The sequence below is a fragment of the Microbacterium sp. NPDC076895 genome, assembly GCF_040687115.1.
GTDB lineage: Bacteria > Actinomycetota > Actinomycetes > Actinomycetales > Microbacteriaceae > Microbacterium.
The window spans coordinates 112,623-170,293 of sequence record NZ_JBFBMQ010000002.1 but is presented as its reverse complement, the minus strand read 5'-3'; the positions used below and the strand labels follow the sequence as shown (position 1 = coordinate 170,293).

Genomic DNA, 57,671 nt, shown 5'->3' with positions numbered 1-57,671 from the left:
CGATCGTTCTCGGCGTCCTGGGCGCGCTCGCCGTCTGGCCGATCCGGTCCGTCAAGTAGCCGTTCGCCCCGGGGCAGGATCATCGCGCCCCGGGGCTCCGTCCCTCCCCTCGAAAGGAATCTCATGACCGACACCAACCGCATCGCCGCCGACGCAACCGTCGCCGATCTGACACTGGAAGAGAAGGCGTCGCTGACCAGCGGTCTGAACTTCTGGCACACCAAGCCGGTCGAGCGGGTCGGGATTGCCTCGATCATGGTCACCGACGGACCCCACGGCCTGCGCAAGCAAGGGGGAACCGGTGATCACCTCGGCCTCGGCTCGTCGGTTCCGGCGACATGCTTCCCGCCAGCCGTGGGCCTCGGCTCCTCGTGGGATGTCGAGCTTCTGGATCGGGTCGGTCAAGCCCTCGGCGCCGAGACATCCATCGAGGATGTCGCCGTCCTGCTCGGCCCCGGCATCAACATCAAGCGCTCGCCGCTGTGCGGTCGCAACTTCGAGTACTTCTCGGAGGATCCGCTGATTTCGGGCGTGCTGGGCGCCGCCTTCGTGAAGGGCGTCCAGTCGCAGGGAGTGGGCACCTCGCTCAAACACTTCGCCGCGAACAATCAAGAGACCGACCGGATGCGGGCAAGCTCCGACATCGACCCGCGGCCGTTGCGCGAGATCTACCTGCGCGGGTTCGAGCGGGTCGTGCGCGATGCCCAGCCGTGGACTGTCATGTGCTCGTACAACAAGATCAACGGCGTCTACGCCTCGGAGGACCCGTGGCTGCTCACGCGCGTGCTGCGCGACGAGTGGGGCTTCGAGGGCCTCGTCGTGTCGGACTGGGGTGCGGTCAACGAGCGGGTGAAGGGTCTTCCCGCTGGGCTCGACCTCGAAATGCCCTCCTCGAACGGGCGCACGGATGCCGAACTCGTCGCCGCGGTCCGCTCCGGCGAGCTCGATGAATCAGCGCTCGATGTCGCAGCGGGCCGCGTCATCGACCTCGTCCGTAAGGCCCGGGCCGGGGCGGGCACAGTGGCAGGACCGCTCGATGTCGACGCACACCACGCCCTCGCCCGCGAGGCTGCCGGTCGCTCGATCGTGCTCCTGAAGAACGAGGGCGGCATCCTGCCTCTGGCCAAGGACGCGAACCTTGCCGTCATCGGGGCGTTCGCCGAGAAGCCGCGCTACCAGGGGGCTGGCTCATCGCTGATCAACCCGACCCGCCTGGACACGGCGATCGAGCAGATCCGCGCGCTCGCGACAGGTGACGTCGCCTACGCTCCCGGGTTCTCGCTTGCTGCCGAGGTCGAGGAGGCCGAGGAGGTGCGCCTGCGCGACGAGGCGGTGGCCGTGGCATCCGCCGCCGAGGTCGTCGTGCTGTTCCTCGGGTTGCCGGCGCGCCTCGAGTCCGAAGGGTATGACCGGGACGACATCGATCTGCCTGCCGAGCAGCTTGCGGTGTTGGATGCCGTGCTTGCCGCGAACCCGAACGTCGTCGTCGTGCTCTCCAACGGTGGGGTCGTCGCCCTTCCCTTCGCGAACGAGGTTCCCGCGATCCTCGAGGGGTGGCTCCTCGGTCAGGCCGGCGGTGGGGCGACAGCCGACGTGCTGTTCGGTGACGTGAACCCGTCGGCCAAGCTCACCGAGACGATCCCGCTGCGGCTGTCGGACACCCCGGCGTACTTGGATTTCCCGGGGGAGTTCGGCCACGTCCGCTACGGCGAGGGTCTGTTCGTCGGCTACCGCTGGTACGACGCGCGGAACCTCGAGGTTGCCTATCCCTTCGGTCACGGCCTGTCGTACACGACGTTCTCGTACACGGATGCCGCGGCCCGCGTCACCGAGACGGGAGATCTCGAGGTGACGGTCACCGTGACCAACACGGGTCAGCGCGACGGGCGCGAGATCGTCCAGGTCTACACCTCGCTGCCGGGGTCGGCGGTGCAGCGCCCGGTGCGCGAGCTGAAGGGCTTCGTATCGGTTGCGCTCGCTGCCGGTGAGTCCCGGGAGGTCGCGGTCGCGGTGCGCCGCGCGGACCTCGCCTACTGGGACATCCGACTCGATGGCTGGGTTGTCGAGGGTGGGGAATACGCCGTGGAGGTCGGGGCGTCGAGCCGCGACATCCGCAGCTCGGCGACGGTGACCGTCGAGGGAGACCCGGTGGCGGTCCCGCTGTCGCGTGAGTCGTCGCTCGGCGAAGTGATTGCACATCCGGTCGTCGGCCAGATGGTGCAAGCGGCGATACAGCAGATGATGGCGGGGATGGATGATCTCGAGTCCGTCATGCCCGAGGGCGTGTCGATGGACAAGATGATGATGTCGTTCCCCATCGGCCGGATGTCGATGATGGCCGGCGATCAGGTCAGCCCCGAGATGATCGACGGCCTGATCGCGATGGCGAACGCCCCGCAGCAGTAGGCGCCTGCGGCCGCCCTCACGAAGGTAGGCAAAATCCCCGGGGTAGGACGTTTGGTGAACCAATCGTCCTGCCCCGGGGATTTGTCCTACCTCGGCGAGATGGGGGGCGGGAGCGGATGCTGGCGCGGTAGCGCGAATGCCGGTGCGGGCATGCGCCGGGCCCTCGCGAAGGTAGGCGAAATCCTGAGGGTAGGACGTTTGGTGAACCATTCCTCCTGCCCCGGGGATATGTCCTACCTCGGCGAGATGGGTGGGGCCCGCGTCAGCGGTCACGGTGGGCGCCGACCGAGGGCTGCACTGTGAAGATGCGCGGTGCGCGGAACCCGGATGCCGAGAACGCGGCGGTCACGGCATCCGTCACCGCGTCAAGCCGGTCGCGGGGGACGAGCGCGATCGCTGCGCCGCCGAAGCCTCCGCCGGTCATCCGTGCGCCGATCGCGCCACCCGACATGGCCGCTTCGACAGCCGTGTCCAGCTCGGGAACCGAGATCTCGAAGTCGTCGCGCATCGACGCGTGCGAGGCCAGCAGGAGTTCGCCGATGGCGCGCGGGCCGCTCTCGCGCAGGACGCGCACGGTCTCGAGCACGCGCGCGTCCTCGGTGACGACGTGACGCACCCGGCGGAAGGTCACCTCGTCCATGACGGAGGCCGCCCGCTCGAGGTCGCCCGGGGCCAGATCGCGCAGCATCGCGACATCCATCGCCGCAGCACCCTGCTCGCAGGATGCCCGGCGCTCGCGGTACCCGCCCGTGGAGTGGGCATGGGTCACGAGGGTGTCGATCACGAGGACCTCCAGGTCCGCGGGTTCCAGCCCCAGGGGCACGATCTCGGTGGCGAGCGTGCGGCAATCGAGAAAGACCGCGGCATCGGCTTCGCCGAGCATTGACGCGGTCTGGTCCATGATTCCCGTGGGCGCTCCCACCGCCTCGTTCTCGGCGGTACGGCCTACGCGCGTGAGGTCCTTCGCACTGAGTTCAGCGCCCCACAGCTCACTCAGGGCCACGGCGACGGCGCACTCGATGGCGGCGGATGACGAGAGCCCTGCGCCGACGGGAATCGAAGACGCGATCGCGAGGTCGAGCCCCTGCGGGTTCGCGGCCTCGCCGGCGGCGTGCAGCAGGGCCCACGCGACCCCGAGTGGGTAGGTCGTCCATTCGGGGACGGATGCCGGTGCGGGAGTCTCGAACAGCGCGTCGAGCTCGGCGATGGCCACGGAAGCACCGGACTCGTCGAAGCTCGAGCGAACCCGCAGGACACCGTCCGTGCGCGCGGCGACGGCGACCGCCGTGCGGGCATCGATCGCAAACGGCAGCACGAAGCCGTCGTTGTAGTCGGTGTGTTCGCCGATGAGGTTCACGCGCCCGGGAGCAGACCAGACGCCGAGCGGGGCGGCATCCGTCATCTGGCCGAGCAGAGCCAGGGCACCCTCCTGCGGATCGATGGTGCTCACAGCTGGACCCCCTCGATGGCCTCGCGCAGGCGGTCGGCGGCGGCCTCGGGCGGGATGTCGCCGATCCAGGCGCCCATCGCAGCCTCCGAGCCGGCGAGGAACTTGAGCTTGTCGGCGGCACGCCGGGGAGAGGTAATTTCCAGATGCATCCGCACGCTGTCACGCGCGACGTTCACGGGAGCCTGATGCCAGGCGGCGATGTACGGAGTCGGGGTCTCGTAGAGTGCGTCGATGCCGCGCAGGAGACGCAGATAGATGCTGGCGAGTTCGTCGCGTTCGGCATCCGTGGACTCCGCGAAGTCGGGGACGTGGCGGTGCGGCATGAGGTGCACCTCGATCGGCCAGCGGGCGGCGAACGGGACATAGGCGGTCCAGTGCTCGCCGGCGAGGATGACGCGGCCGCCCTCCCGCTCGAAGTCGAGCACGCGCTGTATCAGATCGGGTGAGGTGCGAGAGATGTTCTCGAGCAGACGACGAGTACGCGGGGTGACATACGGGTAGGCGTAGATCTGTCCGTGCGGGTGGGGGAGCGTGACGCCGATCGCCTCACCGCGGTTCTCGAACGGGAACACCTGCTCGACGCCCGGGAGGGCAGATAGCGCTGCGGTGCGGTCGGCCCACGCTTCGATGACCGTGCGGGCACGGGTGACCGACTGGGTTCCGAACGATCCGGTGTGCTCGGGGCTGAAGCAGACGACCTCGCAGCGTCCCACCGAGGTTCGCACGCTGCCAAGGCCGAGGGCATCGAGATCATCGAGACCGCGGGGCGGGTTCGATGCTTCCGGTGCGTCGCCGTGAGCCTCGGTGAGGGCCGGGCCGAACGAGGGCGAGCGGTTCTCGAAGACCGCAACGTCGTAGCGCGACGGGATCTCGGACGGATTCGTCGGCGTCTGCGGGGCGAGGGGATCCAGCTCTGCCGGCGGCAGGAAGGCGCGGTTCTGCCGCGCGGCGGCGATCGAGATCCAGTCGCCGGTCAGGATGTCCTGGCGCATCGTGGCTGTTGCCGGGCGCGGATCGAGCGTTCGCTGATCGATTCCGCGATCAGCACCGAGCGTCGTATCGGGATCGTCGTAGTAGAAGAGGTCTCGCCCATCGGCCAGCGTGGTGTCCCGTCTGACGACACCGGCGCCGAGGGTTATCGGTTCCCGAAGCATGTTCACGATAACACGCTAATGCTCGGGCGTGATATCGTCAACATTGGAGGGCCCAATGACCCAGCAACGACGCGCATCCATGGCCGATGTCGCGGAACTGGCCGGGGTGTCGACGCAGACTGTATCGAGGGTTGCCAACGGCAGCCCGCGCGTCGACCCCGTGACGCGCGCGCGTGTCGAGGCGGCGATGGCCCAGGCCGGCTATCGAGTCCACCGAGCCGCCCGGGCGCTGCGCACCGGCCGCACCGGAGTCGTCGGGGCCGTCGTGTCGACCCTCGCCACGGTCGGTAACTCCATGCTGCTCGAGGCCGTCGTCGATGAGGCATCTGCGCGCGGCTATGCCGTCGCCGTCGCACGTATCGGCGAGGGTGGCCCAGCCGAGGCCTTCGAGCGGCTCCGCGATCAGGGCGTGGATGGGGCGATCGTCGTCAATGAGGCCTCAGCGCTTCTTCGTCAGAGCGAGCTGCCCACCGACCTGCGTCTGGCTGTGGTCGATTCACCGCCCGACGACCGGTACGCGGGGGTGGAGACCGCCCACGCTGCTGGTTCAGCGGCCGCGACGACGCACCTTCGTGAACTCGGGCACCGTGTCATCGCCCACATTGGCGGGCCAGAGTCGTCGTATGCCGCCGCCGAACGTGAGCGCGGGTGGCGTGAGACTCTCGCGGCTGCGGGTCTGAAGCCAGGCGCGCTGTTGCGCGGCGCGTGGGACTCGGCATCCGGCTACCGGGCAGGTCTGGAGCTTCTCGCGAACCTCGACGCCAGTGATCCCGTGACGGCGGTTGTCGTCGCGAATGATCAGATGGCGCTCGGCGTCCTGCGGGCGGCATCCGAACTCGGCATCCTTGTGCCCGAACAACTGAGTGTCGTCGGATTCGACGATGTCGCGGATGCCGCGAATTTCACCCCCGCACTCACTACGGTGCGTCAGCGATTCGATCTGCTCGGTCAGCGTGCGGTAGCTGCGGTGCTCGACGGCGCAGAAGCTGGGTCCCGCGCGGTGATCGAGGCGCCGCTGGTCGTGCGCGGTAGCACTGGCGCGCCCTTCGTGCAGCCTGCCTAACGGGTGCCCGCGCGCTCAGAGCGCGTTCTGACGGGCTTCCCAGCCCGTACGCACCATCTCGTCGATCGAGTAGCGCATCTGCCAGTCGAGGTCGCGGGCAGCCAGCTCGCCGGTCGCGACGATCCGGTCGGGATCGCCGGGGCGGCGCGGGCCGATCTCGGGGGTGAAGGAGATCCCGGTGACCCGAGCCATGGCGTCCATGATCTCGCGCACCGAGAGGCCGTTCTGCGATCCGAGGTTATAAGCGGCCTCGATCGGCTCGCCCGCGATCAGGCGCTGTGCAGCGGCGACGTGGGCTGCGGCGATGTCGCCGACGTGCACGTAGTCGCGCACGTTCGTGCCATCGGCGGTGTCGTAGTCATCGCCGTTGATGCGCGGTGTCTCGCCAGCGATGAGCTTCTCGAACACGATCGGGAACAAATTGTGCGGGCTCGTGTCGTACACCGTCGGGTCTGCCGAGCCCACGACGTTGAAGTATCGCAGCGAGGTGTGTTGCAGCGGGGCGTCGGTGTCGGCCGTTGCGCGTGCCTGGTCGGCGATGAGCCATTCCCCGATGAGCTTGGACTCGCCGTAGGGGGAGGCTGGGCGCTTGGGCAGATCCTCAACCACGAGCGGCACGTCCGGGGTGCCGTACACCGCGGCGCTGGACGAGAACACGATCTTGGTCACCCCTGCCGCAGCCATCGCCTCGAGCACCACGCGGGTGCCCTCGACGTTCTGGTGGTAGGTGTGCAGCGGGCGGGTGACCGAGACTCCCGCGTACTTGTAGCCGGCGACGTGGATGACGCCCTCGACGTCGTGCTCGCGGAGGGTCTGCTCGACCAGCTCACGGTCCAGGATGGAGCCGCGCACGAAGGGCACTCCCTCCGGCACGAAACCGGCATGTCCACTGGAGAGGTCGTCGATCACGACGGGCGACAGGCCCGCGGCCGATAGGGCGCGGACGACGTGGGCACCGATGTATCCGGCACCGCCGGTGACAAGCCAGCTCATGCTTCCCATCCTGTCAGGTTCGCTCTCACTCCTCGGCGGGGCCGAGGAGAGCGGTGGTCGGTGAACCGCGCTGTCGCGGTGTCGGCAGCATCCAGCGTGAGGATCACCAGTTCGTTGCTGCCCGCGCGGGTCGCAGGCCCCGGCACGTAGAGCGGGTGCTCCTCATCTTTGTGCTGCTGCAACGACTGGTCACGACGAAGCGAGAGTGAGGCGGCTGGGTGGGCTCGTTCTGCGGCGGGTCCACCCAGCCCCTACGATGTGGGCATGCGGGACCTCTGGGCGAGCCTCTTTCGCCTCGACCCGCTGACCGTGCCGGCGCTTCCTCGAGCGCTGCGAGCTGCCCTGGCCCTCGGCCTCCCCATCGCCATTGCGGCGATGCTGGGCGTGCCGCACCTCGGATACAGTGCCGCGGTGGGCTCGTTCGCCGCCTTGTACGGCGGTGCGCTCCCGGCGCGAGAGCGCGCCAAGGCGGTGCCCTTCATCGCCGCCGGTCTCGTGGTGGCGGCAGCCCTCGGGGTCGGCGTGGGGTGGTCGCGTCCGCTCACGGTGATCGCCCTTGCGGGCGTCGCGATCGTCGCGGCCGCCCTCGTCTACGGCTTTTCGGTGGGACCACCCGGAGTCATGTTCTTCGTCCTGGTCTACGGCATGTTCGCCCACATCCGGGCGATCTCGACCGAGATCGTGGCTCTGCAGTCGCTCGGCGCGCTCGCCATCGGAAGCGTGCTGACGTATGTCATCGCGATCCTGCCGGTCTTCGAACGGCGACCTGATGCACCGACCCGTCAGCTGCGGGAGGTCCTTCCCCGCTCAGGATGGGATGACACGGCGCGGCTGCTGTTCGAGCGAACGGTCATCGTGGCGCTGGTGGGTTCTGCCGCTGGCCTGCTCGTCGATCCGGTCCGGGCCTACTGGATCGTCGCCGCCGGGGTCACTGTCGTCGGGATCTCGGCGGCTCGCACGGCGATCGTCGGTCGCGGCATCCATCGCATGATCGGAACCGTCCTCGGGGCCGGACTCTATCTGCTGCTCGTCCTCTTCCCGTGGCAGCCGCTGGGGATCGCGGTGCTGCTGGCGGTGCTGCAGTTCGGAATCGAGCTCGTCGTGGCTCGCAACTACGCGCTCGCGCTCGTGCTGATCACGCCGCTAGTGCTCGTGCTGACGGGGGCGGCAGCGGGAGAGTTCGGCTCGGTGGCGATCGCCGGCGAACGGGTCGTCGACACGATCGTCGGGTCAGCGCTGGCGGTGGCCGTCAGCTTCGTGCCGCTTCGGGCGTTCCGCAGGGCGGCCTAGGAACCGAGGGCCGCAGACACGACGGCGCGCGCCTGCTCCTGCACCTCGCGCAGGTGCTCTTCGCCCTTGAGTGACTCGGCGTAGAGCTTGTAGACGTCTTCTGTGCCTGAGGGGCGCGCAGCAAACCACGCGCTCTCGGTCTGCACCTTGAGGCCGCCGATCGCAGCTCCGTTGCCGGGCGCGTGCGAGAGTTTCGCGGTGATCGGTTCGCCGGCGAGCTCGGTAGCGGTCACCGACTCGGGGGAGAGCTTCGCGAGCGTCGCCTTCTGGGCGGGAGTGGCCGGCGCATCAACCCGCTGGTAGGCGGAGGAACCGAACTGTGCCTCGAGCTCGGCGTACCGCTGCGACGGGGTCTTGCCGGTGACGGCGAGGATCTCGGCTGCGAGCAGGCACAGCAGGATGCCGTCCTTATCGGTGGTCCACACCGACCCGTCCTTCCGCAGGAACGACGCACCAGCCGACTCTTCACCGCCGAACGCGACCGATCCGTCGAGCAGGCCCGGCACGAACCACTTGAACCCGACCGGCACTTCGTAGAGGTCGCGGCCCAGGGCGGCGACGACACGGTCGATGATCATTGACGAAACGAGGGTCTTGCCGACTGCGGCATCCCCGGGCCAGCCGTCACGGTGCGAGAAAAGATAGTCGATCGCGACGGCAAGGTAGTGGTTGGGGTTCATGAGTCCGGCATCCGGGGTCACGACGCCGTGCCTGTCGGCGTCGGCGTCGTTGCCGGTGAGGATGTCGAACTCGTGGCGCTTCGCCACCAGCGAGGCCATGGCGGACGGGGAGGACGGATCCATGCGGATCTTCTCGTCCCAGTCCAGCGTCATGAAACGCCACGTCGGGTCGACATCGGGGTTCACGACGGTGAGGTCCAGGCCGTAGACCTCGGCGATCAGCGCCCAGTACTCGACTGACGCTCCGCCCAGCGGATCCGCCCCGATCCGCACGCCAGCGCGGGCGATCGCGCTGACATCGATGATGTTCTCGAGGTCTCGCACGTAGACGTCGCGGAAGTCGTAGGAGCCGATGCGCTCGCCGTCCATGTCGGCAAAGCGCACCCGCTTCACGCCCTCGAGCCCCGCGGCGATGAGCTCGTTGGCGCGGTTCGCGATCCACCCCGTCGCGTCTGTGTCGGCGGGACCGCCGTGCGGCGGGTTGTACTTGAACCCGCCGTCGCGGGGCGGGTTGTGGGACGGGGTCACGACGATGCCGTCGGCGCGCGTCGGGTCGTCGGTGGCCTTGCCGCGGTTGTAGGTGAGGATCGCGTGGCTGAGTGCCGGGGTCGGCACCCAGGAGTCGCGCGAGTCCACGCGCACGCCGACGCCGTTGGCCACCAGTACCTCGATGGCACTGCGCTCGGCGGGGCGGGACAGGCCGTGCGTGTCGCGGCCCAGGAACAGGGGCCCGGCGATGCCGTTCGCCGTCCGGTAGTCCACGATCGCCTGCGTCGTGGCCAGGATGTGGACCTCGTTGAAGCTCGTCGACAGCGATGAACCGCGGTGGCCGCTGGTGCCGAACGCGACCCGCTGCTCGGGTACGGCAGGGTCGGGGACGCGTTCGTAGTAGGCGGCGATCAGTTCGTCGATGTCGATGAGGTCGGATTCTTCGGCTGGCAGACCTGCGCGGCTCATGAACACAGTCTGTCATCCGTGCGGGCGCACGCAATGCCCCCAGGTGTGGGGGCGGCCAGCGCGCAGCAGAGCCGCAGGTCTAGGCTGGGTTGCCGTGAGCGACGAGCCCGAAGCTACCCGCCGGACCTACAGTTACCTCGGACCCGCGGGGACCTTCACCGAAGCAGCCCTGGCGCAGGTGCCAGAAGCTCGGGGCCAGATCTGGCGCCCGGTCCGAAACGTCGGCGAGGCGCTCGCCGATGTCGTCGAGGGCCGGTCGGATGCCGCGATGATCGCCATCGAGAACTCGGTTGACGGCGGCGTATCGACGGCGCAAGACGCCCTCGCGACGATGCCCGGGCTGCGGATCGTCGGCGAGTACCTCGTTCCGGTTGAGTTCGTGCTGGTCGGGCGGCCCGGCACGCGGCTTGAGGATGTGTCGCTTGTGGCTGCGCATCCCGTTGCCTACGCCCAGTGCCTGCGGTGGCTCACGGCTACCCTGCCCGCCCATGCGCACATCCCGGCAGCGTCGAACGTCGCCAGCGCTGTCGGGCTGATCGACGGTACGTCGGATGCGGATGCCGCAATCGCCGCTCCCGGCATCCTGGAACACCTCGAGGTCGAGCTGCTTGCCGAGGGTATCGGCGACAATGCCGAGGCCGTCACGCGGTTCGTGCTGGTCAGCCGGACCGTCGCGCCGCCCGAACCGACCGGCGCCGACAAGACCTCGCTGATCGCCGAGCTGCCCGATGACCACCCCGGTGCGCTGCTGGAGATGCTCGAGCAGTTTGCGACGCGCGGGATCAACCTGAGCCTGCTTGCCTCCCGGCCCATCGGAGACGCGCTGGGTCGCTATCGATTCGTCATCGACGCCGACGGGCACATCATGGATGAGCGCATGGCCGATGCCCTCCTGGGACTGCGACGTTTCAGTCCCAAGGTGATCTTCCTCGGCTCCTACCCCCGCGCTGACCACGCGATCATCCGTTACCCCGACCGGTACTCCGATGACGTGTTCGTCGAGGCCCGCGACTGGTTGCGCGGGCTGCTCTCGGGCGAACCCGACCGCTGAGGCCCGCGATGGACATCCTGGTGAGTGTCGCGGCGTGGGTCGCGGTCATCCTGCTGCTGGTGCTCGTCGGGTTTCAGGTAGCGCTCGCAGTGGGGGTGCCGTGGGGCAAGGCGGCCTACGGTGGCGCATCGGCGACGCTCGAGCCACGGCTTCGTATCGCCAGCGGCATAGCGGCGGTGGTCTGGGCACTCGTCGCGTGGTTCTTCCTGTCCCTTGCAATCCCCGCTCTCGCGGGGCCGGTGCCTGACTCGTGGAACATCGTTGTGCTGTGGGTGCTCGTGGGGCTGTTTGCGATCGCGACCGCGATGAACGGAATCTCACGGAGTCGCATCGAACGTGCGATCTGGACGCCCGTTTCTGCCGTGCTCCTGGTGTGCGCGTTGGTGATCGTCTTTCGCATCATCGGCGCCTCGACCATGGCCGGTTAGTCAGCGCGCGTTCTTGACCGTCTCGTAGGCGGCCAGCGCCGCGTCACGTGTGGCCTTGAGGTCGACGATCGGCTCGGGCGCATCCTCACCGGCGTGCTCGGGAGCCCACCGGCCCACGTAGGCTCCGTCGGGATCGAACTTGGCGGCCTGCAGCTCCGGGTTGAAGATGCGGAAGTAGGGTGCGGCGTCGGCGCCGGAGCCGGCCACCCACTGCCAGCCGAACGGGTTGGATGCGGCATCCGCATCCACGAGGGTGTCCCAGAACCACTGCTCGCCCTTACGCCAGTCGATCATGAGGTTCTTGGTGAGGAAGGATGCCGTCACCATCCGGACGCGGTTGTGCATCGTTCCGGTGTGCCAGAGCTCGCGCATCCCGGCATCCACGAGCGCGACACCGGTGCGCCCGCGCTGCCAGGCCTCCAGTCGGGCCGGGTTCAGCCGCGGCCAGGGGAACGCGTCGAACTCGGAGCGCCAGTTCTTGGTCGCAAGGTCGGGGAAGTGGAAGAGGACGTGCCAGGCGAACTCGCGCCAGCCGACTTCGGCGAGGAACTTCTGTGCCGCGTTCGCGTGAGGCCCCCCTGCGTGGCGCGCCCGTGTCTGATGCCAGATCTCGTGCGGGCTGATCTCGCCCCACCGCAGGTGCGGGGAGAGGCGGGAGGTCACGGCGCGGTCGGGCCGGTCACGTTCTGCCGCGTAGTCGGGCAGATCGTCGGCGAGGAACGCTTCGAGCCGGGCGTGAGCTGACGCCTCGCCCGGCTCCCACGTCTCGCGGAAACCCTCGGCCCAGTCGGGGTCGGTGGGTAGGAGCTGCCAGTCGCCCACGTCGTCGCTGTCGATGGCGGGTCGGGCGCCGCGTGCCCCTGTGGGGGCAGGAAGCGGCTCGCGCGGTTCGGGGAGTGCCAGGCACGCCTTCCAGAACGGCGTGAAGACACCGTACTGTGTGCCCGACCCGGTACGGACAGTCCACGGTTCGAAGAGCAGGTTCGCGCCGAACGAGCGCACATCGAGCCCGGCATCCCGCAGCTGGGACTTCAGCTGGGCATCGATGTCGCGCTCGGGAAGGCCATAGCGTCGGTTCCAGTAGATCGCGTCAGCGCCGATCTCGGCGACGAGCTCGCGGATCATCTCGCCCGCGGCTCCTCGCCGCAGGATGAGAGTGATGCCGAGCCCGTGCAGCTCGCCCTCGAGGGCGCTCAGGCTGTGGTGCAGCCACCAGCGGCTGGCGCCGCCGAGGGGTCGGATGCCGGGGGACTGCTCGTCGAGGACATACACCGCAACGATCGGTTCGCCCCGCTGCACAGCCTCGTGAAGAGCGGGGTTGTCACCGATCCGCAGGTCGTCTCGGAACCAGACGATCGTGCGAGAGGTCACCCTGGGATGCTAGCCGCGTCCGAGTACCGTAGGGCCCGATCGTGCGGTATTCAGCGGCGGAGATTACGCTGCCGCGAGCAGGTCGAGGGTTCGAAGGCGGGCGGGTGCGGCATCCATCGGGTCGCTGTCGTGTGCTGCGGCGACCGGCGAGATCATGACCTCATCTACCTGCCACCGTGTCGCGAACTCCCGCAGTCGCTCGGTCACGGCGTCCGGTGTGCCGATGAACCAGCGCTCAGCCGCCCACAATTCCAGAGGTGCCGCCAGGTGGTCGGCTGCCTCGGCGGCGTGCGCCTGTTCCACGGTCTCTAGTGCTGTCAGCGGCCGTCCGCCGCGAAGCCGCGCCATCATCCGCACCTGAGGGAGGGCGAGAGCGTGGGCTTCGGCATCCGTGTCGGCGACGACGACGTTTGCCGTGAGGAACGTCCTCGGGGCGTCGCCGTCTGTTGCTGGTCGGAACTGCGAGCGGTACAGGTCGAGTGCTCGTTCGAGGCCGTCACCGGAGAAGTGGTTGGCGAAGACGTAGGGAAGACCCATGGATGCCGCGAGCTGCGCCGAGTAGTCGCTGGAGCCGAGCAACCAGACTTCGGGAGCAGCGGTTGCCGCAGGGGTTGCGCGGACGGCGTACTCCTGGCCGGAGGTGAAGCGTAGGCTCGCGCCTTCGGGGGAGGCAAGGGCGAGGATGTCGCGGATGTTGTCGGGAAAGCGGTCGACGTCGCTCGTGGTTCCGGACTGTCGCAGGAGTTGCGTGATGACGGGGTCGCTTCCGGGTGCGCGACCGATGCCGAGGTCGATGCGTCCCGGGGCGATCGCTTCGAGAGCGGCGAATTGTTCTGCGACGACGAGCGGCGAATGGTTGGGGAGCATGACACCTCCCGAGCCAAGGCGGATGCGGGAGGTGCGTGCCGCGGCTGCTGCAACGAGGACCGGCGGGGTCGTCGACGCGACGGCCGGCATGTTGTGGTGCTCGGCGAACCAGTAGCGCCGGTACCCGAGTCGGTCGGCCGCATCGGCGGTGGCGAGCGAAGCTGTTACCGCCTGTGCGCTGGTCTGCCCGGTGCGGACCGGCACGAGGTCGAGGACGGAGAGGGCAAGCGGTGTGGCAGACATCGTTCCATGCAACGCCGGGTGGCTTGATCCCATTCCGGTGCGTCAGAAAGGTGCGGGTTCGCGCGGGTCGTCTGGTGTGAAGTGCACGGAGACGGGCGGCGGATGGTCCGTGTAGATCCGGCCGGTCGGCGAGGTGAACCGGAGGATGCCGCCCTCGAGTTGCTGCACCTGCCAGGCCGTGAACTGCTTCATCGAATGATGTCGCTGACAGAAATGGCAGAGATTCCCGTGCTCGGTCTTGCCACCCTTGGCGTAGTCGTCGTTGTGGTCGACCTCGCAGCGGACGGCAGGAACGCGGCATCCGAGTGTCCGACAGTGTTGATCCCGGGCCCGAAGCCAGCGATCGAGCGCCGCGGGCCTGGCATACCCGTCTGCTGCCAGCACGGTGCCGCTGACCGGGTGGGTGACCAACCGCTCCCACCAGGTCGAGCCGGCGGCGAGCTCACGCGCCGTCTCGGGGTCGATGGGAGAGTGCCCGACGAGGTCGGCGGGTCCGGCGGTGTCGATGTCGGTCAGGGCGAGCGCGGGGATGACGATCTGCACCTTCGCCCGGATCGCGCCGAGCGGGCCTTCTCCGTCACCGGCGGCAGGGTCGACAACGGGCGAACCAGCGAGCAGCAGCTGCGCGAACAGATCGGCCCGGATCTGATCCATCGTGCGGGCATCGCCGGTGAAGACGTTCCCGTGAACGTTGGGCCCCTCCTCAGGGGCAGCCGGGCTTGGCCGCGAATCGATGACTGCGCGCGCCATCTGGGTCAGCCGGTCGTCGATGCCGACAGCGATCACGGTCGGCACCGGCGCGCAGACCTCGCTCATTCCGTCTGACAACGGCCTGATCCGCACGGCGCGCCCTTCGCGTGCATCCTGGTGGCGCTCCTGCGGCGTGCGGGGGTGCATGCGCTCGGCGAGGATCATGACAGCGGCGCGAACCCGGTTCGCCGAGTCGGTCAGGCATCGTTCGGTGGCCAGCCGGTCGAATTCGGCGCGCACCTCGGCGGGAAGCGGGGCGCCAGCCTCGACGACGAGGGTGACGTGCTGACGGGTGATCGCCGCGGTCTCGCGTGCCGCGAGCAGGGTGGGGTAGTCCTCGACGAGCTGAACGGCGTCATTGATCTGGCGCTGCATCGACCGGTCACTGACCCGCGAGGCGGCGCCCAGTTCCAGCGCGATCGACCGCAGCGCCATGTCGTGGGCGCGCACCTTGGCCGTCTGGCCCATCGCCTGCTTCCGCGCCAACTGGCCGGCGCGAGCGAGGACTCGCACGCGAGCTACCTCTTCGCGAGCTGCCCGAACCTCGACGTCTTCGAAGTCGGAGACGATCTGGCACAGGGCGCCGAGGTCGGCATCCGTGTACCCGATCACCGGCCCGATCGACCGGTCACCGTTCCCGACATTCGAAGACATGTTCTAATGATGACAGCACCCTCCGACATTGAGTCGGTTGCGCGGGCCATCCTCGAACCGCGATACGAACCCGCGTCTCACGCTCCGCTGATGTCGTGACCGGCGGGGATCGCAATGACGAGACCCTTCTGCTCGACGCGGCACTCGATCCGCACGGCCTCGCCGAACTCGTCCCCATCGAGCTGCACCGGCTGGGCAGCCTCGGGCATGATCTCGACGGTCGTCCCGCGGGAGTAGACGATGGCGTTGTCAGCGGTCCGCAACTTCAAGAATGCCCGGCTGCGATGGAAGTGACGGCGAAGGAACCCGTTGATCCATGCGACCCTGCGCCACACGAAGAACCAGCCGAAGAAGCCCTTGGGTTGGATGACCGCGACATCCAACTGTCCATCGGCGACCGACGCCTCGGGGATGAGCGACAGGCCAGCGGGCAGTGACCCGCAGTTGGCGAACAGCACACTCTGCACGCGGGCGGTCCGCATCCGCTGTCCCGACACTTCGTACAGGATGCGGAAGGGCTTTGCACTCCACAGGGATCGAGCTGCTCCGTCGACGTAAGCGATCCACCCGAGGCGCTTCTTGAGATCACCGTTCGTGTTGGCGATCATCGCGGCATCCATACCCATGCCGCCCATCACGACGAACGCGTGCTCGTGGCGCGACCCGTCGGCGCGCCGCAACTCCGCGATACCGACATCGATGGTCTCGTGATCGCCCGAGAAGGTAGCTGTCACCATCGCGTCGGGAGGTGAGAGCGGTAGTTGCAGGTTACGCGCGAGAAGGTTCCCCGTTCCCGACGGCACGATCGTCAGGGGAACGCCAGTCCCGGTGAGCGCCTCGGCCACGGCCCGAACGGTGCCATCGCCGCCGGCAACGAGCACGGCATCCGCTCCGGCTTCCAGCGCCTCGCGGGTCGCGAGCTGACCGAGATCGTCGACTGTCGTTTCAAAGAAGAGCGGGAGTCCCCATCCGGCGGCGGCGGATTCGCGCTCGACGGATGCGCGGATGGCATCCTGATCGACCTTGATCGGGTTATAGACGAGAGCTGCCCGTTTGGAATCCCCCGGCTGTGCCTCGTGCCCGGCGGAATCGACGGGCGAATCGGTGCCGGGATCGTTGGTCGACGCGGCTTCCTCGTCGGATGCGGAAGCGTGCGTCATGCACACACGATAACCCTCTATGCGGGCGGAGCCAGTTCCAGGCGCTGTGACAGACTTATCGGGTGATCGATCCCGTGCTGCTTCGTGAAAATCCCGAGCTGGTCAAGCGCTCGCAGGAGGCTCGCGGGCACTCGTCCGAGACAGTGGATGCCGCCCTCGACGCCGACCGTGAGCGCCGCGCCGCCATTACGGCGTTCGAAGAGCTCCGCGCGGCCCAGAACGCCCACGGCAAGCGGGTCGCTCAGGCACCCAAGGATGAGAAGGCAGCGCTCGTCGCCGAAGCCAAGGAGCTGAGCGAGCAAGTCAAGCAGGCCCAGCAGCGCGTGACGGTCGCCGAAGAGGCCGCCGATGCAGCACTGTCACGCATCGAGAACATCGTGATCGACGGTGTTCCGGCTGGTGGCGAGGCTGACTTCGTGACCCTCCGCACGCACGGTGACCCGCGCACCTTCGACTTCACCCCGCGCGACCACCTCGAGATCGGCGAGATTCTCGGCGCCATCGACATGGAGCGCGGCACGAAGGTCTCGGGCAGTCGCTTCTACTTCCTCACGGGCGTCGGTGCGCGCCTCGAGCTGGCGATCATGAACCTCGCGCTCGACCGGGCCCTGCAGGCCGGGTTCACTCCCGTCATCCCGCCGACCCTCGTTCGCCCCGAGGTCATGCGCGGCACGGGCTTCCTCGGTGAGCACGCCGATGAGATCTATCACCTCGACGAGGACGACCTCTTCCTCGTCGGGACCAGCGAAGTTCCCCTCGCCGGGTACCACATGGACGAGATCATCGACTTCGCGAAGGGCCCCAAGCGCTACGCCGGCTGGTCGACGTGCTACCGGCGCGAGGCTGGGTCTTACGGCAAGGACACCCGCGGCATCATCCGTGTTCACCAGTTCAACAAGCTGGAGATGTTCGTCTACACGAGCCTCGAGGATGCCGAAGCCGAGCACCTCCGCCTCGTCGAGATGCAGGAACGGATGCTGCAAGACCTCGGCCTCGCGTACCGCGTCATCGATGTCGCCGCCGGTGACCTCGGATCGAGCGCCGCGCGCAAGTACGACGTCGAGGCGTGGGTCCCGACCCAGGATGCCTACCGCGAACTCACCAGCACGAGTAACTGCACGACCTTCCAGGCCCGTCGGCTCGACATCCGTCACCGCCCAGACGGTGGTAAGACACAGCACGTCGCGACCCTCAACGGAACGCTCGCGACCACACGCTGGATCGTCGCGCTGCTCGAGACGCACCAGCGCGAGGATGGATCCGTGACGGTGCCCGAGGTGCTGCGCCCATTCCTCGGCGGGATGGACGTCCTGGAGCCGGTCGCGTGACGGATGCCGGGGTGCCGCACACCGGAGAGGTGGAGGCGGTTCCCGAAGCGGATGCCGCCGAGATCGTTGAGGAACTCGCCGAAGAGACCGAACACCACCCCGGGAGCACGCCGCGGCTGCTGATCGCCCTCGATATCGATGGCACGGTGCTGCTCGAGGACGAGACCCTGAGCCCCGGCGTCGTCGAGGCGGTTGAGCACGCGCGCCTCGCCGGGCACGAGGTGATGCTCGCGACCGGTCGCTCGTGGGCGAGCACGCGCGGAGTCGTGCGCGTCCTCGAGATCGAACCCGACTACGTCGTGTGTTCGAACGGCACCGTCATCCTGAAGAAGATCGAGGGTGACGAGGTGCGCTACGAGCAGGTCCACACCGAGACCTTCGACGCGACCGAGGTCGTCACGTTGCTGCGTGAGCACCTGCCCGACGCGAAGTACATGGTCGAACTCGAAGACGGCAGCCGCCTCTATACCGAGGAACTCGACGACTGGAACCTGCTCGGCGCGCGCCGCGTCGCTTTCGACGAACTCACGCGCGAACCGGTCTGCCGCGTCGTCGTCGTCTCGCCCGATCACGCCGAGGGTGACTTCGTCGATCTCGTGGCGCAGGTCGGTCTGAACGAGGTCTCGTACGCGATCGGTTGGACCGCCTGGCTCGACATCGCCCCGCCGGGCATCGACAAGTCGACGGCGCTGGAGATGGTGCGCGAGTGGCTCGGCTTCGACCCGCACGAGGTGCTCGTGATCGGCGACGGTCGCAACGACGTGGGTATGTTCGCCTGGGCGCTTGAGAACGGCGGTCGTGCCATCGCCATGGCGCAGGGCCCGCAGGAAGTGCTCGACGCTGCCGGCGAGATCACGTCATCCGTTCACGAGGGTGGCGTGGCAGCGATCCTTCGCGCCCTCTGAGCCGCCGCGGCGCGAACGTCGCCTGGGTGGTCGGATAGAGTGGACGCCGTTCGATGGATGCCGCGCGCGGCGTCATCGGGAGGGTTGTCCGAGCGGCCGATGGACCTGGTCTTGAAAACCAGTGGGCAGCAATGTCCCGTGGGTTCGAATCCCACACCCTCCGCCATCGGAAGAGGCGTCGCCCGAAGGGCGGCGCCTCTTCCGATTCTCGGGCGCGGTGGGGAGGCCCACGCCGCCGGCAGAGAAGTGGGCTCGTCTTGTCGCATCCGGCGCCTATGGCGACAATGTGCGCCAGTCTTTGCCTCGGATGCCGACGATTCGCGCCCACCTCCGCCAGGCGCGCGACGCGTCGGGGTTCAGCCGATCTTCGTGAGGGAGATGTTCGTCGACCCCTCGGGGCTGGCGAACAGGCTCGCGCAGTTCGCGTCCACTGTGACCTGGGTGTCGTTCGCACCCGGTGTGTGGCGCAGCTGCAGCGGACCGAGCGGGCCCTCGGGCAACTGAACCGTGTACGACACGGTGCGGGACTCGCCCATGGGTAGCAGCAAGGTACGGCTCAGCCCTTCGTTCCCGTGGTCGACTCCCGAGCGGTCACGGAAGTACGAGTCCTGGTAGTCGCCGCGTTTGGGATCGGTCGACAGAATCTCGCCACCGGGCGGCGCGAAGAAGAGAACATCGAGCATCATCGTGCGGGGATCGATACCGCGATTCACGTTACGAAGCCCCAGCGTGTACTCGCTCTTGATGTCTTTGGTGATGCTGTTGTGGAGGTTCATCGACACGGTGATGGTGCGTTCGTCGACGTTGCAGGTGGCGTGCTGGTCGTAGGTCAGGTGATAGTTCAGCTTGCCGATGGAGTAGTCGTTGAAGTAGATGCCGAGCTGGGTGGCATCCGCGTTGTCTTCCCGCAGCGACGCGTCGAGGCCGTACTCGGTCGCGAAAGCTTCGAGGCCGGGGTCGTCGAACCACATCTGGATGCGGCCTTCGCTGGCGCTGCGCACTAACTGATCCCACATGGCGCCGAACTCCCAGTTGCCGCTGGTGAGCGCGCTGAACATCTTGGATGTCACCTCATTGAAGTAGGCGTCCATCGCGGCGTTGTCGGCACCGAACCTTTCGTACGGTTCGCTCATGAGCAGCGACGCCGTGTTCTCGGCCGTCACTTGCTCGCCCGAATCGAGAGTGAGAGGCCCGGTCGCCTCGATGAGGTGCGCAAGCACGATCGGGTCGATGGAGATCGCGCCATCGAACTCGGGCAGGTCTTCCCACTCGCGGGTCGCTTGGAAGAGCTCAACGGCGCGCGGGAACTCGGGCGTCATCGTGAAGTTCGATGACCAGCTCACGAGCTCGCGGGGGTAGAGAGACTTGACGTCGCGGGGGAGCGTGATCAGCGAGCCGTTGACGGTGTCGAACCCGAGCGAGGGAAGCCGCGAGTACATGAGGTCGACGCCGTTGTCTTGACCCACGAGCTCTGCCTGCCCGTTATCGACTTTGAGGATCAGCCAGTGAGCGACGCCACCGCCGGTCGCACGGATCTCGGCCGGGGTCTGGATCATGACCTGGTAGAGCATCGGCCCGTTGGCGCCCGCGGCCTGCAAGAGCGCGGGGAGGTTCTCTTGCGCAACCTTGAGGATCGGGATCGCCTGGTCGAGCAGTCCGACCATCTCGTCCATCGGCTCGTAGACGGCGGGCAAGACGTCGGTGCGGTCCATGGTCGCTGCGATGGCTGAGGCATCCTCGAACGACGAAATGATCGTCGGAAGCACCGTCTCGGCCTCGAGGAACGGTTGCAGGTTGATCCCGAGGCTGCCCTCGGCGCGCTGCTCGTCGACGTTCGCAGCTGACACCATGTTGACGACGGGTGGGATCGATTCGCTCGCGATCGTGTTCACGGCTTCGGCGACCGTGCGCACCGCGAGAACGTTGTTACCGATGCGAGGCAGCGTGGATGCCAGATCCCAGAGCGGACCGTTCGCGGTTTCGGATGCACGCTGGGTGCGAGCGACGATCTCATCGCCAGCCTGCTGGAGAGTGTCGGTGTTGCCCGACACAGCAGCCTCTGCCAGTCCACCCAGCTGCGACTTGACCGTCTCGAGGTCATCGCGCACCTCGAGCACCTGGAGCGCGAAGACGCCTCCCAGAATGACGGTTCCGACCAGGATCAGCCCGAGCGGACTGACTGCGATCCAGAACGTCCGCCATCCGCGCCGCCTGCGCGACGCTCCAGACTCGGGTGCGGCATGCCGAGCCAGCGGTCGGGCCGGGGTGCGCCGCGCCCGCGTCTCGCGGCGGGTCGTCGGCGGCTTCGGGGCGACGGATGACGCACTTGACCGGGCGCGTCGGGTGATGGCCTGCGAATCCGACGAATGGCCCTCGCTCAGGGCGGGTTGATCGCTTAGGGAGGGCTCGCCTGCCGGGACGGAATCGGCCTGCCGGTCGCCGTCAACGGTGGTCACGACCCTGATGTTACCGGTCCTATGTTGTGAGAAACCGAGCGCGGGCCGTGAAAGCCCGAACGGATGCTGAACATTGCATATGCGTCTCAGGAGCCGCGGTCAGCGACCGCACAGTGCATGTCCAGCGGCCATGGCATAACCTACCTTTCTTAAGGCGTCAGTTCTTCGGCTGTGCCAACACCCGACGTCCTAGAGGTCAACGACGTGTGACCGAAAAGGATCGCGCGTAGCCGGAGTCGAGCCACGCGTCGCACAGCCAGCGACCGAGGTGGGTTGCGACGGGCACCGGAAGGAACTTTGTGAGCAAGACAGCACCGCAGCGCGGCCGCCAGACGGTGGCCCGTCATGGGGCGCTGAGGTCGCCACATCCGTTCGCCGTCTTCGTGAAGGCGCTCAGCATTGTCGTTGCCGTGGTCCTCGTCTCCGGCACCGGAGTTGCCGCCTATACGCTCTACGATCTGGCGGCCAGCTACGCCACCGAGAACACGGTCGAGCTTGAAGATCAGGTCATCGTCCCGCCGGACATCGGCGCAATCGAAGGTGGCGTCAACCTGTTCGTGGCGGGCACGGATGCCTGTGAGCCCGAGTTCTCTGCGATCTTTGGAGACCGCTGCTCGGGCTCCGACGCCGCGGGTGAACTCAACGACGTCAACATGCTCGTGCACATTTCGGATGCGCCGCGTCGTGTGACAGTCATCTCGTTCCCGCGCGACCTGATGCTCCCTATCCCCGCGTGCGATCGTGGTGATGGCTCGACGTCATCCGCAATGAGCAAGCAGCCCCTCAACTCGGCCTTCTATGCCGGCGGCGGCGCGAACGGCGGGGGCCTGTCCTGCGTCGTGAAGACCATCTCGCAGTTGAGCGGCCAGAGCATTCCGTTCGCCGCGAAGGTCACGTGGGGTGGTGTCATCAACATCACCGACGCGATCGGCGGCGTTGACGTGTGTGTCCAGGGTGGCATCAGCGACCCGCTAGCTGGCCTCTATCTACCCGACGGCATCTCGACCGTCTCGGGAGCTCAGGCGCTCGCCTTCCTGCGTACCCGCAAGGGTGTCGGTGACGGCTCAGACCTCGGCCGGATCAGCAACCAGCAGCAGTACATGTCGAGTCTTGCGAAGAAGCTCGTGAGCGAGAACGTGCTGTCTGATCCGACGACCCTCTACCGGCTCGCGACCGTGGCGATCGACAACATCACGAAGAGCTCGAGCCTGACCAACCCGCTGACGCTCGTGCAGATCGCGCTCGCGATCAAGGACGTTCCCTTCTCAGACATCGTCTTCGTTCAGTACCCCGTCAACGGCGACCCCGACGACCCGAACAAAGTCGTGCCGAACTACGCCGCCGCCGACCAGCTCTGGGCGGCACTCGCGGCAAACGCGCCGATCGAACTCACCGGCAAGGCGGGTATGAACGGAAGCGTCGTCGATGTGACTCCCACCGAGGAGCCGGCTCCCGAGACCACAACCGACCCCAGTGCGACAGCCGCACCTACCGAAGCCCCTGCTCAGGAAGCCGTGGTTCTTCCGAACTCGATCACCGGCTCAACCGCAGCGCAGAGCACCTGCTCGGTCGGAAACCTCGGCTGACGGCATCCATTCGTCGCGGCGCACCGCAGCGGTTAGTATTGACGAGGTCATCCGCCCGATTCGGTCACGGATGCCTGGAGACGTCGCATAGTCAGGCCTAGTGCACCACCCTGCTAAGGTGGAGTCCCCTCACGGGGACCGAGGGTTCAAATCCCTCCGTCTCCGCTGGAAATCCCTGGTCAGAGCCTGTTTCTTCCGGCTCGCCAGGAGGCGTTGAGTTCAGCGTCCGAGGTTCGGACCGCGCCGAGTGTCCCGTGAGTGTCCCGACTTTCTGCCGAACTCCTCGGCAGCGGCGAGACGCCGCACATGGTCGCGGCGCTGACCTTCGCCGAGGACGTGCGCGTAGACCGCGAGGACGGTGCGTGCCTCGTCGCCTAGGTACTCCGCGACCTCGTGGACGGGCGTGCCGAGCCGCAGCCAGGTGGACGCGGCGTAGTGGCGCAGCGCGTGGCGGCGGAAGCCGAGCGGGAACTTGCGGACCACGCCGACCGAGAGCTGCCCCCCCTGCTGGTTGGTGAACAGGTAGTCGTCGGGCTGCTTGCCCGCGGCGTACTGACGGAAGATCGCCAGCGCCCGCGGCGACAGCGGCACCGGCCGAGTGCCGCGCGAGGACTTCGGGTTCTTCTCCTCGTAGCGGTCGGAGTGGGAACGCTCGACGTTGAGTTGCGCGAGTGGGACTTCTGAGAGCCAGCCCACCCGGGTCGCGCGCAACTCGCCCCAGCGCACGCCGGTCAGCGACATGAACTCGAACACGTCCGCGATGTCGCTGCGCCGCTGCCGCAAGGCGGCGAGCACTCCGGCGACTCGGCGCGGGGAGGGAATCTCGTTCGGGCTCACCGCGCGCTGGGCGACGCTGCTCAACTCGGGAATCTTCTTCATCGTCCGCACCGGGTGCGGCTGGTGCAGGTAGCCCTGCTCGTCCGCGTAAGTGAACAGCGCGCTCAGCGTCGTCTTGGCGCGGGCGACCGTCGCCGGTGCCTTCCCACCGCGCAGCTCGGCAAGCAGATGCTCCCGGATGTCCCCGGCCTGCACGGTGGCGAGCGACCGCCTCAGCAGCGAGGCGGGAAGCGCGGCGAGGTTGTTCCTATCGGTGTCCACCGTGTGCGGGTTCCCGCCCTCACGTGCCACGAGAAACCTGTCGACCAGTTCCTGCATCGTGAACTTGCGCTTCGGCGGCAGCGGCCGGCCGGTGTCCAGCAGGTGCTTCTGCTCCCGCTCCCACGCCTCAGCGTCGCTCTTGCGGTCGAAAGTGCGGGACGCGACGAGTTGCGTGCCGGAGCGGACGCGCGCGAGGTAACGGGTCTTGCCCGCCTTGGTCTTGCGCGCCTCGATGCTCAATCGACCACCCCCGCCAGGCGCTCCACGTCGATGCGCCGGTAGACGCGCTTGTGCGGGGTGAGCCGAATCGGCTCCACCGGAGCGCGGCCGTCCAGAGCGAGGGTGCGTAGCGTCGTGCGGTGGATACCGAGCAGTGAGGCGGTCTCCTCCTCGGAGTAGAACAGGGGCGCCCGACCGAGCGCGCTGCCCGTCTCGCCGTCGCTCATACCTTCCTCCTCGCGTATATCGCGTTTCCGCGAATACACGACATTAGACCACGAAACGCGCCGACTCGCAACTACATGAGTTTACGCCTCCGACTCGTTAGACTCGGGACGTGACCACTTCCGCGCAGGACTCCGATCAGCAGCCCGACTTCGCGCTGCTGATCGACGCGGACCTGCCGGATGGGTGGTGGTTCCCCGAACGGTCCCCGCTCGACACGGAGGGCGAGAGCGCCGGCATCGACCGCTCCCTGCATTACGAGGACTGGATCGACAACGCCCCAGGCCTCGATCGCAAGCTCCGTTCCGAGCACAGCAACCTCGATGCGGGGCGCTGGTTCCTGATCCAGCACACCGAGAGCGGCACCCGCGTGCTCCTGCGCCTTCAGCAGCAGGTGCGGGTCTATGAGAACCGGATGGGGGAGGTGCGGATCACCGGCATCGTCCACATGCCGTTCTTCGCCGGCGACCCGATCACCAGCCAGCTGTTGCGCGAGCTGCCGACCGCGAAGATCGAGGCCGCGATCAACAAGCGCCTGTTCGCCGTCACAGGTGCCACCCGCTTCCAGAACGGCAAGATCACCCTTCCCAGCGGGCGCACGCTGCGCGGGCAAGACCTCGTCCGACCGCTCGGTGACCCGAAGCGCACCCCGGACTTCTACGAACTCGTCGCACTCCAGCACACCCGCTTCGCCGAGGACGGCGACCCGAACCCGACCGCGAGAATCGCGCGCCTCAGCGACGTCGCCCTCTCCACAGCCCAGGGTTGGGTCGCCAAAGCCCGAGCCCGCGGACTGCTCCCACCTGGCCGCCGAGGGCGAGCGGGATAGCGCGCGAGGGAGTTGAGCTGCGCTCGACCCCTTCGCGCGCAGGGTCACGAACCGCGTTGAGGCCCGTAGATCCAATGGTCTTGAGGTTCCGGCCTGTGGATGACTGCATCGAGGTGCGCGCAGCTATACGTTGCTCAGCACCTGAGTTAGCACTCTTGGCGGCCGCGGCCGCGGCGTCGGGAACAGGAGTCGGCCATATGCCGTTCGCGTCCCGCGGGTGCACGCGTTCGGTCATGCTCGTTCGAGTTGCTTGTTGAGTTTGTCTCCTTCGATGTCGAGGTCGGGGAGGATGCGGTCGAGCCAGCGGGGGAGCCACCAGGCCTTGTCGCCGAAGATGGCCATGATGGCGGGGACGAGCGTCATGCGGACGAGGAAGGCGTCGACGAGGATGCCGAAGGCCAGGGCGAACCCGACCTGGGCGATCATGGGCTCGGGGTTGTAGATGAACCCGGCGAAGACGCTGGTCATGATGATCGCGGCGGCCACGACGACGCGACTCGCGACGGCGAACCCGCGGGTGACGGACTCCGTGCCCTTGGCGCCGTGGACGTGGGCTTCCTTCATCGAGGAGACGAGGAACACCTCGTAGTCCATGGCGAGGCCGTACAGGACGCCGGTGATGATGATGGGGAGCAGGCTGAGCACGGGGGCGGTGGCGTCCATCCCGAAGATCGGCTGCAGCCAGCCCCATTGGAACACGGCGGTGGTCGCTCCGAAGGTCGCGGCAACGGACAGGAGGAACCCGACGGTGGCTTTGATGGGGACGATGATGGAGCGGAACACGAGCAGCAGCACGATCAGCGACAGGCCGACCACGACGGCGATGTAGAGCGGAAGCACGTCAGCCAGACGATCGGAGACGTCGATCGCGAGGGCCGCGAATCCCGTGACGCCGACGTCGACTCCGTAGTCGTCGGTGAAGGTCGGTGTCATGTCACGGATCGCGGTGACGAGGTCGGCGGTCTCTTGGGAGGTGGGACCGGTCTCGGGTACGACGGAGAACACCGCGGTGGTGCCGTCCTCGTCGAGGCCGCCCAGGGAGACCGCTTCGACGCCGTGAATGCCGGAGAGGTCGCCGTAGATGCCGGCGAGGTCCGTAGCGGGGATGGTCTCGTTGTCGGGCGAGGTGGCGACGACGACGAGGGGCCCGTTGTAGCCCTCGCCGAACGCGTTCCCCACCACCTCGAAACTCTGCCGCTGCGCGGTGTCGGGGTGGTAGCTCGCGCCCGAGGGGAGGCCGAGGTCCATGTCGAGCACGGGGGCGGCGATGACACCGGCGATCGCGAGAGCGCCGACGGCGGCGACGTAGCGGTTCTTCACGAGCAGACGCGACCACGTGTTCGCGACGCGGTGCGAGGAGCCGTTGTCGTGGGAGGTGCCGGCGTTCAGCCGTGCCTTCGCCGAGCAGATCCGTTCGCCGACGAACCCGAGCAGCGCCGGCAGCAGGGTGAGTGCGGACAGGACGGCGATGACGACGGTGGCTGCGGCGGTGATGGCCATCGTCGTGAGGAGCTGGATCTGCACGACCGTGAGGGCGAGCAGAGCGATGACGACAGTGGTTCCGGCGAAGAACACGGCGCTGCCGGCGGTGCCGATCGCGCGGGCGGTCGCCTCTGGCGCGCTGAGGCGCTGATCGAGGATGAACCGCCGCTGCCGATTCACGATGAACAGGGCGTAGTCGATCCCGACCGCGAGCCCGAGCATGAGCCCGAGCACGGCGGTCAGCGAATGCATCGGGACGATGCTGGAGATCGCGAACGCCCCGCCGACCCCGAACGCGACACCGGAGAGCGCGGACACGAGCGGAAGGCCCGCGGCGATGAGCGAGCCGAGCGTCGCGATCAGCACGAGCGCGGCGATCGCGACGCCGACGATCTCTCCCGCGCCGATCAGCTCGGGAACCTGGATCATCGTCGACGACGGCAGCACGTCGATCGCCTCACCGGCGACGGCGTCCTCGGCGGTCTCGATCGTGTCGTCCACGGTGCCCTCGGGGAGCTCGAAGGTCTGCGCGTCGAACACGAACTGGAACAGGGCCGTCTGGCCGTCGGCGGAGACCACCACTCCAGGGACCGGGGTCTGGTCGACGACCAGAGCGGTCGGCGCACCGGCGTCCGTCCCACCGGTGGTCGCCTGCTCCTGCGCGATCGCAGCGGCCGCCTGCAGCAGCAGACTGTCCTGCCCCTTGGCCAGTTCCTCGGCGAGCACCTCGCGCGCGTCGACGACGTGTTCGCCGTCGTAGATCTCCTCGACCGCCTCCAGGACGGCGGCGAGGTTGTCCCCCTCGTCGATGCGCTCCCCGTCGGTGGAGTGAAACGCGATGATGCCCTGCCCACCGGAAGCATCCGGCAGTCGGTCCGAGAGATCATCGATCACTTCCTGGGCGGCTGTGCCGTCGATGCGGATCTCGTTGCTGAGCTTGGGCGGGTTCACCACGATCAGGCCCACGATCGCGGCGATCAGCACCACCCAGATCGCTGTCACCCACCACTTTCCCCGGTACGCGAGCGCACCCCACCGATACAGCCACGACGACATCCGATTCCTCTATTCCTCCGGGCGCACCAGCCCTCGCGAGGGCCGATCCCGCCGCCTCAATGCGAACAACTGATAGTTGACTATCAACTGATGTGAGAGTCTGGTATCGTTTTTCGGGGTTGTCAAACCGACGCGGAAGGAGCGGATTCGATGGACGGCAGCACGATGCGGGTGGATGCGGCGGCGAGCATGGCGAAGATCCTGGGAGCCGCGCGGCGGGCGTTCTCCCTCGGGGACGGGTCGGGGACGCTGAACCGGATCGCGAAGGAGGCGGGCGTGGGGATCGCGACGCTGTACCGGCACTTCCCGAACCGGGAGTCCCTCGCCCTCGCCGTCTACGACGACGTGTTCGCCACGGAGGTGCAGCCCGTCTTCGCACAGTTCGAACGCACCGACGCTCCGCGCGACGTGCTGCTCGAGCTCGGGGAGAGGCTCCTCGGTGTGCTGGACCGCGAGCGTGGGTTGGTGAGGTCGCTATCGAACCTGGCCGAGGCGACCCGCGAGCTGATGGGCCGGAACGCGGCCGCGATCGAGCAGACCGTGCGGCGTGCGCAGGCGGCGGGAACGCTCCGTGCCGACATCACGCCGGAGGACATCCCGAACCTGATGACGATGATCGCCGCCGGGTTCGGCAGCATCCCCTCCGGCGCCCATCGCCGCCGCTACCTCAGCCTCGTCCTCGACAGCCTGAACCCCGCGCAGGCGCACCCGCTCCCGAGCGTCTGACCGATGCTGGAGTCGAAAGCGATGTCAGACATGACGGCAGAAGTCGGGCATCCCCGTGCAGTCGTGGGGCTGGCGCTGGGGGGCGGAGGTGCGCTCGGCGCCGCCCACGTCGGCGTCCTGAAGGCGCTCCGAGAACACCATGTCCTCCCCAAGGTCGTCGCGGGGACGAGCGCGGGCTCACTGGTCGGCGCGGCGTTCGCCGCGGGCCTTTCCATCGCAAAGATCGAGGAGGCGGTGCTGGACGCGGACTGGTCGACGTTCGGCCGTCTGCGTCCCACCGCGCGGCTGGGGCTCCTCGACAGCGCCGCCCTGCTGGACACCATCGACCGGCTCGGTGGAGAGCCGCTCATCGAAGAGCTGCCGCGGCGCTTCGCGGCGGTCGCAACCGATCTGCGGACCCGTCGGGCCGTCATCCTCGACAGAGGCCGATTGGGTCCAGCCCTCCGTGCGAGCATCGCCGTCCCCGGCATGTTCTCCCCGGTCGTGACCGGCGACCAGATCCTCGTCGACGGTGGCCTGGCTGCGAACCTCCCGATCGCCGCCACACATCACCTCGGTGCGACGTTCACGATCGCTGTCCGGCTCCGGCCGGAATGGGAGCACGTCCCCGTGGTGCGTTCGGCGGCGGCGATCGCCGAGCTCGAACGGCGTCCCGACGTGCTGATGATCCACCCCGATCTCGACGGATGCTCACAGTGGTCCCGTGCGGACGTCCCGCGCATCATCGATGCGGGCTACGCCGCCGCGAGCACCGCCCTCCACGAATGGAAGACCCAGCAGACCCATGCCGCATAGCGAATCTCTCACCGGCCGCGCCGCCTGCGTGCTGATCGGCACAGACACGTTCCCGCCCGATGTCAATGGTGCCGCGCGGTTCGCGCGGGAGCATGCCGTCCGCCTCGCCCGCCGAGGGCACGACGTGCACGTCATCGCCCCCGCGACCCGCATGCGCTCCAGTTCCGGCATCGAGGTCTACGACGGGCAGCGACTCACGGTCCATCGGCTGCGCAGCGTGCGCTGGCCGCTGCACGACTGGCTCCGTGTCGCTCCGCCGTGGGAGGTGCGCGCGCAGACGCGTCGCATCCTCCTGCGGGTGCGGCCCGCCGTCGTGCACCTGCAGTCCTTCATCGACATCGGACGCGGCCTCGCCTACGAGGCCGAGCGCCTCGACATCCCGATCATCGCGACCAACCACGTCATGCCGGACAACGTCGTCGAGTTCAGCGGACTTCCTCGGCGTCTGCACCCTCGGCTGACGGCGTTCGGATGGAGCCTCGCCAGCACGGTGTACTCCCGCGCCGACATCGTCACCAGCCCGACCCCGGCCGCCGCCCACTATCTGGAGTCGAACACGCGGCTGCGTGGCGTGGTCCCCGTATCGTGCGGCGTCGAGAACGACAGGTTCACGCCCAAGCAGGACCGCCCGGCGGAGAATCGCGTGCTGTTCGTCGGACGCCTCGACCCGGAGAAGAACCTCGACACCCTGCTGAACGCGTTCAGCCTCATCCCCCGTGAGCTCGCGGCGCACCTCGACATCGTCGGAAGCGGCTCCGAGCGCAGCCACCTGGAGGGGCTGGCGCGTTCGCTGGCCATCGCCGATCGCACGACGTTCCACGGGTACGTCGACGACGACCGGCTGACCGAACTGCACCACCGGGCCACGGTGTTCGTGATGCCATCCACTGCCGAACTCCAGTCGATCGCGACCCTTGAGGCGATGGCCTCGGGCACCCCGGTGGTTCTCGCCGATGCCGTCGCGCTCCCGCACCTGATCGCCTCCGGCGCGGAAGGGTATCTCGTCCACCCCCGCAACGCGCACGAGTTCGCCGACCGGATCGAACGCATCCTGCACCTCGACCCCGACGCCTACCGGGCGATGAGCCGTGCGGCATCCGCCACCGCCTTGACCCATGACGCCGGGGTCATGACCTCCCGATACGAACAGCTCTACCAGGAGAGCTGGTCTCTCGCCGGTGCCGTGTGAGCACCCCGCGCGGCCCCGCCCTGATCCGGTTCTTGACGCCTCAGGGGCGTTACGCGCCGAGCCGTGCCGCGGCACCGTACGCGCCCCTCGTCGACGGGCTCGACACGGAGCGGCTCCTCTCGTTCTACCGCGAGATGACTCTCGCCCGTCGGCTCGATGAGGCGTCCACCGCGTTGCAGCGTCAGGGTGAGCTCGCCCTCTGGATCCCCTCCTACGGGCAGGAAGCCGCCCAGACAGGCTCCGCCCACGCCCTCAGCCCGCTCGACACCGTGTTCCCCTCCTATCGGGAACATGGCGTGGCTCTTGCCCGTGGTATCGACTTCGTCGACATCCTCGCTGTCCTTCGCGGCAACACGTTTCGCGGCTGGGATCCCGAGCGCACCCGGTTCCGGCTCTACACGATCGTGCTCGCCGCCCAGGCGCTCCATGCGGCGGGCTATGCGATGGGGATCAGCCTCGATCAGCAGGCAGGACGAAAGCCACCCGGCGAGGAGGCCGTGATCGTCTACATCGGCGATGGCGCGATGTCCGAAGGCGACGCGAGCGAAGCGCTGACCTTCGCCCGCACCTACGACGCACCCGTCCTGTTCTTCGTGCAGAACAACCAGTACGCCATCTCCACCCCGGCATCCACCCAGACCGCGGTCTCTTACGCGACGCGTGCGAAGGGATTCGGAATCCCCGGCCACCGCATCGACGGCAACGATGTCCTCGCCAGCTACGCCGTCACCAAACACGTCATGGATGCCGTCCGCGCCGGCGGCGGACCGGCTCTCATCGAAGCCGTCACCTACCGCCTCGGCCCCCACACCTCATCCGACGACCCCACCAAGTACCGGACCGTGCAGGAGCGCTCTTCCTGGGAGCGGCGCGACCCGATCCCGCGCCTGCGGGCCCACCTGAGCGAGCGCGGCGTCACCGATGACGTGTTCGAGAGCATCGATGCTCACAACGCCGAACACGCCGGCGACGTCCGCAGACGCCTGATCGCACTCCCCGCCCCGGACCCCGGCGGCATGTTCGACCACGTCTACAGCGACGCCCATCCCGTCGCCCATGCCCAGAAGGCGTGGTTGCGCGACTATCTGGACTCCTTCGAGGACGCCGCGGAATGACCATCGACGACGATGGGCGGCGCAGGGGCTCGCCACGGCCGAGGGTGTCGATCGTGATCCCCGCCTGGAACGAGCAGGACTACCTGGGCGAGTGTCTCGAGGCGATCGCCGCTCAGACGGACCCGCCCGATGAGGTCATCGTCGTCGACAACGGCAGCACCGACGCCACCGGCCGCATCGCGGCCTCATACCCCTTCGTCACCGTCCTCGAGGAGCCCATCCCCGGGATCGTCCCCGCGCGCAATCGCGGACTGAACGCGGCCACGGGCGATGTGCTGGGCAGGATCGACGCCGACAGCATCATCGACCCGGGCTGGGTCGCCGTCGTCCGTGCACACTTCACACGGGCGGGCACCGACGAGGTGGCGGGAATCACCGGCTCAGGCGACGCGCTCATCGACGGACACCCCGCCCTCGGACACCTCCTCGGCAAGGCCACCCTCGAATACGGCTACTACCCGATCAGCGAGATACTGACAGGCGGCCAGGTCATGGTCGGCTGCAACATGGCCATCACCCGCACCGCATGGGAGACCATCCGCGAGGATGCCTTCCCCGACCACACCAAGGTGCACGAGGATCTCGATCTCAGCGTGCTCATCCACCGTGCGGGCGGGCACATCCACCACCTCCCAGAGATGCGCATCCGGACCAGGCGCGTCGAACTCGAGCCGCCGGCGAAGCTCTGGTGGCGGCTGCGCATCTGGCCGAACGCCGTCACCCGGCATCAGCACGCTGTCCGCGTCGATGCGATGTCGGAGAAACACGGGCAACCGGAGCGGACCGGAGCAGCCGGCTCGGACCACACGATTGCGTGAGGGACGGCGACGCAGGCCGGACGAGTCGACGACTACCCTACATGTCCGTGCCAGCATGCGGGTCGGTGGCGCTCTGCTCGTCTGGGTGAGCGGCGCTGCTTGCCGGTCGGGATTCCGTGGCGAAGATCCGAATGGATTTGCCCAGGCTCCGCGCGATCTCCGGAAGCCGGGAGCCGCCGAACAGAACGAGAGCGAGAACGGCGATGACCAGCAGCTCGGGCGCCTCGATCCCGCGGATCATGCGCCCACTCCGGTTCCTGCCGAGTACGGGGACGCGCTCGTCAGCGGCATCAGGAGACCGCCCGTGTCGCGACCCGGCAGCGGACATCCGCCGTCGGACCGGACAGGAGCGTGCGGCACCGCTACGGGCCCGGCATGCGGAACGGTCATCATGATGCTCCCTCGAGATAGGACGGATCGGACTCCGGGTGCTCTGCCGCGATGATAGCTCGAAATGATAGTCATCTCTTGTTTCTGATTCGCGGTCGACATCCTCGCGGACACCGCCTCTTCCCAATAATTTGCTTTTAGGTAAAATATGCATGACGGGAAGGCGGAGATGACGACGCAGCGGCTCGAGGATCGGTGGGACGCGATCGTCCTCGGCGCAGGCGCCGGTGGCCTGTTCACCGCCGCGCGGCTCGCTGCCGTAGGCCGACGGGTGCTCGTGCTGGAGGCAGGGGAGCGGGCTGGCGGTCGCGCGGGTGTCTCGGAGCTGGACGGCTTCCTCGTCAACGACGGCGCGGTTCTGGTCGAGCTGGCCGGCATCCTCGAGCAGAGCTTCGCCGAGCTCGGGCATCCGCTGCGCCTCTACGTGCCGAAGCGCGCCCTGACGCTGCGCGCCGGGAAGCGGGACGTGTCGTTGAGCACGGGGCTCGCGGCGGTGGCCGTGCGCGGCGGCCTGTGGCTGGCGCGCACGGGCCTGCGATTGTTCCCTGGGCTCAAGCCCGCCGAGCAGTTGACGACCTCCGAGTGGCTGGCGCGGCTCACCAGGAGCGCGCGGGTGCACGGCCTGGTGCGGAACATGTGCGGGGCGCTGTTCGCCGCCGGTCCGGAACTCGTCTCGGCACGGTTCTTCCTGGACTACTTCACCAAGCCCGGTGCGCTGAAGTCCTTCGGCTTCGCCCCCGGCGGCACCGGGGCGATCTGGGCTCCGCTCGTGGAGGTGATCGAGGAGGCCGGCGGGCGCGTCCTGCTCGGCGCGACGGCGACCTCCGTCCAGCGGGATCATGCGGGTGGCGGCTTCCGGATCACCAGCGATCACGCCGGCGGCGGCCGGGTCGATCGCGCGCCGCAGTTCGTGAACGACGCGGGCCCGGCCGCGCTGCTGTCTCTGGCCGGCTCGCTGCTGCCCCTGGAATACGTGCAGCGGCTGCGGACCGCGGACAGCCCGAGCGCGCTCATCACGGTGCACTTCGCGTCACGGGAACCGCTCGCGCAGTTCCCGGCATTGGCCCTGTTCGCCGGCTCCCGTCGCCTGGCCTACGCCGGGAACTTCAGCGCCCCGGATCTCGCTCGCGCGCCGGAAGGCTGGCACCTCTACAGCGGCGCGTCGGTTCCACAGCCGGCCGTCGGAGACTTCGACGAGGAGGCCGAGACCGCTCTGCTCCTGGAGGACCTGCGGGAGCAGTTCCCGGGCTTCGATCGGGCCCGCATCCTCCGCATCGACGTCACCCGCGGCACCTGGCCCGGTGCCCGTTCCCTGCCCGGCCGCACGGTCGAGCCGGAGAGCCCGGTGCCGGGGCTGTGGAACGTCGGCGACGGCGCGAGCCTGTGGGCGACGGCTGGGATCTCCGCCTGCGCGCAGAACGCCCAGGTCGTCGCGGACCGCATCCTTGCCGCCCCGCACGGGGCCACCTCGAAGAAAGCGAGCGCATGAAATGAACGCCCCCACCACGGGGTCCGGTCCCTCCGTCATCGTCGTCGGCGGCGGCCCGTCCGGCTTGTCCGCCGCGTTCCGGCTGCAGCAGGCCGGCTGCACCGTCACGGTCCTCGAGGACGATGCCCAGGCCGGCGGCAAGGTCCGCACCGAGGTCCGCGACGGCTTCGTCATGGACCAGGGAGCGAGCGTCCTGCCACAGGCGTACACGTACGTCATGCAGCTGCTCCACGATGCGGGCGGCGACCACCTGCTGCAGCCCGGCGGGACCACGGTCGGGTTCGCCCGCGAGGACAAGATCCACTTCCTCGACTCCGCGCACCTGCTCCGGGATGCGATCGGCACGAAGCTCATCTCCTGGAAGTCGAAGGCGAAGATGGCGAACCTGGGCCTCGACCTGCTGAAGGTGCGCCCTTACATCAACGCGGAGAACCTCGCCCCGCTCGGGCAGTTCTGGGACGACGAGACCGCGAACGCCTACGCTCGGCGGCGCCTCACCCCGGAGGTGTCGGAGTTCATGATCGACTCGGTGCTGCGAGGCCTGCTCGGCACCAGCGGCGAGTTCAACTCGAAGATCGACTTCTTCTACTCGTTCACGAACATCATCGGCACGAAGCTGAACTCGCTCAAGGGCGGCATGCAGCGCTACGTCGACACCGTCGCCGCGCATCTGAACGTCGTCACGAACGCGCGAGTCCAGTCGGTCGAGGAGAGCGAGCACGAGGCCACCGTCACCTGGGTCGACGCCGCGGGCACGACGCACGTCGACACCGCCGACGCGGTCGTCCTTGCCGTCTGGGGCACCCAGGTCGCCTCGCTCTACCCGCAGCTGCACCCGAAGGCGGTCGAGTACTTCGACGACCTCGAATACACCACGAGCGTCAACCTCAACGTCGCGCTGTCGAAGCCGCCGGCGAAGAACCCCGCGTTCGTGGTGTGCATCCCGGAGTCCGTGGAGACGAACCTGTTCGCCGTCACGCTCGAGCACAACAAGGCACCCGACCGCGTCCCGGCCGGCAAGGGCCTGGTGGGGCTGTACTCGATGTCGAAGTGGGCGGAGGAGCTGATCGATCAGGATGACGAGACGGTCGTGGCGCAGTTGCTCGCCGCCGCCGACCGGGTCATCCCGCACCTCAGCGACGACGTCGAGTTCGCGCTCGTCAACCGCTGGAACCCCGTCGTGGTCTACAGTCACCCGGGCACCTACAAGGGCCTCGCGCAGCTGAACCAGTACCGGCCGCGCAAGCGTGTCCACCTCGCGGGTGACTACTTCTCCTGCTCCAACCTCAACACCGCCACCGCGGGCGGCGCCCGGGCCGCCCGCGAGCTCCTCGCCGCAGTCGCCTCACCGGCCCCGGCTCTGACCGGGCGGTGACGGCCGGCGCGCGAACCTGATGCCCACAACCAGTGCGACCGAATGAGAGGAGACGATCAATGACGATCGAACAGCATGCACACGTGCCGGAGGAGGTCGACGTCGTGGTGATCGGCGCCGGTGCCGGGGGCCTCGCCGCGGCTGCCTGGCTGGTGAAAGCCGGCTACCGCATCCTCGTCGTCGAGGCGAAGCCGCAGGTCGGCGGGCGCGCCTCGACCGAGCCGATCGACGGCTTCGGGGTGAACACCGGAGCGCAGATCTTCGAACTGGGCGGCGCGAACAAGGCCCTGTTCGACGACGTCGGCATTCCGATCCGGGCGAGGAAGCAGCCCGTCCCGCTGATCCTCCGGCTCGGCAGACGCGACGTTCAGGTGATGAGCGGCATCACGGGATTCCTCGCCAACAAGATCGGCATCCCCGTCATCGGCGGCCTCGCGCGTCGCTTCGGCTGGTTCCGGCCCAAGGAGGGCATCTTCCTGGACACCTGGCTCGACCAGCTGCACGCCCCCGTCAAGATCAAGCGGCTGTGCCGGAACCTCACCAGCGCCCTGTTCGCCGCCGAGCCGAGCGACGTCATCGCGACGCTGTTCTTCGACTACCTGACGAAGAAGGGCGGCATGAACACGTACGGCGCCCACCCCGACGGCTCCATCGGGCCGTGGCAGGACCTCGCAGCCGGCATTCAGCGCGCGGGCGGCACGATCCTGCTGGACACCAGCGTCACCGCGATCGGTGTCGGCGACGACGGACGCGCCGACACGGTCGTCATCCGGAAGACCGACGGCGCCACCGTCACCGTCCGCACCCGGGCGGTCATCAGCAACATCGGCCCCGTCGCCACGAGCCGCCTCTTCCCCGCCGAAGCCTGGCCCGCCGACGACAGAGAGAAGCTGGAAGCGGAGAGCTTCCCCGGCACTCTGATCACGATCAACTTCGCTAGCGAGCAGCCGATCCCGAACCTCACGACACTGGTGTTCTTCGGCTACACAGAACGCCTGGCCTATGCCTCCTACATGAGCGGCCCATCCCCGTCGCTCGCACCCGCCGGCTGGCACCTCTACTGCGTCACGAGCACTCCGCATCCGGCGAACACCGGCTTCGACCTCGACGAGGAGCTCGCCATCCTCCGCCGGGAAGCCGCTCGAGAGTTTCCCGAGTCCGCCCGGGCGCGTGAGGTCTCGATCGCGAACTGCACCGGCGACTGGCCCGGCCAGCGGGCCATCCCGGGCCGCGATTGGCCGAACGCGACGCCGATCCAGAATCTGTGGAACGTCGGCGACGCCGCACGTCCCTGGATGGCAGCCGGCCAGAGCGGCTGCGTCGAGTCCGCCCGGATCGCTGTCGACGCTCTCATCGCCACCGGTCTGCCCGCCTCGCACCTGAGAGACTGATCGTGTGAGCATCAGCACGCCGGAACCCGGGCGAGGCCGGGGACGGGGACGACCGGCACGCTCAGGAGATGACCCCGCGGTGCGCGAACTGATCCTCCGTGCCGCCCGGTCGGTGTTCGCGCGCTCCGGCTACCATGACGCGACCCTGCAACGGATCGCCCAGGAGGCGGGCGTCACCCGACCGGCGATCAGCCACCACTTCTCCAGCAAGGCGGCACTGTTCTCAGCCGTCTTCGAGGAGGTCCGCCAGAGGGTCGTGGTCACCGGCATCCATCGAGCCCTCGACGCATCCACCCATCTTCAGGATCGCCTGGCCACGTTCCTCATGTCATCGGTGGAGGTCGACGCGGAAGACCGCAGCTACGCCGCGTTCATCACGGCCTCGCTGCTGGACACGGCCAGGTCCCCGGAGCTGCACCACCTCACCCGCCGCCATCTCGATGACCTCCGCGCGTTCCTGAGGCGACTCTGCGAGGACGCCGTCACAGCAGAGGAACTGCCCGCCAGCACCGACATCGCCACCAGCGCAGAGGCATTGCTCGCGATCGTCTGGGGCACCGGCCTCTACGGCGCCTATCTCGGCGACCACCAGCAGCTCACCGCCGTCAGCGAGCGCGTCGTCGCGATGGTGCGCGGGCTCCTCACCATCGACTGAAGCCGCTTACCCATCTACCCGGGCCGACTCCAGCAAAGGCCTACGGTTCTCGCTGCACGCACGCCCTGTATCCCCGCTTCCCACGCCACCACTCTTCCGGCTCCTTGGGCATAAGCGAATGTGTCATAAGCGAATGAATGAATGAATCCTCTCCCTGAACTGAATCTTCTCCCTGAGTGTGTCACCGATGTCCTGATACAGAACTGTCACCAATGTCCTGAGACATCACATCTTCTCCCTGAGTACATCTTCTCCCTGAGTGGACGTATGCTACCGTAGGTAGTTGCAAGAACATGAGTTTGGAGGAGGCGGTGATGAAGGGCGGCGTGATTCTGTTCCGGGGCTCCGGCGCGGACGCGCGCCGCTACTTGGAGTCGGATCGGTCGCGCGCCGATGACTACTACTTGGAGGGCGGGACCGCTCTGGCGGAGTTCGCCGTGGTCGATGCCAGCGGCAGGGTGATCGGTGAGGGCGCGCTGACGGCTGACGAGTACGCGCAATGGGTGGACTGGATCAACCCGCTCACCAGTGAGTCGATGGGCAAGCCCCGGCTGCCCGGTGTGGGGCGGCAGGGGTCGCCGCGGTTCGCGGAGATGGTCGTGAACGCGCCGAAGTCCCTGTCGATCGCCGCCGTGCTGCACCCGGAGGTGTCGGAGGCGCTGGACGCCGCGCAGCGGGACGCGGCAGCGGAGATCCGGTCCTGGCTCGGCCAGCATTCGGTCACGAGGGTCGGGCCGCGCGGGAAGCAGGAGGTGGTGCCGGTCGAGCAGTTGGAGACGGTCGCCGTCTCGCACAAGACCTCCCGCGCGGGTGACCCGCACCGGCACATCCACTTCCAGATCGGCACCCGCGTATGGGCGGTCGGCGCGTGGCGCGGGCTGGACACCGGGGCGCTGTTCCGGCAGCAGGGCGCGATCCGCGCCCTCGGCACCGCCGTCATCGCCGCGCATCCGCAGCTCGCCCAAGTACTCGACGCGCACGGCCTCACGCTGGACCCGGTGACGGGTGAGGTCGCGGAGCTGACCCCCTACAACGCGATCATGTCCAAGCGCGGCGAGCAGGTCGCCCGCAACCTCGCCAAGTTCGAGGCCGAGTGGCGGGTGGCGCATCCCGGCCAGGAGCCCGGCCCGGTCGCCATGTCTCGGCTGACCGCGATGGCGTGGGATCACGAGCGGCCGGCCAAGAAGCCGGCCATGCTCGGCCACGAGGCCGCTTGGCGTGCGGAGCTGGACGTGGCCGGCTACCGGCCGAACCCCGAGCGGGTGCCGGTGCGCGCCACGGTGTCGCTGGACGACCTGAGGGTGCAACAGGTCGCATCGCGGGCGCTGGACCGTTGCGCGGCCGGCGCATCGACGTGGACGGTGCATGACGTTCAGGAGCACGTCACGCGCATCATCACCGAGGCGGGCGTGCGTGCAACCCCCGACGCGCTGCGCGACCTCGTTGCGATCACGACCCGCCTGGCCATCGAGGATTGCCTGTCCGTGCTGCCGCCCGACAGTGTGCAACCCGAGCACATTGCGCACCTCACGACCCTGCACGTCGTGGCGGTCGAGACGAACCTGCGCGACCGGCTGACCGCCCGCGCAACGTCCGGCACCGGCCGGGTGCCGGACGTGACGCGCCTGACGCGCGACGCCGGGCTGGACCCGGAGCAGGCGCAGGCCGCCGCCGCGGTCGCCGGGACCGACCTCCTCGTGGTCGTGGAGGGCGCGGCCGGCGCGGGCAAGACCACCATGCTCGGCGCGGCCATCGAAGCGGCCACAGACCACGGCCGCGCAACGCGCGTGGTGACGCCGACGAAGAAGGCGGCAGACGTGGCCGCGCAGGAACTCGGCGTGAGTGCCGACAGCGTGGCGAAGCTCGTCCACGCGCACGGCTGGCGATGGAACGCCGACGGCGTATGGACCCGCCTGGCCGTGGGCGACACCGACCCGGAGACGGGCACCACCTACACCGGCCCCACCGCTGCCGCGCAGCTCGTCCAGGGTGAGCGGATCGTGGTGGACGAGGCGGGGATGCTCGACCAGGGCACCGCCCTCGCGCTGCTGACCGTCGCGGACGAGCACGGCGCAACCCTCGCCCTCGTCGGCGACCGCGCGCAGCTCCCCGCCGTGGGTCGCGGTGGGCTGCTCGACATGGCAGCGCAGCTCTCGCCGCGCGCCCACGACATGACGACCGTGCATCGCTTCGCCGATCCCGAGTACGCGGCGCTGACGGTGCAGATGCGTCGCGGCGATCATCTGGCGCTGCTGTTCGACCGACTCCACTCCCTCGGACTCGTGGTGCTGCACGAGAGCACCGAGGCGGTGCAGGACGCGATCGCCCGCGACGCCCGCGACGGGGACGCGATCACGACCGCGACGAACGACGAGGCGCGCGAGCTGAACGAGCGCGTCCGCGACGAGCGGGTGCGGGGAGGCCTGGTCGACGACGCCCGCACGACGACCGGCAGCGACGGTCTGAGCATCGGCCGGGGCGACGTGATCCAGACCCGGCAGAACGACTCGGACGTGCAGGTGGCGAACCGGCAGACCTGGACCGTGCAGGCGGTCGGCCAGGACGGGGCGGTGTGGGCGAAGGAGAACGGCAACGGCCGGAGGCGGCAGCGCACGGTACGCTTGCCGGCCGAGTACGTCGCCGAGCACACCCACCTGGCCTATGCCGCCACCGCCTACGGCGTGCAGGGCGCGACCGTGCCCGGCTCGCACACGGTCCTGTCCGATGCGCTCGACGCCTCCGGCGTCTACGTCGGCATGACCCGAGGCCAGGAGACGAACCGCCTCCACGTCGTCGCGGCCGACGTGGACGACGCACGGGAGCAGTTCGTGGCCGCGCTCGAGCGGGACCGCGCCGACCGCGGCCTGGTCGCCGCGACCCAGGCGGCGCGCGAAGCCGTAGCCGGCCTCGCGGCCGATGGGCCGGTTCGGGTGGTGAACGCGGAGCGCGCCCGCCTCGCCCAGCGGATCGAGCGCGCCGAGCGCGAGGCGGGCAAGTGGGAGCGGGTCGTGGCGGCGCTGGACCGGCAGCGCGCGGCGCACCGGGCCGAGGCCGACGACCAGCAGGAAGTTGTCGCTGCTGCGGACGCCCGCGCCGCGCGGGTGCGCGCCGAGGTCGCGTCCCCGCTGATCGAGCAGGCCGCCGCAGACGGCCTCGCCTACCTCACCGGGCGGGAGCGGTTGTGGGAGGCGCAGACCGCGCACGGCCAGGCGGGACGACTCAGGAGGCGTGCCGCCGGCCGCGCGGCGACCGAGGCCGCAGACGCGCACCGTGCGACGGAGGACGCGGTGCGGCGACGCTGGGGCGGGCTGCCGAGCGGGGCGGGCGGCCTGGAGCCATGGGCCGAGACGGTCGCCGGGAAGCAGGCCGACGCCGACCCGCGCGTGACCGAGACGCGGCACGACGCGGAGCAGACTCACCGCGAGCAGAGCCGCCTGGCCGAGCGGCACCTGCGCGAGTCCGTCGCCCTGCGCCAGCGGGTGCTCGGCTCCGCGACCCCGAGCACCGCGATCACCCGCGCTGCCGGCTGGCGTGCCCGTGCGGAGCAGGCCAGGCACGACCTCGCGCAGATCGAGGCGCTGCCCGTCACCGAAGCCGCACAGTACGTCCGCGGCCTCGCCGCCCGAGCCGAGGCCGAACGGCAAGCGGCCGAGCGCGCCCAGGCCGCACGCGAGAAGCGCGCTACCCAGCTCGGCCGCTACCGGCCGTCGAGCGACCACGGCAGGACGGGACCGCAGCGCGACGCTCCCGGCCTCAGTTTGTGACGGCTCCCGCCTCGCCGTCGCCGCGCAGGTAGATTTCCACAAGGTCGCTGGTCCAGGTCGCGACACCTGCACCGAAGAAGTCCCTGTCCTCGGTCCAGATCGGACAATCCAACGTGAGCGCAGCGGCGACCATCGGCCAGTCCATCGGGTCGCGCGCGCCGATCCGGGCCATCGCCACAGGCTCCAGCGGAGCGATCACTTCGATCGGCACAGCCTCCACGACCACGCGGAGTCGGTCGAGCGAGTCCAGCAGGGGCGCGGGGTCAGCGCCGCGCTTGCCGGCGATGGTCGGGAGGTGCCGGGCGGCCTCGGCGAAGGCGAGGTCCGGGGAGAAGAAGGACGTGTCCTCCCCGTACTCCTCGATCAGCTCCCGGACGCGGGTTCCGAGCACCGCCCGGATGAGGATGTTCGCGTCGAGGACGATGCGCCTCGTCGTCACGATGCGGAAGCGGCTTCCCGCGGTTCCTTCCGGCACGCCTTCCGCATCGCGTCGAACTCGGCGACCACCTCGTCCTCGGTCATCCCGAGCTGCTCCAGCAGGGCGCTGGCCTTCTTCGCCGCTTCGGAGTATGCGGCGATCTCGGCCTTCCGATCCCGACGCACTGGGATGAACAGGCCGACGGTCTGCCCGTGCCGGGTCACGGTCACCGGCTCGGCCTGGTCGATGTAGTCGGCGAGGTCCTGGCGGAACTCCCGCACTCCCACGGTCACACTCATCCTCGGCTCCTTCCCATTGCGTACCCAAGTGTAAACTTGCGTACACAATACCCGGATTCGGCAGCGATGTCGAGCACCCGGCGCCTCCCGGCCGCTCGGCTCATCGGTGTGTGCCGTCGCCATGTCAGACCGCGAGCGTAGCCTCGGACCATGACGCTCAACGTCGATGGAACCCGACTCGGAGAGCAGAGCACGCTCAGGATCGCCGCCACCGTGCTCGCTGGGACGGTCGAACCCGGCTGGGCGCTGCTGGAGGAGACGGCCGACGAGCAGTTCTCCGGGTGGACCATCTACGGGCCGGGGGACTTCACAGACAAGCGACTGCCTGAGCTCGGCGAGGGTGACGAGTTGGTGGAGGTCTCCTTCGCCGAGGGCGAGCGCGCGCTCCCAGAGGTGCGAGAGCTGCACGACTGGGGCAACGGCGAGTTCCCGCTGCTCATGGAGTCGTGGGTGCATCGCGGTAGGCGCAAGTGGATGCCCTGGGAGGACTTCAGCAAGTACCGCGAACCAGCCGACGAGTGACCCGGATCGAACGCCGGCCGTGGCTCTCAGGAACCCGCCCGAGTGTCCCAAAAGTGTCCCGAGTGTCCCGAGAATGGCGATTCGCCCCCTTCTCTGAGTGCGACGAGTGCGAGGCGTGCGGGAGGGGCAAGGCCCCGACATCCCAGTCACCACAAGGGATTCCGCGTATCCGCTACGCTGGTCGGGCACAAGGAGACGTCGCATAGTTCGGCCTAGTGCACCACCCTGCTAAGGTGGAGTCCCCTCACGGGGACCGAGGGTTCAAATCCCTCCGTCTCCGCAGAAAAATCCCAGATCAGCGGCTGTTTATTTCGCATCTGCCACGAAATCCGCCATTTCTGCCACGTTTGCGAAGCGTTCCGTTCTGGGCGATCTGAGCTCGATCATGAGTTCCCGCTCATCAACCTGCTCGGTTGCGGCTGGACCGGGCGAAGATTCAGTGCCGCTGCCCGCGAGACCGCGAGCGCATATCCCTCGGTCTCCAGGGGCGGGGCCATGCGAAGGCCTCCGTTCCTCCACAGCGGCGGATTCGGGCGCGTTCTCCCCACGGCGTCGGATGCGGTGATCGTGGCTGCGCCTGCGTCGGGATGCTGGCCGCATGGGAATCCGCTACTACGCCTATGCCTTCGATGCCGACCTTGCTCAGCAGGCGGTCGATGACCCGCACAGCATCCTCTCCAGCGACCCGCTCGCTGACGCGTGGGGCCTGGAGCCGCACGCGAGCGTGAGTGTCGCGACGTTCGAGCAGGTCTCACCGAAGCGCGACATGCTCTATCTCGACAAGGCATGGTCCGCTTTGCAGTCCCTCACGCGCTCGGGGCCCGGAAGTCCCGCCGCCGGCTCGTGCTACCGGATGTTCGAGGGGAACGTGACGATGCACGACATGGGCTGGGACCCGTGGGTGAGGACGATCCTCCCGGAGGAGGTGCCAGCGATTCGGGACGACCTCTGTGCGATCGACGAGGACCAGGCGCGAACGTGGGCGCGCACTTGGCGAAGCCGGCACGGAGTCGACGATGACGACGAGCTCCGCTACGTCCTCGACTACCTCACGCGGGCACAGGAATTCGTCGAGGCGCTCGCGACAGACGGTCGCGGGATGGTCTACCTCATCGGGTGACTCAGCCCGAACTATCCGCCGCCGCCGCGTCAACGGATGTCGGTGTGTTCCTTCAGAATGGACGCGTGCCCGCCGTCGCCCAGGTTCTCGAGCTCGCCCAGCTTGCGGAGCGCGATGCGGCGTGGAAGCTGCTTCGAGCCGACAGTGCACCCGTGGTCGCCGGTCTTCTCGGCACCCACCTGGGCGGAGACGAGCGCCGAGTCGACGCTGAGGAGCTGTACGAGCGGATCGATGCCGACCTCGAGCGGCTCCGTGCGCAGGGGCTGATCTTGCCGCTGACTGCGAAGGGGTACTGCGGGGAGTGGCGATCGGCCGGCTTCCTGGTGCGTCGGCCGTCATCGGAAGCGCGGGGTGAGACGCTCGAGCTTTCCCCGGATGCGATCGCCGGGATCCGCTTCTTACAGGGGCGTGCCGCCCCGCGTTCGAGTGTGACCGAGTCTCGGCTTGCGAGTCTTGCGGCGCAGGTCCGTCGCCTCGCGATCGACACCGATCCTGACGTGTCAGCGCGCATCGCGCTACTCGAGGAAGAGATCGAGTCGATTGAGCGGCGGATCGAGAGCCTGCGTTCCGGTGACGAGTCCGCGATCGATGAAGACCGGGCGCTCGAGCGCGTTCGCGACGTGCTGGCGCAGGCGGCGGACGTGCCGGACGACTTTGCTCGGGTGCGTGCCGAGTTCGAGACGCTGAATGCGTCGCTGAGGGCGAAGATCGTCGAGTCCGATGTTTCTCAGGCGTCAGTCGTCGACGAAGTCTTCCGCGGAATCGACCACATCTCCGACTCGGATGCAGGCCGCAGTTTCGCTGCCTTCTCCCAGCTCGTGCTCGACCCTGCACTCGGTGCCGCATTCGAGGCCGACATCCGTCGCATCCTCGACCGCAGATTCGCTCGTGATCTCACCTCGGATGAGCGCCGGGCACTGCGCGCCTTCCTCGCAACGCTCAAGGGACGAAGCGCGGAGATCCACGATGTCATCACATTGTTCGCCCGGGCGCTCCGCCGCTACGTGCAGTCGCAGGACTACCAGCGCGACCGGGTCCTGCGGACTCTTCTGCGGGAGGTTCAGCACGCGGGGGTGGAAGCCGCCGCACACACGCGTCCGTGGCATCCGACGTCTCTCACGCTGGATCTCTCGGCCGTTGCGCTGTCGAGCGTCGGGGCGATCGACCTTCACGACCCCGCCGAATTCGCCGCCACCGAAGAGATCGTCACGCAGGCGACATCCCTCGCGAGCCTCGAGGAGCTGCGGGCGATCGCTCGCGAAACCGAGATCGACTTCGACGAACTCACCCGGAACGTCAACGACCTGCTCGCCGAGGTGCCCTCGTGCACCGTCGCAGATGTCCTTGCTCGATACCCCGCGACGCAGGGGGTCGGCAGCGTGATCGGACTTCTCTCGATCGCCGCCGAGCAGGGCACCGTTGACGATGAGCCCGAGGTACTCGCTTGGCAGGGCGCCGACGGAGTTCCGCGTGCGGCGATTGTGGCCGCGCACCGATTCACAGGAGCGGTGGCATGACCGAGTCGACCACGGCGGATGTCACCCCCGACGAGCACGGAGGCCTCTGGCGTGGCGACGCCGGCGAACTCCCTGATCGCACGAGGCGCGTCTTGCTGCGTCTGGTGCGTGGCCCGTATCTTTCCGGAGCGCGCGAGGCGCAGCTGTGGGCGGTGCTGCTCACCGACGAGGCTGTCCTCCGCTCCCGGCTCGCCGATTTGTTCCTCGAATTGGTCATCGATCGGGACAACGAGTTCGCCTTCGTCCGCAACGCTCCGTCCGAGGACGCCCCGAAGGCAGTGCGGTCTGAGGCGTTGACGTTCCTCGACACCGCAATGCTGCTTGTCTTGCGCCAGACGCTGCTGAGCGAGGAGGGTCGCGGTCGGGTGATCGTCGGGCAGGCGGAGGTGTTCGAGCAGCTCGCCGTGTTCCGCACCCCGGACCGTGATGAGAAGGACTTCGCGAGCCGCGTCAACTCGTCGTGGAACAAGATGCAGAACAAGCTCCGCGTGTTGCACGCCGTTGGCGATGACCGTGCCGAGATTTCGCCCGTGCTCCGACTGCTCGTCGATGCCGACCAGATCCGCGCGATCACATCGGAGTACCACCGGATCGCCCGAGAGGGCGGAGGAGAATCCGCTGCCCCGTCGACGGATGCCGAGGATGACACAGAATGACGATGCTGAGCTTCCCCACCGACGAGTCGGAGGTCGATCCGACCAGGCCCGGCCAGTGGCGACTCTCCCAAATCGAACTCGTCAACTGGGGCACGTTCGCCGGCCACGTCTCCGTGGATGTCGCGCGCGCCGGCCACCTGTTCACCGGCGCATCCGGATCGGGCAAGTCGTCGCTACTCGACGCGATTGCCGCCGTCCTCACCCCCGACAGGTGGTTGCGCCTCAACGCGGCGGCTCAGGATGGCGCTTCCCGACAGAGCGATCGGACGCTGATGAGCTATGTGCGTGGCGCCTGGAGCAAGGAAGCTGACGAGACTGCCGATCGGGCCACCACGACCTACCTGCGCTCGAAGGCAACCTGGAGCGGCATCCTGCTGCGCTACGAGAATCTCCGCGATGAACCGGTCGTCCTGCTGCGGGTGTTCCACGCACCGGGCACGCGCACCGAACCGACCGCGTTGAAGGACGCACGGATCTTCACCCGCGGTCACGTGAAGCTTCTCGACGTGAAGCCGCACGTCGAAGGCGGAATTGACGCGCGTCGCATGTCGAAGGCCTTCCCCGACGCGCTGATCACCACCGGTGGGAGACACGGACGCTTTCACGAGCGGATCATCCGTCAGTTCGGCTTCCGCGGAGATGCGACGCTTCAGCTTCTCCACAAGACACAATCAGCGAAGAACCTCGGCACCCTCGACGCGTTGTTCCGCGGGTTCATGCTCGACCAGCCGGGGACCTTCGCGCGGGCCGAGACCGCCGTTGAGCAGTTCACGGAGCTCGATGCCGCGCACAAGCACGTGGTCGACCTGAGGAAGCAGGCTGATGCGCTCCGCAAGGTCGACGAGGCGATCACCGCGTTCGACTTGGCCGGCGCTGAGATGGCAGCGATCTCCGATCTGCACGACGGGGTCGAGCCCTTCACAGCGGGACTCAAGTTGCGGCTCGCGAAGGAAGCCGCGGGCCCCGCACGCGCCGCGCTGGCGCGCGCCGAGAGCGACCTGAGCGACGCCGCGCGAGAGCAGCGGTTGGCGGCAGAGGCGCTGGAAACCGCGAAGGCGCGGGTCCGGGACGAGGGCGGCGCGCGCGTCGAGCTTCTGCAGGAGCGGATCGACAGTGCGCAGCGTGCCGAGGACGTCACTAGGCAATATCGAGCTCAGTTGACCGCAGAGCTGATGCGCATCGGCGCACCAATGCCCGAAGATCCAGAGCAGTTTGCGGAGCTCCTTGCCGCGGCCGTCACCGAGGTTGCGCGCGACATCCCCGCTGTGTCGTATGAGGTGCGTGACGCCGCGAGTCAGGCGCGTAAGGCGCTGGACGAAGTCACCAGGCAGATTCAGGCGCTGAGAGATCACCGGAGCAACCTCGACGAGAAGCTTCTGAGCGCACGACGATTCCTCGCGGACGCTGTTGGTGTGCCGGCATCGACATTCCCCTTTGCGGGCGAGCTGATCTCGGTCGCCGAGCAGCACTCCGCCTGGCGCGGCGCGGCAGAGCGAGTGCTCGCTCCGTTTGCGTCGACGCTCCTCGTGCGGGACGAACATCTTGTCGCCGCACGTCGGGCAGCCGACTCGCGGACACTCGGTGTCCGGCTCGTCATCGAAGCGGTCCCGCACGCCGTCGACGAGCCGCGTCGCCCCAAGGATGCCCGCTCGCTCGTTCATCGCCTCGCGGTGAGCGATGGGCCCTTCGCGTCCTACGTCCGCAAGCGCATGGCCTCCGAGTTCGACTACGCCTGCGTTTCGCACCCCGACGAGCTTGATGACGTCGAGCGTGGCGTCACGATCGGCGGCCTGGTCAAGCGCAACTCACGTAGGTATGAGAAGGACGACCGTCACGAGGTCGGTGATGCCACTCGATGGGTGCTGGGCGGCGACACCCACGCGCGGCTCGAGGCATTGCTTGAGCGTCGGCGGGACGCGATGGCGGCGATGGAGGAAGCATCCGCCCGCGACGCCGAGGCCGACTCGTTTCGTCAGGATGCGGTCAGTCGGCGCGACGTCTTCACACGCGTATCGACGTTCAGCTGGGACCAAGTGGACCTCGCAACTGCGATGGCGGTCACCGCGGCCCAGCGCGACGATCTCCGGGTGCTCACCAGCGAGTCGGGGACTCTCCGCGAAGCACAGGAGGCCGCGGAGCGAGCGACCCAGCGACTGGACGAAACGAACGCGAAGCACGCACGGGCGCTCGGAGCCCACGCTGTCGCCCGCAATCACGTCGAAAGCATCGCGGCACACGTCGCCGAACTCGAGGCCACCCCATATGCACCGGTCGAGGAGCGGATCGCCGACGCCCTCGAAGGCCGGTTCCGAGCCGAGCGACGCTCCGTGAGCCTGGAGACGGTGGACGAAGTCGCGCGAAAGGTGCAGTCGGCACTCTCGAAGGAGAAGGACGCCTCGGCCAGCCGCGCAGCGGATGCTGAGGCCAGCTTCGCCGGGCGCGCCGCCGAGTTTCGGCTCGGGTGGCCCGCTGCATCCGCAGAGCTGACTGCTGACATCCGCGACCGCTACGGCTACCGGGAACTGCGCGAAGGCATCATCGCCCGCGGCCTGCCCGAGAAGGAGTCCGAGTTCCGCAAGCTGTTGCGGGAACGATCGCAGGACGTCGTCGCACACTTGCTCAGCGACCTCCGCGACGCCCCGGGTCTCATCCGTGAGCGAATCCTCCCCGTCAACGCATCCCTGGGGCGGTCCCCGTTCGAGGGAGCGGACCGCTTCCTCGAGATCGATGTGAAGACGACGCGGACCCCGGAGGTCGACGAGTTCCTCACCGACCTCCGTCGCATCGTTGAAGGCAACTGGGCCGACGAGTCGGCCGCCGGTGCCGAGCAACGATTCGCCGTGCTGCAGCGCGTAATCGGTCGACTCGGATCCAAGGACCGCGTCGACATCGATTGGCGCAACCGGGTGCTCGACACGAGGCTTCACGTGAGCTTCCTCGCGCGGGAGAAGGACGTCGCCGGCCGCGTTGTGCGGGTGTATGACTCCGCAGAGGGCTTGTCGGGTGGTCAGCGGCAGAAGCTCGTCATCTTCTGCCTCGCGGCAGCGCTGCGGTACCAGCTGACTGAAGAAGAGGACGAGGTTCCGAGGTTCGGGTCGATCGTGCTCGATGAGGCGTTCGACAAGGCTGACAGCCGATACACGCGCAACGCGATGGAGGTGTTCCGCGAGTTCGGATTCCACATGATCCTCGCGACACCGCAGAAGCTGCTGCAGACGCTCGAGCCGTACGTGGGTGCGATCACGTCGGTATCGAACCCCCACCGCGACGCCTCACGGCTGGCGAACGTGGTGTTCTCGGTCGGTGAACCTGAGGTCGCCACCCCGCCGCACGCGGAGTCGCGCGCGTGACCACGCTTGTCACACCGTCTGACCTGCGCGCGCGGGCGAAGAAGCTCTTCGACCGCGATGCACGCACCTGGGCCGCCGAGCAGCAGACCGATGTCGTGCTCGACGTTCCGCTACGCCCGCCAACGGAGCGGGAGGCGCTGGACGATCTCAGTCTGGTTCGACGGTGGGTCGACGCCTGGCGCGGTGTGAGCGAGGACTCGGGTATCGAGCTCGAGTGGGTCGTCCGCCATTGGTCACGCATCGGGTCGCAGGAAGTCCCCGTTCGAGCGGTGCTGCGCGGTTCGGATTCGATCGCTCGAGCGGCGGGCGAGGCGGAGGGTTGGCGACGTCTGATGGCGCGACTTGACGAGTTGAGGGGCCTGGCCGGTTCCGACGCCAGCGGTGTGCTCCGCGCCCATGGCCGCGCGATCAGCGATCTCGATGGCGCCGATTTCGACAGGCTCGTCCATGTGCTGGCCTGGTTGCGCGAGAACCCGGAATCGGGCCACCTGGTGCGGGAACTGCCGATCCGCGGCATCCACACCAAATGGATCGAATCTCGCCGCGGACTCGTCGAGGCGTTGCATCGGGCGGGAACCGGAGCGCCCGGACTGGGCCTTCGCGAGCCGTCACCGCTCATACGGATCCGTGCTCTCGATCCGTCGCTCTCGTTCCAGGGGCTCACCGATGTGTCGGCGCCCGTCGACGACCTTGCGGCAAGCACGATCCGACCCGAGCGCGTGTTCGTGTTCGAGAACCTCGCCACCCTGCTCGCGATGCCGGATGTGCCCCGAGCTGTAGCAGTGCACGGTGGTGGTCACCGCGTCGATCTCGTCGCCCGCCTCCCATGGGCGCAGACGGTCACCTACTGGGGCGATCTCGATTCGCACGGATTCGCCATACTCAACCGACTTCGAGCCAGGGGTGTGGACGCAACGTCGGCGTTGATGGATATGGATACTCTGTTCGCTCACCGTGATCTGTGGGGGACCGATCCGGATCCGAACGTCGGCGTGTTCGATCTGCTCACGCCTGATGAGCGCGCGACTCTTCGGTCGCTGAGCGCGGAGGGCAACATACGCCTCGAGCAGGAGCGCCTCCCGTGGAGTTACGCGCTCGAACGGCTCGGGGTGTCCTGACGAGGCATCTGATCGTTGCCCCAGCGCGCTCCTATTGACCTGTCAGCGACGCGTGCTACCGTAATCGTAACAAACGCAACCTCCTGCGTTTACGTGTATTGAGGTGATTTCCGTGTCTCGCGCTGCCGTCGTTGAAGAGACGTACCTTCCCAGCAGGGAAGTCGAGCTTGCCCCTGTGCTGGACTTCCTCACCGCCCATGAGGCCGCCGGCTGGGCTCTTCCCGAGCCAAGGTACTTCCTTGCGGGGGCGCGTCCAGGCGACCATGTCGAGCTTCCGGAAGAGGTCTACCTCGCTCTCCGCAAGATCGTGGACGCGATGCAGAGCGGGCTTGCCGTGTCAGTTGTACCCCAGGCAACACGGCTCACCACCCAGCAGGCAGCGGATCTCCTGAACGTGAGCCGCCCGACCATTGTGAAGCTCCTCGACGAGGGTGAGATCCCATTCGAGAAGGCGGGAACGCACCGACGCGTTCTCCTCGCGGATCTGCTCGAGTACCGAGAGCGCCGGCGGGAGCGTCAGTACGACATGCTCGCCGCCACGCGCGACGCCGTCGACGAAGACAACATCGAGCAGACGCTCGAGGACCTCAGAGCGGCGAGGAAGGCGGTCGCCGCAAGGCGGGCAGCCCGACTCTGACCTCGCAGACTGACAGGATGGGGTCGTGTTCACGGCGACCCTCGACACCAGCGTGCTGTGGCCGAGCCTGCAACGCGACTTCCTCCTTTCGCTCGCGATCGAGGGCGCGTATCGACCGACCTGGAGCTCGGCGATCCTCGACGAACTCGAGTTGCACGAGGAAGTCAAGCTCGTGAAGCGGGGGATACCCGTAGCGGGGGCTGCCAGCCGCGCAGCAACCCTCATCGCCGCGATGCGGCGAGAGTTCGCCGACGCGGAGGTCGAAGGCTGGGAACCGCTGGAAGGTACCTTCGGGCTTCCCGATCCGGATGACGAGCATGTGGTCGCTGCGGCCGTCATCGCGGGAGCCGGAGCGATCGTCACCGAGAACCTGAAGGACTTCCCTGCAGCCAAGATTCCGCCGGGCATCCAGGTGCTCAGCGCCAGGGAGTTCGCGAAGAACACTGTCGCGCTCAACCCCAGGCATGCGCTCGCCGCGGTGCGGGAGATCGCGAGTCGTTCCGGCCGCTACGGTGCAGCGCTCACCGTCGAGGAGATCCTGGACACGTTGCGCGACCGATACGGCATGATCGAAGCCGTCGAGATGATGGTCGAAGCTGCGTCCGCGTAGCCTCCAGTTCGCATGACTGAAGAGCGGGGTGCAGCCACCTGATTTCGCGCCGAACACCCGCCACGTTTCTGCCACGAATCGAACCGCGCTGACCTGATCGAGGAGAACGTCTGTGGCCTCAGAACACGCGGAATCATGCGGTTTCAGCTGGGTCCAGTTGCCATCGGCGCGATTTCAAATCCCTCCGTCTCCGCCAATTTCCTGAACGTAACTGAGCCGATCTCTTCTCGAAGCGGCGTGCGGGCATGATGGAGCACGTGAACCGTCATCCTCGAGCAGACGAATGGATCGAGCGACTGGGACTGCGCGTGCTCGAGGGTGAATCGGGATGGTGGACTCCCGCCTTCCGTTCGGATGTAGAGGTTCGAACCGTCGACGGTGTGGCATCGCCAGCTGCGAACGCCATCTATTACCTGCTCGACCCGCGTCGCCCGATCAATGCGTGGCATTGGCTTGCTGCCGATGACACCCACGTCATCGTCGACGGTGGTCCGGTCGAGTACGTGGTCGTAGACAGCGATGGCATGGTGACCTCGTCTGTGGTGACTCGGGAGACTCGGCCGATGATCACCGTCCCGGCCGGATCCTACAAGGCACTTCGACTTGTCGATCCCGCGGGTTTCGCGTTGATCTGCTCGGTCGTCACGCCGGCCTGGACTCCCGGCAGGGTCCGAATCGGACCGCCGACGCGAATAGAGCGACCCGCATGGCTCGACGACCTCACGATGTCGGAGCTGACGACCGGCGTCGCGGGTGTGAGGCGGTGTTCGGGCCGGCCAGCGACCTGATCAGGCTTGCCCGCCTTCCGCTCATCCGCGGCGCTGTGGCGGAGATGCTCGCCCTTGTTGGCAGCATCCGCGCCTGAGATCGAGCGTCGGTGGCGCGAGCTATCGTGAGAGCTGCTAGTCAGAAGGGGCACCGCATGACCGACTTCGCCCAGCGCATGAACGCCATCACGATCGAGCAGCTTCGTGCCACCGGCGCAACGAAGTGGTCGGCGACGGATGACTCGATCGGCGCCTTCGTCGCTGAGATGGACTTCGGCGTCGATCCGGCCATCACCGCCGCCTTGCACGCAGCGGTTGACGACGGAGCCTTCGGATACATGCCCCAGCGGATCGCCGCTGATCTGTCGGATGCGACGGCGGGGTTCCTCGAGCGCCGCTACGGCTGGAGTGTGCCCGCGAGCGATGTGTGGGGCATCCCGGATGTGATCATGGGACTCGAACTCGCGATGGAGCACTGCTCGGAGCCGGGGTCCAAGATCATCGTTCCCACTCCGTCGTATATGCCGTTCCTGATGGTGCCGCCGATGCGCGGTCGCGAGGTCATCGAGATGCCCCTCGCCGTGCGGGACGGACGCTACGAGTTTGACCTCGACGCACTGCAGCGCGCGTTCGACGAGGGCGGGAATCTGCTGCTGCTGTGCAACCCGTACAACCCCGTCGGTCGCGTGTTCTCGCGAGACGAACTGGTCGGGATCGCCGAGGTGGTCGACCGCAATGGCGGGCGTGTCTTCTCGGACGAGATCTGGGCGCCGCTCGTCTTCTCGGGCGCGACGCACGTCCCGTACGCGACGGTGTCGCCTTCCGCAGCTGAGCACACGATCACGGCCATGAGCGCCTCAAAAGCGTGGAACCTCCCCGGTCTGAAGTGCGCCGAACTCGTCCTCACGAGCGACCGCGACCGCGAGACGTGGGAGCGGATCGGGCGGTTCTCGGGCCACGGCACCAGCAACCTCGGTGCGATCGCCAACGCGGTCGCCTTCCGCAGCGGTGACGCGTGGCTCGCCGACCTCGTGCCCTACCTCGAGGGCAACCGCGACCGCCTCCTCTCACTCCTTGCCGAGCACCTCCCCGGAGCCTGGATGCCGAAACCCGAGGGTACCTATGTCGGCTGGATCGACTTCCGCGGCGCCGGGATCGACGATCTGCCCGCTGAGTACTTCGCGCGGGAGGCATCCGTCACTCTCACGGAGGGGACGATGTGCGGACAGGCGGGTGCGGGATTCGCGCGTCTCATCTTCGCGACGCCCCAGCCTGTGCTCGATGAGATCGTTCGCCGGCTCGCCGCGGTGACCCCAGTGCGCTAGATCGGCTCGGGAGTGACCGCCCCGAGACCCCGATGCTGATCGCGAAGGTATGCCGCGTAGCCGCCGGGGGTGCGTCCAACGAGTCGTCCCGACGTGAGGACCTCGGCCAGGTCGCTGGCGACGACATGCGCTCCCGCCGTGCGGCAGCGCTCGGCCAGTATCACGTCTTCGTGCTCCGGGACGTCGCTGAAACCTCCCGCCGCACGGTAGACATCGGCCCGCACGCCGAGGTTTGCCCCGTGAACGTGCCCGTTCGGGCAGCCCGGCGTATGCGTGTCGAGCCACAGCTGCCGGTGCTGCGGGGTGAGGTCGGCGAAGTCTGGCCGCACGGTACCGATGACCATGTCAGCACCCTCGCGAGCGAGGCCAAGCTGAAGGGTGAGCCAGTTCGACGGCACCACCGAGTCCGCGTCGGTGTTGGCGATCCAGACCCGCCGGTCCGCGGCGGGCGCGAGGCCTCTGAGCGCAGCGGTGACCCCCACGGAGCGCGCAACGCCGACAGATCCCGCATCGATCTCGACGACGGGGAACGGATGCCGCCGCGCCACCGATGCCGACCCATCGGTGCTCGCGTCGATCACCACGTACACCGCAACCGGCACCCGGACGCGCGAAACGGCGACTTCCACGGATTGCAGGCATCGGGACAGCAGCTGCTCTTCGTTGTGGACGGGAATGACCACGGCAAGCGCACGGATGCTGGGGCCGATCACACCAATCCCTCCCGTGCAGCCACCGACTCGGCAGCACCGCGGCCGAAGACCTCGAGTACGAAGTCGTCCTCCTCGTGGAGCGCGATCCTGCGCCACCCCGGCACTCGTCGCAGTGTGTGGTGTACGCGATCGCCGGTTGAGGGGTACTCCGCCACCGGATGCCGCCAGTGGCACGCGACGACGATGCCGTCGTCGGTGAGCGCAGCGTCGATCCGATCGATGAGCGTATCCAGATCGTCCGAGTCGAAGTAGTAGCCGACCTCGGAGAGCACGACGGTGTCGAACTCACCATCCGGCCACTGCGTCGGCACGTGCGCGAGTGAGACCGTGACGTGGTCCGCCGAGGCCAGCCGGCGCCGGGCGCGATCGACGGCGCGCTCTGATGCATCGAGGGCGAGGACCCGGTCGGATCGCGCGGCAAGCGGCGCAGTTAGCACGCCCGTCGCGCACCCGATCTCCAGAACGCTGCCCAGGCGCCGGTTCGGCAGGGCAGCAAGGAGCACGGCGCGTTTGCGTTCCTCGTACCATCGCGTTTCGAATCCCCAGGGGTCATCGTGGCGGGCGTAGAAGTCCTCGAAGAACGTCGACGTGAGGGTTGCGTCGGCACCGGGCGCTTCGTCCAGGAAGACCTCGCGGTCCCGGCTGAAGTGGGCGAGGAATCTCGGTGGCGCGACGGCCTCGTCACCCGGCTCGCCCGAGAGAGCCTGTACCTGAGACGTGTGAGCGCGCAGGGCGGCGACCTTGCGTGCCAGCTCGTTCTCTGTCAGCCGCACAGCGAGCGCCTGCGACCAGGGGACATCCTCGGGGGTACCCCAGTGCCACATCCAGATCGGATACCCCAGATGGCGCACGCTGCGATGTGACGCGACATTGCGCACGGCGCCCGAGACGGCCCGGTGATCGCGATGACCGTCTCCCGACCAGGGCGAGAGGACCATCGTCTGCGTGGGCGCGGCATCCGTCGCATCCAGGGCGGCTGCAACGGCGTGCTCGACGGCGCTCGCGTGCGCATCCACCGTGCCATCGGGGATCGACAGGAACTGCACGCGCGCAGCCGGCGCCAGGAGTGAGAGTGCTTCGATGACCTCGAGGCGCCGTTGTGCGCGGAGGGAATCGGGGGAGTGCGTTCTCGATCCTGGATGAGACGCCTCACCGTCCGTGGCGATGATGACGCTCACCCGACCTCGCCGGGCCGCAACGCGACACATGAGTCCACCGGCGCCGAGCGTTTCATCGTCGGGGTGGGCGGCAACCACGATGAGCTCGTCCGGTGGGGATTCCAGCAGCGGCGCTGAGCTGAGGCGAGGGTCGTCAACCCACTGCTCCTCGGCGGTGCCCTCGTCGAGGTGGCTGAAGCTCACCACGCGGCACTCTGCCGAGCAGACTCGCGACCGACGCGCGCCACGTCACGAAGCCCGTGATGCTGCTGGATGTAGAGGTGCAGATCGGCGCTCGACCGGGCGAACTCCTCGTCACGGGTGAGGGGGGCCGGCCCGAGCGCCTCGGCGGATTCGGCGAGGGTGAGAGCGGCGGCGTCAGCCACGATGGCGCGCACGCGTTCGCTCAGCAGTCGTTCGCCCACCCGCCTTGATCGGCCGTCGTCCACCAGTTCGGCTGCCTCGGCGAGCACGGCGCGCGCCGCCCAGAGTGCTCCATCGACTCGGCCGAGGTGAACGAGGGAGAGCTGGTCGGCAGCTCCCGACTGTGCGGGTGCCAGCAGCCGTCGCGCGATGGTGGCCGCAGCACCCCACCAGCACGCCGCTACCGACATCCCGCCCCACGCGAATCCCGGCCGCTCCAGATACCAGCCAGCTGGTCCGACAGGCACTGCCGGGGCATTGTCGAAGTCAACCGGTGCGCTGACGATCTGCGCCAGCCCCCGTGCCATCCACGGGCCCCCATGGGCCCGAACGCCATCCGTGCGAAGGTCGACCGCGAACAGGGCACGCCGCCCGTCATCCCGTGTTGCCGTCACGAGCGCCCGGGAGAGGCGCGACGCGAGCGAGCACCAGGGTTTCGTGCCTCGCAGGGTCCACCCCGCCCCTGATTTCTCGGCGAGCAGGCTGGAGTCGGGGCTCTCAGCCGCGAAGACGCCCCAGGTGTCATGGGGTGCACTGAGGTCCGACCTGTCGGCCTGAGCGAGGATCGTCAGTGCGTCAAGGTGCGGCTCCAGCACGCGCGCCGCACCCACGTCGACGGCAGCGGTGGCGGCCAGAAGCTCCCAGAGCTCCGCAGTCCGCCCTTCGCCGACGCGCGGCGCCCACTGTCCGACCTCCACGCACCAGTCGAGGGTCTTGGCGAGGTCTGTGCCGAACCCGTCCATCTCGGCTGCCGCACTCACCGCATCGAGCACCGATCCAGTCGCGGCGGCCGCTTCTGGGCGAAGGGAGACAACCGACGGGGCGCATCCGTGTGGATGGACCCCGTCGTTGATGGCGGAGCGAAGCGTCAGGACAGCGCGTCCTTGGTCTTTTCGCCCGCCTGCTTGAGGTTGGCCTTGGCCTGGTCGGCCTTGCCCTCGGCTTCGAGTTCCTCGTTGTCGGTGGCGTCACCGGCGGCTTCCTTGACCTTCCCCTTGGCCTCTTCCGCGGCGTTCTTGATCTTGTCGTCGAGTCCCACGATGTGCCTCCCCTGTCGATGGTGTTGGGAACTGAAACAGTAGGTGCACGACCACGACCCCGAGAGGGGGTTGCCCTTTCGGTGCAATCGCGTTACGCGGTTCGGGGGTGGGCTGCCCCTTAGCCGCCGGGGCTGCTGGGATCGATAGGGGCGCCGTCGCCGTTTTCAGGAAGGTCTCCGCGCTCGATCGGCTGGGCAGGGCCGTCGGGGAGGTCGGAGAAGAGGAGGTCGAGTTCGGCATCCGAAGGCAGGCGCACAGCCTTTGCGGCAGCTTCAAGATCCGCGCGATCGGCGAGGTTTCTGCCCGTGACAAGGATCAGAACACCGTCGCGGGCCACCATGTACTCCTCGACAGAGCCCGAGAATCGATGCCAGATATCGCCTTCGTTGCTGCAGGTGATGCCGCCATCGAGGGTGTCCCAGAGCGGCATCTCAGGGCAGGTCTGTGGGGTCAGCGTCCCGCGGTCGGTGCGAACGGTCAGGATGCCGCCGGTCTGGGCGTTGAACCAGGATGCAGACATCCCGTCGGCGCCTGTGCGCCCGACGGACTGCGGCGCCAGGTCGTATCCGTCGACGGCTGTCACGTAGACCA

50 protein-coding genes and 3 tRNA genes (2 of these 53 cut by a window edge) are annotated in these 57,671 nt (G+C 68.0%); 33 read left to right on the top strand and 20 right to left on the bottom strand.

What is annotated here, in order from left to right; all coding sequences use genetic code 11:
• Together AB0O89_RS02535 and AB0O89_RS02530 are read left to right on the top strand one after the other, a co-directional pair.
• Positions 1-59, top strand: the 3' portion of a protein-coding gene (locus AB0O89_RS02535; protein ID WP_363493866.1) for an MFS transporter. The gene continues 1,270 nt to the left of window position 1, outside the view; only the last 59 of its 1,329 coding nucleotides appear in the window; the start codon falls outside the window, past its left edge; the stop codon is at positions 57-59.
• A 64-nt stretch (positions 60-123) separates the two neighbouring features.
• On the top strand, positions 124-2,406 hold the full coding sequence (locus AB0O89_RS02530; RefSeq protein WP_363493864.1) for a glycoside hydrolase family 3 C-terminal domain-containing protein: 2,283 nt from the start codon (positions 124-126) through the stop codon (positions 2,404-2,406).
• Positions 2,407-2,668: 262 nt separating this feature from the next.
• On the opposite strand, the gene galK is transcribed toward AB0O89_RS02530, so the two are convergent.
• Both galK and galT read right to left on the bottom strand, forming a co-directional pair.
• Positions 2,669-3,808, bottom strand: a complete 1,140-nt coding sequence (galK, locus tag AB0O89_RS02525) for a galactokinase (RefSeq protein WP_363494137.1) — start codon at positions 3,806-3,808, stop codon at positions 2,669-2,671.
• A 44-nt stretch (positions 3,809-3,852) separates the two neighbouring features.
• Positions 3,853-5,010 (bottom strand): galactose-1-phosphate uridylyltransferase, encoded by a 1,158-nt coding sequence (gene galT, locus AB0O89_RS02520; RefSeq protein ID WP_363494135.1) that lies wholly within the window; start codon positions 5,008-5,010, stop codon positions 3,853-3,855.
• Positions 5,011-5,065: 55 nt separating this feature from the next.
• Between galT and AB0O89_RS02515 the strand changes: the two genes are divergently transcribed.
• Complete coding sequence (locus tag AB0O89_RS02515) at positions 5,066-6,073, top strand: substrate-binding domain-containing protein (RefSeq protein ID WP_363493862.1); 1,008 nt, start codon at positions 5,066-5,068, stop codon at positions 6,071-6,073.
• Positions 6,074-6,088: 15 nt separating this feature from the next.
• Here the strand turns inward: AB0O89_RS02515 and galE are convergent, their stop codons facing one another.
• A complete protein-coding gene (gene galE / locus AB0O89_RS02510; protein WP_363493860.1) occupies positions 6,089-7,066 on the bottom strand; it encodes a UDP-glucose 4-epimerase GalE in 978 nt (325 codons plus the stop codon).
• A gap of 264 nt (positions 7,067-7,330) precedes the next feature.
• On the opposite strand from galE, the gene AB0O89_RS02505 reads away from it, so the two are divergent.
• Positions 7,331-8,356: an FUSC family protein gene (locus AB0O89_RS02505; RefSeq protein ID WP_363493858.1), complete on the top strand. Its 1,026-nt coding sequence runs from the start codon at positions 7,331-7,333 to the stop codon at positions 8,354-8,356.
• Here the strand turns inward: AB0O89_RS02505 and pgm are convergent.
• Positions 8,353-9,993: a phosphoglucomutase (alpha-D-glucose-1,6-bisphosphate-dependent) gene (gene pgm / locus AB0O89_RS02500; RefSeq protein ID WP_292707633.1), complete on the bottom strand. Its 1,641-nt coding sequence runs from the start codon at positions 9,991-9,993 to the stop codon at positions 8,353-8,355. The two genes, AB0O89_RS02505 and pgm, sit on opposite strands and share 4 nt — an antisense overlap.
• Positions 9,994-10,087: 94 nt before the next feature.
• On the opposite strand from pgm, the gene pheA reads away from it, so the two are divergent.
• Both pheA and AB0O89_RS02490 read left to right on the top strand, forming a co-directional pair.
• On the top strand, positions 10,088-11,044 hold the full coding sequence (gene pheA, locus AB0O89_RS02495; RefSeq protein ID WP_292707636.1) for a prephenate dehydratase: 957 nt from the start codon (positions 10,088-10,090) through the stop codon (positions 11,042-11,044).
• Positions 11,045-11,064: 20 nt separating this feature from the next.
• On the top strand, positions 11,065-11,472 hold the full coding sequence (locus tag AB0O89_RS02490) for a hypothetical protein (RefSeq protein WP_363493855.1): 408 nt from the start codon (positions 11,065-11,067) through the stop codon (positions 11,470-11,472).
• On the opposite strand, the gene AB0O89_RS02485 is transcribed toward AB0O89_RS02490, so the two are convergent.
• The 4 genes from AB0O89_RS02485 to AB0O89_RS02470 form a co-directional block, all read right to left on the bottom strand.
• Entirely contained in the window at positions 11,473-12,843 is a 1,371-nt protein-coding gene (locus AB0O89_RS02485; RefSeq protein WP_363493853.1) for a deoxyribodipyrimidine photo-lyase, read from the bottom strand. It lies immediately after the preceding gene.
• A 63-nt stretch (positions 12,844-12,906) separates the two neighbouring features.
• The gene (locus AB0O89_RS02480) at positions 12,907-13,953 is read right to left on the bottom strand and encodes an LLM class flavin-dependent oxidoreductase (RefSeq protein ID WP_363493851.1); all 1,047 of its coding nucleotides are present in this window, start codon (positions 13,951-13,953) and stop codon (positions 12,907-12,909) included.
• Between the two features lie 42 nt (positions 13,954-13,995).
• Complete coding sequence (locus AB0O89_RS02475) at positions 13,996-15,357, bottom strand: DUF222 domain-containing protein (protein ID WP_363493849.1); 1,362 nt, start codon at positions 15,355-15,357, stop codon at positions 13,996-13,998.
• Between the two features lie 77 nt (positions 15,358-15,434).
• Positions 15,435-16,517, bottom strand: coding sequence for a diacylglycerol kinase family protein (locus AB0O89_RS02470; protein ID WP_363493847.1), 1,083 nt, complete (start codon positions 16,515-16,517; stop codon positions 15,435-15,437).
• Positions 16,518-16,579: 62 nt separating this feature from the next.
• On the opposite strand from AB0O89_RS02470, the gene serS reads away from it, so the two are divergent.
• From serS to AB0O89_RS02455, 3 genes are all read left to right on the top strand, one after another.
• Positions 16,580-17,845, top strand: a complete 1,266-nt coding sequence (serS, locus tag AB0O89_RS02465) for a serine--tRNA ligase (protein ID WP_363493845.1) — start codon at positions 16,580-16,582, stop codon at positions 17,843-17,845.
• An 11-nt stretch (positions 17,846-17,856) separates the two neighbouring features.
• Positions 17,857-18,750 (top strand): HAD family hydrolase, encoded by an 894-nt coding sequence (locus AB0O89_RS02460; RefSeq protein ID WP_363493843.1) that lies wholly within the window; start codon positions 17,857-17,859, stop codon positions 18,748-18,750.
• A 78-nt stretch (positions 18,751-18,828) separates the two neighbouring features.
• Positions 18,829-18,916: transfer RNA gene (locus AB0O89_RS02455), tRNA-Ser, on the top strand.
• 190 nt (positions 18,917-19,106) lie between these two features.
• On the opposite strand, the gene AB0O89_RS02450 is transcribed toward AB0O89_RS02455, so the two are convergent.
• Entirely contained in the window at positions 19,107-21,206 is a 2,100-nt protein-coding gene (locus AB0O89_RS02450) for a DUF4012 domain-containing protein (RefSeq protein ID WP_363493841.1), read from the bottom strand.
• 299 nt (positions 21,207-21,505) lie between these two features.
• Between AB0O89_RS02450 and AB0O89_RS02445 the strand changes: the two genes are divergently transcribed.
• Together AB0O89_RS02445 and AB0O89_RS02440 are read left to right on the top strand one after the other, a co-directional pair.
• Positions 21,506-22,792: an LCP family protein gene (locus AB0O89_RS02445; protein ID WP_363493839.1), complete on the top strand. Its 1,287-nt coding sequence runs from the start codon at positions 21,506-21,508 to the stop codon at positions 22,790-22,792.
• 76 nt (positions 22,793-22,868) lie between these two features.
• Positions 22,869-22,957: transfer RNA gene (locus tag AB0O89_RS02440), tRNA-Ser, on the top strand.
• 54 nt (positions 22,958-23,011) lie between these two features.
• Here AB0O89_RS02440 and AB0O89_RS02435 read toward each other — a convergent pair.
• Both AB0O89_RS02435 and AB0O89_RS02430 read right to left on the bottom strand, forming a co-directional pair.
• Entirely contained in the window at positions 23,012-24,130 is a 1,119-nt protein-coding gene (locus AB0O89_RS02435; protein WP_275755746.1) for a tyrosine-type recombinase/integrase, read from the bottom strand.
• Entirely contained in the window at positions 24,127-24,336 is a 210-nt protein-coding gene (locus tag AB0O89_RS02430; protein ID WP_275755748.1) for a hypothetical protein, read from the bottom strand. Before AB0O89_RS02430 ends, AB0O89_RS02435 begins: the two co-directional genes overlap by 4 nt.
• Before the next feature lie 110 nt (positions 24,337-24,446).
• On the opposite strand from AB0O89_RS02430, the gene AB0O89_RS02425 reads away from it, so the two are divergent.
• Complete coding sequence (locus AB0O89_RS02425) at positions 24,447-25,163, top strand: hypothetical protein (protein WP_275755750.1); 717 nt, start codon at positions 24,447-24,449, stop codon at positions 25,161-25,163.
• A 231-nt stretch (positions 25,164-25,394) separates the two neighbouring features.
• On the opposite strand, the gene AB0O89_RS02420 is transcribed toward AB0O89_RS02425, so the two are convergent.
• Positions 25,395-27,701: an MMPL family transporter gene (locus AB0O89_RS02420; RefSeq protein ID WP_275755752.1), complete on the bottom strand. Its 2,307-nt coding sequence runs from the start codon at positions 27,699-27,701 to the stop codon at positions 25,395-25,397.
• Positions 27,702-27,851: 150 nt separating this feature from the next.
• On the opposite strand from AB0O89_RS02420, the gene AB0O89_RS02415 reads away from it, so the two are divergent.
• Genes AB0O89_RS02415 through AB0O89_RS02395 form a run of 5 tightly spaced genes read left to right on the top strand, consistent with a single transcriptional unit; the run spans position 27,852 to position 32,344 of the window.
• Entirely contained in the window at positions 27,852-28,427 is a 576-nt protein-coding gene (locus AB0O89_RS02415; protein WP_275755753.1) for a TetR/AcrR family transcriptional regulator, read from the top strand.
• Positions 28,428-28,457: 30 nt separating this feature from the next.
• Positions 28,458-29,222, top strand: a complete 765-nt coding sequence (locus AB0O89_RS02410; protein ID WP_275755756.1) for a patatin-like phospholipase family protein — start codon at positions 28,458-28,460, stop codon at positions 29,220-29,222.
• On the top strand, positions 29,212-30,411 hold the full coding sequence (locus tag AB0O89_RS02405; protein ID WP_363493835.1) for a glycosyltransferase: 1,200 nt from the start codon (positions 29,212-29,214) through the stop codon (positions 30,409-30,411). Before AB0O89_RS02410 ends, AB0O89_RS02405 begins: the two co-directional genes overlap by 11 nt.
• A complete protein-coding gene (locus tag AB0O89_RS02400; RefSeq protein WP_275755760.1) occupies positions 30,408-31,526 on the top strand; it encodes a thiamine pyrophosphate-dependent enzyme in 1,119 nt (372 codons plus the stop codon). The genes AB0O89_RS02405 and AB0O89_RS02400 overlap by 4 nt, the downstream gene beginning before the upstream one ends.
• Positions 31,523-32,344 carry a glycosyltransferase family 2 protein gene (locus AB0O89_RS02395; protein WP_275755762.1) on the top strand — a complete coding sequence of 274 codons (822 nt, stop codon included), beginning with the start codon at positions 31,523-31,525 and terminating at the stop codon, positions 32,342-32,344. Before AB0O89_RS02400 ends, AB0O89_RS02395 begins: the two co-directional genes overlap by 4 nt.
• Positions 32,345-32,381: 37 nt before the next feature.
• Here AB0O89_RS02395 and AB0O89_RS02390 read toward each other — a convergent pair whose 3' ends face one another.
• Positions 32,382-32,585, bottom strand: coding sequence for a twin-arginine translocase TatA/TatE family subunit (locus tag AB0O89_RS02390; protein WP_275755764.1), 204 nt, complete (start codon positions 32,583-32,585; stop codon positions 32,382-32,384).
• 318 nt (positions 32,586-32,903) lie between these two features.
• Between AB0O89_RS02390 and AB0O89_RS02385 the strand changes: the two genes are divergently transcribed.
• From AB0O89_RS02385 to mobF, 5 genes are all read left to right on the top strand, one after another.
• Positions 32,904-34,223: an FAD-dependent oxidoreductase gene (locus AB0O89_RS02385; RefSeq protein WP_275755767.1), complete on the top strand. Its 1,320-nt coding sequence runs from the start codon at positions 32,904-32,906 to the stop codon at positions 34,221-34,223.
• Position 34,224: 1 nt separating this feature from the next.
• The gene (locus tag AB0O89_RS02380) at positions 34,225-35,598 is read left to right on the top strand and encodes an FAD-dependent oxidoreductase (RefSeq protein ID WP_275755769.1); all 1,374 of its coding nucleotides are present in this window, start codon (positions 34,225-34,227) and stop codon (positions 35,596-35,598) included.
• A gap of 59 nt (positions 35,599-35,657) precedes the next feature.
• Positions 35,658-36,989: an FAD-dependent oxidoreductase gene (locus AB0O89_RS02375; RefSeq protein ID WP_275755771.1), complete on the top strand. Its 1,332-nt coding sequence runs from the start codon at positions 35,658-35,660 to the stop codon at positions 36,987-36,989.
• Between the two features lie 79 nt (positions 36,990-37,068).
• The gene (locus AB0O89_RS02370; protein ID WP_275755773.1) at positions 37,069-37,644 is read left to right on the top strand and encodes a TetR/AcrR family transcriptional regulator; all 576 of its coding nucleotides are present in this window, start codon (positions 37,069-37,071) and stop codon (positions 37,642-37,644) included.
• A gap of 293 nt (positions 37,645-37,937) precedes the next feature.
• Positions 37,938-41,408, top strand: a complete 3,471-nt coding sequence (mobF, locus tag AB0O89_RS02365; RefSeq protein ID WP_275755777.1) for a MobF family relaxase — start codon at positions 37,938-37,940, stop codon at positions 41,406-41,408.
• On the opposite strand, the gene AB0O89_RS02360 is transcribed toward mobF, so the two are convergent.
• Together AB0O89_RS02360 and AB0O89_RS02355 are read right to left on the bottom strand one after the other, a co-directional pair.
• Complete coding sequence (locus tag AB0O89_RS02360; RefSeq protein WP_363493830.1) at positions 41,398-41,883, bottom strand: PIN domain-containing protein; 486 nt, start codon at positions 41,881-41,883, stop codon at positions 41,398-41,400. The two genes, mobF and AB0O89_RS02360, sit on opposite strands and share 11 nt — an antisense overlap.
• Positions 41,844-42,125: a type II toxin-antitoxin system Phd/YefM family antitoxin gene (locus AB0O89_RS02355; protein WP_363493828.1), complete on the bottom strand. Its 282-nt coding sequence runs from the start codon at positions 42,123-42,125 to the stop codon at positions 41,844-41,846. Before AB0O89_RS02355 ends, AB0O89_RS02360 begins: the two co-directional genes overlap by 40 nt.
• Positions 42,126-42,275: 150 nt before the next feature.
• Here AB0O89_RS02355 and AB0O89_RS02350 point away from each other — a divergent pair, with 150 nt between their 5' ends.
• The 11 genes from AB0O89_RS02350 to AB0O89_RS02300 all read left to right on the top strand — a co-directional run bounded on the left by AB0O89_RS02350 (position 42,276) and on the right by AB0O89_RS02300 (position 53,747).
• Positions 42,276-42,647, top strand: coding sequence for a hypothetical protein (locus tag AB0O89_RS02350; protein WP_275755783.1), 372 nt, complete (start codon positions 42,276-42,278; stop codon positions 42,645-42,647).
• Positions 42,648-42,838: 191 nt separating this feature from the next.
• Positions 42,839-42,927 (top strand) — tRNA-Ser (locus AB0O89_RS02345).
• Positions 42,928-43,245: 318 nt separating this feature from the next.
• Positions 43,246-43,767: a DUF1877 family protein gene (locus AB0O89_RS02340; RefSeq protein ID WP_053547121.1), complete on the top strand. Its 522-nt coding sequence runs from the start codon at positions 43,246-43,248 to the stop codon at positions 43,765-43,767.
• Positions 43,768-43,832: 65 nt separating this feature from the next.
• Positions 43,833-45,284, top strand: coding sequence for a DUF3375 domain-containing protein (locus tag AB0O89_RS02335; protein ID WP_363493825.1), 1,452 nt, complete (start codon positions 43,833-43,835; stop codon positions 45,282-45,284).
• Positions 45,281-45,940 carry a DUF4194 domain-containing protein gene (locus AB0O89_RS02330; RefSeq protein WP_363493823.1) on the top strand — a complete coding sequence of 220 codons (660 nt, stop codon included), beginning with the start codon at positions 45,281-45,283 and terminating at the stop codon, positions 45,938-45,940. The genes AB0O89_RS02335 and AB0O89_RS02330 overlap by 4 nt, the downstream gene beginning before the upstream one ends.
• On the top strand, positions 45,937-49,290 hold the full coding sequence (locus AB0O89_RS02325) for an SbcC/MukB-like Walker B domain-containing protein (protein WP_363493821.1): 3,354 nt from the start codon (positions 45,937-45,939) through the stop codon (positions 49,288-49,290). Before AB0O89_RS02330 ends, AB0O89_RS02325 begins: the two co-directional genes overlap by 4 nt.
• On the top strand, positions 49,287-50,408 hold the full coding sequence (locus AB0O89_RS02320; protein ID WP_331791881.1) for a DUF3322 domain-containing protein: 1,122 nt from the start codon (positions 49,287-49,289) through the stop codon (positions 50,406-50,408). Before AB0O89_RS02325 ends, AB0O89_RS02320 begins: the two co-directional genes overlap by 4 nt.
• A gap of 112 nt (positions 50,409-50,520) precedes the next feature.
• On the top strand, positions 50,521-51,045 hold the full coding sequence (locus AB0O89_RS02315; protein ID WP_331791880.1) for an excisionase family DNA-binding protein: 525 nt from the start codon (positions 50,521-50,523) through the stop codon (positions 51,043-51,045).
• A 25-nt stretch (positions 51,046-51,070) separates the two neighbouring features.
• A complete protein-coding gene (locus AB0O89_RS02310) occupies positions 51,071-51,655 on the top strand; it encodes a PIN domain-containing protein (RefSeq protein WP_331791879.1) in 585 nt (194 codons plus the stop codon).
• Between the two features lie 245 nt (positions 51,656-51,900).
• A complete protein-coding gene (locus AB0O89_RS02305) occupies positions 51,901-52,443 on the top strand; it encodes a cupin domain-containing protein (protein WP_331791878.1) in 543 nt (180 codons plus the stop codon).
• Positions 52,444-52,577: 134 nt separating this feature from the next.
• The gene (locus AB0O89_RS02300) at positions 52,578-53,747 is read left to right on the top strand and encodes an aminotransferase class I/II-fold pyridoxal phosphate-dependent enzyme (protein ID WP_331791877.1); all 1,170 of its coding nucleotides are present in this window, start codon (positions 52,578-52,580) and stop codon (positions 53,745-53,747) included.
• On the opposite strand, the gene AB0O89_RS02295 is transcribed toward AB0O89_RS02300, so the two are convergent.
• The 5 genes from AB0O89_RS02295 to AB0O89_RS02275 form a co-directional block, all read right to left on the bottom strand.
• Positions 53,744-54,460: a glycosyltransferase gene (locus tag AB0O89_RS02295; protein ID WP_363493817.1), complete on the bottom strand. Its 717-nt coding sequence runs from the start codon at positions 54,458-54,460 to the stop codon at positions 53,744-53,746. The genes AB0O89_RS02300 and AB0O89_RS02295 overlap by 4 nt on opposite strands.
• A complete protein-coding gene (locus AB0O89_RS02290) occupies positions 54,457-55,821 on the bottom strand; it encodes a bifunctional PIG-L family deacetylase/class I SAM-dependent methyltransferase (protein WP_300590584.1) in 1,365 nt (454 codons plus the stop codon). The genes AB0O89_RS02295 and AB0O89_RS02290 overlap by 4 nt, the downstream gene beginning before the upstream one ends.
• Positions 55,818-56,813, bottom strand: coding sequence for an acyl-CoA dehydrogenase (locus tag AB0O89_RS02285; protein ID WP_363493815.1), 996 nt, complete (start codon positions 56,811-56,813; stop codon positions 55,818-55,820). The genes AB0O89_RS02290 and AB0O89_RS02285 overlap by 4 nt, the downstream gene beginning before the upstream one ends.
• Before the next feature lie 95 nt (positions 56,814-56,908).
• Positions 56,909-57,079 (bottom strand): CsbD family protein, encoded by a 171-nt coding sequence (locus AB0O89_RS02280; protein ID WP_331791873.1) that lies wholly within the window; start codon positions 57,077-57,079, stop codon positions 56,909-56,911.
• A gap of 119 nt (positions 57,080-57,198) precedes the next feature.
• Positions 57,199-57,671, bottom strand: partial view of a hypothetical protein gene (locus AB0O89_RS02275; RefSeq protein ID WP_331791872.1) — the 3' portion only. Its footprint extends 154 nt past the window's final position; 473 of the gene's 627 nt are visible here — the last part of the coding sequence; the start codon falls outside the window, past its right edge; its stop codon occupies positions 57,199-57,201.

What these genes read in the sequence shown, in the direction of transcription:
- AB0O89_RS02530 (WP_363493864.1), top strand. Translation starts at nt 124, where the DNA reads ATGACCGACACCAACCGCATCGCCGCCGACGCAACCGTCGCCGATCTG.
- galK (WP_363494137.1), bottom strand. Translation starts at nt 3,808, where the DNA reads ATGACGGATGCCGCCCCGCTCGGCGTCTGGTCTGCTCCCGGGCGCGTG.
- galT (WP_363494135.1), bottom strand. Translation starts at nt 5,010, where the DNA reads ATGCTTCGGGAACCGATAACCCTCGGCGCCGGTGTCGTCAGACGGGAC.
- AB0O89_RS02515 (WP_363493862.1), top strand. Translation starts at nt 5,066, where the DNA reads ATGACCCAGCAACGACGCGCATCCATGGCCGATGTCGCGGAACTGGCC.
- galE (WP_363493860.1), bottom strand. Translation starts at nt 7,066, where the DNA reads ATGAGCTGGCTTGTCACCGGCGGTGCCGGATACATCGGTGCCCACGTC.
- AB0O89_RS02505 (WP_363493858.1), top strand. Translation starts at nt 7,331, where the DNA reads ATGCGGGACCTCTGGGCGAGCCTCTTTCGCCTCGACCCGCTGACCGTG.
- pgm (WP_292707633.1), bottom strand. Translation starts at nt 9,993, where the DNA reads ATGAGCCGCGCAGGTCTGCCAGCCGAAGAATCCGACCTCATCGACATC.
- AB0O89_RS02480 (WP_363493851.1), bottom strand. Translation starts at nt 13,953, where the DNA reads ATGTCTGCCACACCGCTTGCCCTCTCCGTCCTCGACCTCGTGCCGGTC.
- AB0O89_RS02475 (WP_363493849.1), bottom strand. Translation starts at nt 15,357, where the DNA reads ATGTCTTCGAATGTCGGGAACGGTGACCGGTCGATCGGGCCGGTGATC.
- AB0O89_RS02470 (WP_363493847.1), bottom strand. Translation starts at nt 16,517, where the DNA reads ATGACGCACGCTTCCGCATCCGACGAGGAAGCCGCGTCGACCAACGAT.
- AB0O89_RS02430 (WP_275755748.1), bottom strand. Translation starts at nt 24,336, where the DNA reads ATGAGCGACGGCGAGACGGGCAGCGCGCTCGGTCGGGCGCCCCTGTTC.
- AB0O89_RS02420 (WP_275755752.1), bottom strand. Translation starts at nt 27,701, where the DNA reads ATGTCGTCGTGGCTGTATCGGTGGGGTGCGCTCGCGTACCGGGGAAAG.
- AB0O89_RS02415 (WP_275755753.1), top strand. Translation starts at nt 27,852, where the DNA reads ATGGACGGCAGCACGATGCGGGTGGATGCGGCGGCGAGCATGGCGAAG.
- AB0O89_RS02410 (WP_275755756.1), top strand. Translation starts at nt 28,458, where the DNA reads ATGACGGCAGAAGTCGGGCATCCCCGTGCAGTCGTGGGGCTGGCGCTG.
- AB0O89_RS02405 (WP_363493835.1), top strand. Translation starts at nt 29,212, where the DNA reads ATGCCGCATAGCGAATCTCTCACCGGCCGCGCCGCCTGCGTGCTGATC.
- AB0O89_RS02395 (WP_275755762.1), top strand. Translation starts at nt 31,523, where the DNA reads ATGACCATCGACGACGATGGGCGGCGCAGGGGCTCGCCACGGCCGAGG.
- AB0O89_RS02390 (WP_275755764.1), bottom strand. Translation starts at nt 32,585, where the DNA reads ATGATCCGCGGGATCGAGGCGCCCGAGCTGCTGGTCATCGCCGTTCTC.
- AB0O89_RS02385 (WP_275755767.1), top strand. Translation starts at nt 32,904, where the DNA reads ATGACGACGCAGCGGCTCGAGGATCGGTGGGACGCGATCGTCCTCGGC.
- AB0O89_RS02380 (WP_275755769.1), top strand. Translation starts at nt 34,225, where the DNA reads ATGAACGCCCCCACCACGGGGTCCGGTCCCTCCGTCATCGTCGTCGGC.
- AB0O89_RS02375 (WP_275755771.1), top strand. Translation starts at nt 35,658, where the DNA reads ATGACGATCGAACAGCATGCACACGTGCCGGAGGAGGTCGACGTCGTG.
- mobF (WP_275755777.1), top strand. Translation starts at nt 37,938, where the DNA reads ATGAGTTTGGAGGAGGCGGTGATGAAGGGCGGCGTGATTCTGTTCCGG.
- AB0O89_RS02355 (WP_363493828.1), bottom strand. Translation starts at nt 42,125, where the DNA reads ATGAGTGTGACCGTGGGAGTGCGGGAGTTCCGCCAGGACCTCGCCGAC.
- AB0O89_RS02350 (WP_275755783.1), top strand. Translation starts at nt 42,276, where the DNA reads ATGACGCTCAACGTCGATGGAACCCGACTCGGAGAGCAGAGCACGCTC.
- AB0O89_RS02340 (WP_053547121.1), top strand. Translation starts at nt 43,246, where the DNA reads ATGGGAATCCGCTACTACGCCTATGCCTTCGATGCCGACCTTGCTCAG.
- AB0O89_RS02330 (WP_363493823.1), top strand. Translation starts at nt 45,281, where the DNA reads ATGACCGAGTCGACCACGGCGGATGTCACCCCCGACGAGCACGGAGGC.
- AB0O89_RS02325 (WP_363493821.1), top strand. Translation starts at nt 45,937, where the DNA reads ATGACGATGCTGAGCTTCCCCACCGACGAGTCGGAGGTCGATCCGACC.
- AB0O89_RS02305 (WP_331791878.1), top strand. Translation starts at nt 51,901, where the DNA reads ATGATGGAGCACGTGAACCGTCATCCTCGAGCAGACGAATGGATCGAG.
- AB0O89_RS02300 (WP_331791877.1), top strand. Translation starts at nt 52,578, where the DNA reads ATGACCGACTTCGCCCAGCGCATGAACGCCATCACGATCGAGCAGCTT.